Origin of the sequence: Cyanobium sp. NIES-981 (assembly GCF_900088535.1) — a bacterium.
Lineage (GTDB): Bacteria > Cyanobacteriota > Cyanobacteriia > PCC-6307 > Cyanobiaceae > NIES-981.
This window is the reverse complement of the sequence record NZ_LT578417.1, coordinates 2,140,721-2,196,017: the sequence shown is the minus strand read 5'-3', so window position 1 is coordinate 2,196,017 and position 55,297 is coordinate 2,140,721. Positions and strand designations below refer to the sequence as shown.

The following is a 55,297-nucleotide window of genomic DNA, read 5'->3' as shown; positions in this document are numbered from 1 at the left end:
GACACCTTCACCTGGTCGGCCGAGGTGCTCGCCGCCCAGGGGAGACGGGTGGAGGAGGTGTCGCTGGAGGAGATCGACTGGCTGGGCCGCCTGCGCCAGGGCCTCGAGAAGACCCGCCAGGGCTTCGTCACCCAGCTGCTCGAGACACTCGGCGACGATCCGCTCAGCCCGGAACAGCTCGACGACCTCGAAACCACCCTGCTGCGGGCCGATGTGGGCGTCACCGCCACCGACCAGGTGCTCGAGGCCCTGCGCGATCGCCTCAACCGCGAGGTGGTGGACCCCGCCGAGGGGATCCGCTTCCTCAAGGAACAGCTGCGGGCCATCCTGGACCAGCCGATCCAGGCCAGTGCCACGCCCCTGCTGGCCCCCGAGCGCGATCGCCTCAACGTGTGGCTGCTGGTGGGGGTGAATGGGGTGGGCAAGACCACCACCCTCGGCAAGCTGGCCAACCTGGCGGTGCGCAGCGGCTACAGCTGCCTGATCGCCGCCGCCGACACCTTCCGGGCGGCGGCGGTGCAGCAGGTGCAGGTGTGGGGTGAGCGCAGCGGCGTGCCCGTGATCGCCAATCCCTCGGCCAACGCCGATCCGGCCGCGGTGGTGTACGACGCGCTGGGGGCGGCCAAGGCCCAGGGCACCGAGCTGGTGCTGGTGGACACGGCCGGCCGCCTCCAGACCAAGCACAACCTGATGGAGGAGCTGGCCAAGGTGCGCCGCATCGTCGACAAGCTGGCTCCCGACGCCGCCGTGGAGTCGCTGCTGGTGCTCGATTCCAGCCAGGGTCAGAACGGCCTGCGCCAGGCCATGGCCTTCGCCGCCGCCGCCGGCCTCACGGGTGTGGTGCTCACCAAGCTCGATGGCAGTGCCCGCGGTGGCGTGGCCCTGGCGGTGGCCTCCGAGGCCGGCCTGCCGATCCGCTTCATCGGTGCCGGGGAGGGCATCCGCGACCTGCGCCCCTTCAACAGCTTCGAATTCGTGGAGGCCCTGCTGGCCGGCTGATCGCGGCTACCCTGCGTGTCCCCTGCGGCTGCGCGTTGAGCCAGACGCCGCCTGCCCCTTCTCCTTCCGCTTCGGCATCGCCCGCTTCGGCATCGCCCGCTTCGGCATCGCCGGTCCAGGCCGCCTCGGCCTCGGTGCGGCAGCTGCTGGACAGCCTCAACCGGGAGCAGCGCCGCAACCAGGAGCTGCTGGCTTCCCTGGGCTTCGCCCTGCGCAGCGTCACCAACCTCGGCCGCCTGCTGGAGCTGGTGCCGCTGGTGGCTTCACGCCTGGTGGAGGCCGATGGCGCGGTGCTGCTGGTGTTCCGCGAGGACGGCCGCCTCTGGCGGGAGCAGCTCCAGGCCACCCCCTACGACCGCTGCCGCGAGCTGCTGCATCAGCTGGCGGCCCAGCCCGACCCTGAGGCCGCGGCCATCGGCAACGACCCCGCGGCGCCCGCCCTGCTGGATCAGCGGGTGGGGCGTCTCCTCGACGGTGCCCAGGTGTTCGCCACCTCGGTGGTGTGCCGCAGCCATCAGCGCGGACGCCTCTACGTGTTCAGCCAGCGGCCCGGCTTCTGCTGGAGTGAGGTGCACCGCCGCCATGTGCAGCTGGTGGCGGATCTGGTGGGCATGGCCCTGGAGAACGACACCCTGCTCCAGGACATGCGGCGGCATGAGCGGGTGGATCGCCAGCTGAGCATCGGTGCCGAGGTGCAGGGGCAGCTGCTGCCGGATCGCTGCCCGGTGATCGAGGGGATCGAGCTGGCGGCCCGCTGCCGGCCGGCCTTCCAGGTGGGGGGCGACTACTACGACTTCATTCCCACCCGCCCCGTGGGCGCGGGCCGGCCCCGGGAGAAGGAGCGCTGGGCGCTGGTGATGGGCGACGTGATGGGCAAGGGCGTGCCTGCCGGTCTGCTGATGTCGCTGCTGCGCGGCATGCTGCGGGCCGAGGTGCTGAGCGGCCATCCTCCGGACCGGATCCTGCACGACCTCAACCAGCTGGCCCAGGAGGACCTGGCCCATTCCCACCGTTTCGTCACCCTCTTCTATTCCGACTACGACCCCCGCACGCGCCTGCTGCGCTATGGCAACGCGGCCCACAACCCTCCGCTGCTGTGGCGCCGCCACGGCGATCGCATCCAGCGGCTCGATGCTCCCGGCCTGCTGATCGGTCTGCAGAGCGAAGCGGAGTATGGGGTGGATGCCACCGTGCTCGATCCCGGCGATGTGGTGCTCTATTACACCGACGGCCTCACCGAGGCCACGGGCCTCAACGGGGAGCGCTACGAGGAAACCCGTCTCGTGGAGAGTTTCCGCGGCGCCTGCAGGGAGGGTCTGGGGGCCCAGCAGATCCTCGAGCGGTTGTTCGAGCGCCTCGATCGCTTCGTGGGGGCCCAGCGCCACCTCGACGATGACGCCTCGATCGTGGTGCTGAAGGTGCGCGACGAGCTGGTGCTGCCCACCCTGCCGCCGTTTGGGAGCTGAGTGGCAAGCTGACAGCCTGCCCGTTCCCGCCGCGATGGCCGCCGCTTCCTCCCCATCCCAGCCCAGCGGCGCCACCAGTGGTGTCACCGGGGGAGAGGCCGCCGGCTGGAGCAACCGCTTCGAGCAGGGCCTGCATCCGGCCATCGAGCGGTTCAACGCCTCGATCGGGTTCGACATCGCGCTCCTGCAGGAAGATCTGGATGGCTCGATCGCCCACGCCCGCATGCTGGGCCGCTGCGGGGTGATCCCCGGCGTGGAGGCCGACCGGTTGATCGAAGGTCTGGAGGCCATCCGGGCCGAGGCGGCCGCCGGCCGTTTCCAGCCCGGCATCGAGGCGGAGGATGTCCACTTCGCGGTGGAACGGCGCCTGATCGAGCTGCTCGGGCCCCTGGGCAAGAAGCTCCACACCGGCCGCTCCCGCAACGACCAGGTGGGCACCGACCTGCGGCTGTGGCTGCGGCGGCGCATCGATGCCATCGATGCGGCCCTGGTGCGCTACGAGCGGGCCCTGCTGGCCCAGGCCGAGCGCCATGCCGACACCCTGATCCCCGGTTACACCCACCTGCAGCGGGCCCAGCCGGTGTGCCTGGCCCACCATCTGCTTGCCTACATCGCCATGGCGGAGCGCGACCGGGAGCGCCTGCGCGACGTGCGCCGCCGGGTGAACATCTGCCCCCTCGGCGCGGCGGCCCTGGCCGGGACCCCGGTGCCGATCGACCGCCGTCAGACCGCGGCGGAACTCGGCTTCGAGGCGGTCTACGGCAACAGTCTCGATGCGGTGAGCGACCGGGACTTCACGGTGGAGTTCATGGCGGCGGCCTCGCTGGTGCTGGCGCACCTCAGTCGCCTCAGTGAGGAGGTGATTCTCTGGGCCAGTGAGGAGTTCGGCTTCATCGGCCTCACCGACCGCTGCGCCACCGGCAGCAGCCTGATGCCGCAGAAGAAGAATCCCGATGTGCCCGAACTGGTGCGGGGCAAGAGCGGCCGGGTGTTCGGCCATCTCGTGGGCCTGCTCACCATGATCAAGGGCCTGCCCCTGGCCTACAACAAGGACTTCCAGGAAGACAAGGAGGCCCTGTTCGACGGCGTGGCCACCGTGCTCGCCTGCCTGGAGGCGATGGCGGTCCTGCTGGAGGAGGGTCTGGAGTTCCGCCCGCAGCGCCTGGAGGCCGCCGTGGCGGCGGATTTCTCCAACGCCACCGATGTGGCCGACTATCTCGTGGCCCGCGGGGTGCCCTTCCGTGAGGCCTACCAGCTGGTGGGGGGGCTGGTGAAGCGCTGCCTGCAGGAGGGTGTGCTGCTGCGCGATCTGCCCCTGGAGCGCTGGCAGGCCCTGCACCCCGCCTTTGCCGAGGACATCTACGCGGCGATCGATCCACGCCAGGTGGTGGCGGCCCGCCGCAGTGAGGGGGGCACGGCCTTCGAGCAGGTGGCGGTTCAGCTCGAGGCGGCCCGCCGCCTGCTGCAGCCCTGAGGCGGGCCGGGACGCCCTCAGGGGCGGTTGAGCCAGTCGGCCCTAGGCTGGGTTCGTTCGAGGCCCGAGCGCCTACCCCTGGTTCGTGAGCATCTTTGTCGGCAATCTGCCCTTCCGCGCGGAGCAGGAGGATGTGGCGGAGCTGTTTGCACCCTTCGGTGAGGTGGTGAACTGTGCGCTGCCCCTGGAGCGCGACACGGGCCGCAAGCGGGGCTTCGCCTTCGTGGAGATGGCTGATCCCGAGGCGGAATCCCGGGCCATCGAGGCGCTGCAGGGCAGCGAGCTGATGGGTCGCCCCCTGCGGATCAACAAGGCCGAGCCCCGCGGTGCTGCACCACGGCGTGGCGGCTACGGCGGTGGCGGCGGTGGTGCCGGTGGCTATGGCGGCGGCACCACCCCCGGTGGAGCCGGGGGTGGGGGGTACAGCCGGGCCGGGGCTGGTTCCGCCGGGCAGGACCGCGGCTCCGGCGCCCGCGGCTGGGAAGACCGCAGCTACGGCGGTGGCCATGGCGGTGGGTCCGAAGGCTTCGAGGCTGGCCGCACCCGCAGGCGGCGCAGCAGTGGTTACGCCGCCGACGACACCGGGGGCGGCGCCGAGGGCTGATCCGTTTGCCCAGCCGATCCGCCCGCCCAGCTCAGTGGCCCGCGGCCTCCAGAGGTTGGGACGCCCGCTCCAGGACCTCAGGACCCGCTCCCGGCTGGCTGGCCGCCTCCGTGAGCGCCTGGCGCCAGCGCCGGGCGCCGGGCACCCCCTCCACCACGTGCACCAGATGGCGGGCGATCGCCCAGAGCCGGCCCCCGCGGCTGCACCAGCGCTCGGCGTGGGGCACCAGGCCCCGCACCACCTCCGAGGCCCTGGCCTCCCCCCGGGTGGCATCGCCGTGGATGCTGCGATCCACGCCCGCCCAGCGCAGCGGGTGGGCGTAGGCGGCGCGGCCCACCATGGTGCCGTCCACATGGTCGAGCTGCTGCCGGCAGGCTTCCGGGGTCTCCAGACCGCCGTTGAGCTCCACGATCAGCTGGGGCCTGTCCCGCTTGAGCCGGTGCACCCAGTCGTAGCGCAGGGGCGGAATCGTGCGGTTCTGCTTGGGGTCGAGGCCCTCGAGCCAGGCCTTGCGGGCATGCACGCTGAAGCGGCAGGCGCCTGCGGCAGCCACGGTGTCCATGAACGTCAGCAGCTGGGGGTAGGAGTCGTGATGGTCGATCCCGATCCGGTGTTTCACGGTCACCGGCAGGGGGGAGGCGTCGGCCATCGCGGCAACGCAGGCGGCCACCCGCTCAGGGTCTGCCATCAGACAGGCTCCGAAACGCCCCCGTTGCACCTTGTCGCTGGGGCAGCCCACGTTGAGGTTGATCTCGTCGTAGCCCCAGGCCGCCGCCAGGCTGCTGGCCTCCGCCAGCAGGGCGGGGTCGTCACCACCCACCTGCAGGGCGATGGGGTTCTCGATCCTGTCGAAGCCCAGCAGCCGCTCCAGCCGCCCCCCCGGTGCCTCGGCGCCGGGGGCCTGGCGGGCGTGGTGCAGCGCTCGGGCCACCACCATCTCCGTGTACAGGAGGCTGTGCCGGGTGATCTGCCGCATCAGCACCCGGAAATGCCGATCGGTGTAGTCCATCATCGGCGCCACGCTGAAGCGGTAACTGGGCCTCTCGAGCTGCTGCATTGCCCCATCCATGGCCTCCAGCTTGGCAAGTCCCGGGTCCGGGCCGGTAGGGCGTCAGACTTCCCTGCAGCCGCGCCGGTCCCCATCCCCGCACCCGTTGCTTTCCATGCTTCCTGATCGGGCGGCAGTGGCGGTGGTCGGCGGGGGCCCGGCCGGCTTCATGGCCGCGATCACCGCGGCCGAGGCCGGCGTGCGCGACATCCATGTGCTGGAGGCCACGCAGGAGCCCCTCCAGAAGGTGCGGATCAGCGGGGGTGGTCGCTGCAACGTGACCCATGCCTGCTGGGATCCCCACGAGCTGGTGGGTCACTATCCCCGGGGGCAGAGGGCCCTGCGGGGCCCCTTCTCGCGGTTCGCCTGCGGGGACGCGGTGGCCTGGTTCGACGCCCGTGGCCTCGAGCTGGTGGAGGAGCCGGATGGACGCCTCTTTCCCCGCTCTAACCGCTCCAGTTCCGTGGTGGCCACCCTGCGCTCGGCCGCGGCCGCGGCGGGGGTGACGGTGCACACCGGCATGAGCGTTCAGGCGCTGCTGGCCGAGCGGGGGGGATTCGGGCTGCAGGTGCGCTGCAGCGGGGAGCAGATCACGGCGAGGCACCTGTGGGCCCGCCAGGTGGTGCTGGCCACGGGAGGGCACCCCAGTGGTCGGCGCTTCGCCACCAGCCTGGGCCACACGCCGGTGCCACCGGTGCCTTCCCTGTTCACCCTGGCTCTGGCGGACGACCCCCTGGTGGCTCTGGCCGGCGTGACGATGGACCCGGTCCAGCTCACCCTGGAACTTCCTGATGGCCACCGTGAGCACCAGCGCGGTCCCCTGCTGATCACCCACTGGGGGGTGAGCGGTCCGGCCACGCTGCGGCTCACGGCCTTCGCAGCGCGCTCACTCCATGCGGCGCGTTACCGGGCCGAGCTGGTGGTGGACTGGACCGGCGGCCGCTCCGAGCCGGACCTGGCGGCGCTCTTCCAGGAGGCCCGCCGCGATCAGGCGCGTCGACAGCTGGCCAACGCCCGCCCCTGGCCGGCCCTCGGTCGTCGCCTCTGGCTGCATCTGCTGGAGAGCCGGGGCGTGGATCCGGCCCTGCGCTGGGCCGACCTTCCCAAGCGCCACCAGCAGGGGTTGATCGAGGCGCTGCGCCGTTCCCGTTACCGGGTGCGGGGGCGTGGTCCCTTCGGGGAGGAATTCGTCACCGCCGGGGGTGTTGCTCTGGGGGAGGTGAACACAGCAACGATGCAGAGCCGCCTGCGGCCGGGGCTCTACATCGTCGGCGAGCTGCTGGATGTGGACGGTGTGACCGGGGGGTTCAACTTCCAGCACTGCTGGAGTTCCGGCTGGCTGGCGGGCCAGGCGGTGGCGCAGGCCATCCAGGGGACTGGATAGGGGGCTGGAGGATTGTCAGGGGGCCTGATTCGCAGGGAGCTTGAGGATTACTTGATCTGGTCAAAGATCGAGAACATCGGCAGGTACATGGCGATCAGGATGGCGCCAACGATGCCGCCCACCAGGATGATCATCATGGGCTCCAGCAGCGACGTGAGCGCCTTGACAGCTGTCTCGACTTCATCCTCATAGAAATCGGCCACCTTGGAAAGCATGGCATCCATTTCTCCGGTTTCCTCTCCGATGGAGAGCATGCTGACGGCCATCTCGGGCAGCACCCGTTTCCGTCCCAGGGCAATGCTCAGTGGAATCCCCTGAATCAGATCGTCCCTGCTGCTTTGGATCGCATCGGAGATGATCGCATTGGAGGTGATATCCCTCACGACATCAAGCGCTTGAAGGATGGGTACCCCAGCCCTGGTCAGGGAGCTGAAGGTGCGACTGAACTGTGCCGTGGCGGTCTTCTGGATCAGCTCCCCGAACAGAGGCAGTTTCAGGGCCAGGGCATCGATGCGGCGTCTGCCGACGGGGGTCTGGTAGAACTTGATGGCCACGATGGCCAGGACCACCAGAGCGGCCGCCAGAACCAGGGAGAAGGGTGATCGCAGCAAGGCGCTGAGATCCACCATCATCTGGGTGAACCAGGGAAGATCTGCCCCCAGGTCTTCGAAGATCTTGGCGAAGGTGGGGATGATGAAAATCGTCATGCCCAGAAACACCAGGATGGCAATCGTGAATACGGCCAGGGGGTAGGCCATGGCCCCCCTGATCTGGTTCTGCAGCCTGGCATTGGCTTCCAGCAGCTTCGCCAGCCGTCGCAGCGTTTCGTCCAGCACACCCCCCGCTTCACCGGCTTCCACCATGGCGATCGTGAGCCGGTCGAAGACCTTGGGCCAGCGCCGCATCGCATCCCCGAAGCTCACGCCCTGGTTCAGCTCCAGGCTCACCGATTCAAGGGCCCGTTTGAACAGCGGCTTCTTCTGCTGGCTGGCCATCAGATCGATGCTGCGCACGATCGGCACCCCCGCATTCACCAGGGCGGCCAGCTTGCTTGCAAACACGGCCTTGGCCTTGACCCCCGGCCTGGCCTCAAATCGGCTGAACAAGCTGGAGGCCCTCAGCTTCTCCCGCAGCTGGGTCTGGGCTTTGCGGCTGCTGGCCGAACCGATGCTCTGGACCTTGATCTCCGTGACCCGGATGCCCCGCAGGCGCAAGGTGCGCTTGGCCTGCAAGAGATCGGGAGCATCCACGTTGACGGAGCTTTCCTTGCCGTTGTTGAGGTAGCTGGCGGTGAAGGTGGGCATGGCGGTTGGTGGAGTCCTCAGTTGAGCTGGTTCAGCAGGCGCTTGAGCTCTTCGGGTTTGCCTGTCTTGGTGAGAGCTTCATCCATGAGAATCTGGTTGCTCATGACCAGGTCAGCAAGGGATTTCTCCAGGGTCTGCATCGACATCTGGCCGCCCATCTGCATCTGGGAGTAAAGCTGGGCCGTCTTACCTTCCCGGATCAGGTTGGCGATGGCAGGGGTGTTGATCATGATCTCCTGCGCCATCACGCGACCGTACTCTCCGGGAACGGGATTGTGACGTTTGCAGAGCGTCTGGGCGAACACAGCCACGAGGCTCGTGCTCAGTTGTACCCGGATCTGGGTCTGCTGACCAGCCGGAAATACATCCACCATCCGGTCCACCGTCTGGGCGGCGGAGCTGGTGTGCAGGGTGGCGAACACGAGGTGGCCTGTTTCCGCTGCTGTGATGGCCAGCTGGATGGTTTCAAGATCCCGGAGCTCACCCACCAGAATCACATCAGGATCTTCCCGCAGGGCGGCGCGCAAGGCATTGGCAAAGCTGCGTGTGTCGTCATTGAGTTGACGCTGATGGATCACGCTCTTATCGGAGCGGTAGGTGAATTCAATCGGGTCTTCAATGGTGAGAATATGCTCGGAACGGGTGTGATTGATATGATCGAGCACAGCCGCAAGTGTGGTGGTTTTCCCTGACCCAGTAGGGCCGGTTACCAAAACCAAACCCTTGGGAGAGCGGCTGATTTCCTCCACAATCGGTGGAAGGTGAAGGGCGTCCAGGGTTGGAATATCATTGCCAAGGGCCCGTAGACAGGCTGCATAGGTGCCACGCTGGCGGTAGACATTGACCCTGAACCGCGCAACTCCCTTGAGCCCGTAGGAACAGTCCAGCTCCCAGTTCTGCTCCAGCTGCTTGCGTTGAGCATTGTTCAGCAGCGAGAAGATCAGCCTGTTGCAGGCTTCCTCTTCCAGTCTGTCGTCGAGGATGGGCCGCAGCTGGTCATTGAAGCGGCCATAGGGGGGAAGACCAGCGCTGAGATGAAGATCACTGCCGCCGTCGGCAACCAGCTGGTTCATCAGATCTTCAATAATGACGGCCATGGTGTGGGAGGGGGCTGGTGCTGGGGTGAACTGAATTCTCGGCCTCAGCGCTCGGTGAGGCAATAGGGGCACTGCAGCCAGTCGTCATGCAGCCCTGCTCCGCAGCCGGTGCAGGTGAGCGAGTTCAGCGCCTTGGAACGGCGCTCACTTTCCAGGCCTGAGTCCGTGAGAAGCATGCGCTCCACTTCCGTCAGGGTCGTGAGCCCCTCCCTGACCAGTTGAAGGCCGTAGCCGAGCAGGGTTTTCATGCCGCTCTCCAGGGCCAGGCGGCGGATCACATCGGTGGTCTGGCGCTTCGCGATCGCCGCTGCCATGGTGTCATTCATCCGCAGCACTTCGTACACGCCAACCCGTCCCTTGTAGCCGCTGCCATTGCAGGCTGAACAGTAGTCTCCATGGCCGGGCTTGCTGCTTCTGGCGCGGAAGAAGGTCACATCGGTTTCCATGCTGCTGAGCAATCCGAAGCGGCTCAACTCTTCCGGGCTGGGGCGATAACTGATCCGGCAATGAAGGCAGACCCGCCGCAGCAGCCGCTGGGACACGATTCCGAGCAGGGAGGCACTCACCATGAACGGCTCCACACCCATCTCATCGAGACGGGCGATCGCACTGGCCGCGTCGTTGCAGTGCAGGGTGGTCATCACCAGGTGGCCGGTGAGGGCTGCTTCGATGGCCGTCTTGGCGGTCTCGAGGTCGCGGGTCTCACCCACCAGGAGCACATCAGGATCCTGCCGCATGAAAGCGCGCAGGGCCGTGGAGAAGTCCAGACCCTTCTCCCGGTTCACCTGGGTCTGGGTGATTCCCGCGATGGTGTATTCAATCGGGTCCTCCACCGTGGAGATGTTGATGTGCTGGTCGTTGCGTTCCGACAGCAGGGCGTACAAGGTGGTGGACTTACCCGAGCCGGTCGGTCCGGTCACCAGGATCATGCCGTAGGGACGCGCCCCCAGTTCCCGCAGGCTCTGCCGGGCCCCTGGGTCTGTGATCAAAGAGTCGAGGCCAAGCTGGGTGTCGCCGCTGTCGAGCAGGCGCAGCACGACTTTCTCGCCATTGCGGGTCGGGAGCGTGCTGACGCGGAAATCCATCTTCCGCCCCCGGAACATCCGTCGGATGCGCCCGTCCTGGGGCATCCTGCGTTCAGCGATGTCAAGATCGGCCATGATCTTGACCCGCGATGTGACCGCCGGTACCAGGCTTTTCGGCAGGACTTCGAAGTGTTGCTGCAGCACACCGTCGATCCTGAAGCGGATCGTCATGCTGCTGTCCTGCGGTTCGATGTGGATGTCGCTCGCACCGGTGGTGAGGGCCTCGATCAGAATCCTGTCCACCAGGCTCACGATCGGTGAGGCGTTGGCGCTTGAACTCGCCTCGGCTTCGCTGACCTCCAGATCCTCAAGGTCGCTGATCTCCTGCAGTTCCCCGTCGGCCGTCGGGATGTCGAGGTCCCTGGTGAGGGAGCGGGCCTGGCCCTGCCGCGTGGGGCCCGCACCGATCCGCTCCTGGGCTGCCGCGATGTCAGCCGCCAGGGCCAGCACCAGCTTCGGGCTCGTCCCCCTCGATTCGAGTGTGCGGGCCACGGCCTGGCGGGATTCGGCCCCGAAGTGGATCGGCACCGCCACCACCAGCTCGTCCCCATGGTTGGCCACCGGACAGGCGCCGAGCTCGCGCCACTCGTCGGCTTTGAGCACCGGGTCGTCGACCCGCTGCCGGAGCAGCTGGTCCTCGCTCAGCACGGGCTTCCCCAGCAGCAACTCCGCCTCGAGACGCTGCTGCTCGCGGCTGAGCGCTTCAGGGACGGGTCTGGAGGGGGTCTGGGGCATGGTCCCGAGGTGCGGGCTTCCGCCGTTGTGAGGGGCCGCGGTAGACCCCCAACATGTTTAGATCCAAAGTTGCTGGTTGTCACTCATGAGCGGTGAACCTGTGGTAGGTCCAGAGGCCAACCCCGGACAGGACCCCGGACAGGATCTTCAGCCTGAGGTGCAACCCGCCGCCGCCGAGGCTGCGGGTATGGGCCAGGAGACGCCGGCGGGCAGACCAGAAGCCGGCAGCTCCCCGTCACTTGATCCCCAGCAGCAGGGAAGCGAAGCCAGGGTCGCCGAGCTGGAGGAGGAACTCGCCGCCCTGCGGGCCCAGCACGAGGCGCTCAACGGCCAGTACATGCGCCTGGCCGCGGATTTCGACAACTTCCGCAAGCGCCAGAGCCGCGACAGCGAAGACCAGCGGTTGCAGATCACCTGTTCCACCCTGGGCGAGATCCTGCCGGTGCTGGACAACTTCGACCGCGCCCGCCAGCAGCTGAACCCCCAGCACGAGGAGGCCCAGACCCTGCACCGCAGCTACCAGGGCCTGTATCGGCAGCTGGTGGAGGTGTTCAAGCAGCTCGGCGTCTCGCCGATGCGGGTGGAGGGAGAGCCCTTCGACCCCATGCTCCACGAGGCCGTGCTGCGCGAGCCGAGCGAGCAGCACCCCGAGGACATCGTGATCGAGGAGCTGCAGCGGGGCTACCACCTCAACGGGCGGGTGCTTCGCCACGCCCTGGTGAAGGTGTCGATGGGGCCCGGCCCGGCCGAGGCGTCGTCGCAGGCTGCCGTTCCCTCGGCTCCCGGTGCCGAGGACCAGCCCGCCCCACCCCCCGGGGCCTGAACCATGGCGGATTACTACGACCTCCTCGGCGTCAGCCGTGATGCCGATGCCGACAGCCTCAAGCGGGCCTACCGCCGGCTCGCCCGCCAGTACCACCCCGACATCAACAAGGAAGCCGGTGCCGAGGACCGCTTCAAGGAGATCGGTCGGGCCTACGAGGTGCTGAGCGATCCCCAGACCCGTGCCCGCTATGACCAGTTCGGCGAGGCCGGCCTCGGGGGTGGGGGCATGCCGGACATGGCCGACATGGGCGGCTTCGCCGACCTGTTCGAGACCTTCTTCAGCGGCTTCGGTGGAGCGGCTGGCGCCGGCGGTCCGCGGCGGCGTGGCCCCCGCCAGGGCGACGACCTGCGGCTCGATCTCACCATCAGCTTCCAGGAGGCCGTGTTCGGCATCGAGAAGGAGGTGCAGATCCGCCATCTCGAAACCTGCAGCACCTGCAAGGGCTCGGGGGCCCGGGAGGGGGCCGGCCCCACCACCTGCGGCACCTGCTCCGGCGTGGGCCAGGTGCGCCGCGCCACCCGCACGCCCTTCGGCAGTTTCACCCAGGTGGCCCCCTGCCCCACCTGCGAGGGCACGGGCCAGGTGATCGCCGACCCCTGCAGCGCCTGCGGCGGCCAGGGGCTGCAGCAGGTGCGCAAGAAGCTGCGCATCAACATCCCTGCCGGAGTCGATTCCGGCACACGCCTGCGGGTGGCCCAGGAGGGCAATGCCGGCCAGCGGGGCGGGCCCTCGGGGGACCTCTACGTGTTTCTCAGCGTGCAGCCCCATCCCCAGCTGCGCCGGGACGGCATCCATGTGCAGTCGGAGGTGGTGCTGAACTACCTCCAGGCGATTCTGGGCGACACCATCGAGGTGGAGACGGTGGATGGCCCCGAGCAGCTCGAGATCCCGCCCGGTACCCAGCCTGGCGCGGTGCTCACCCTCCAGGGCAAGGGTGTGCCCAGGCTGGGCAACCCCGTGGCCCGGGGCAACCATCAGTTCAGCGTGAAGGTCCAGCTGCCCACCCGGCTCAACGGCGAGGAGAGGGAACTGCTGGAGCAGCTGGCCGGCCATCACACCAGCAAGGGCCACAAGCACCCCCACAAGAGCGGTCTGTTCGGCGGCCTGTTCGGACACCGCGACTAGTCCCGTGCCCTCTCCCGCCGAGCCCAGCGTCTGCCTCGATCTGCGCGGCACCCCCTGCCCGCTCAACTACATCCGGGTCAAGCTGGCCCTCGAAACCCTCGGGCCCGACGCCTGGTTGCAGGTGGATCTCGATCGGGGCGAACCCGAGGACATGGTGGTCTCGGGCCTCGGCCAGGCGGGCTACTCGGTGGTCAGCGCACCCCATCCCGAAGCCGCTGCCGCTGCAGTGCGCCTGCTGGTGCGCCGCGATGACGGCTGAGCAGGGGGCGGACTCCACCAGCGCCAAGGGCCTGGTGGTGGCCATGCAGGCCAACTACGCGATGGTGGGACTCGATCAGCCCGGGCCTGGGGACCGGACCCGCCTGCTGTGCACGCGCCGCACCCGGCTCGCCAAGAGCGGGCTGGCCATCTGCGTGGGGGACCGGGTCAGGGTCGACGGCATCGACTGGCCGGCCGGCCGGGGAGCCGTGGCCGCGGTCGAGCCCAGCCGTTACCGACTGGAGCGCCCTGCCGTGGCCAACGTCTCCCGCATCGTGGTGGTGGCGTCCCTGGCGGAGCCGGCCCTCGATGCGCTGCAGCTCACCCGCTTTCTGATCACGGCGGAGTCCTGCGGCCCTCCCGTGCTGCTGGTGCTCTCCAAGGCCGACCTGGTGGCGCCGGACGAGCTGGAAGCCTGGCGTCGCCGCGTCTTCGGCTGGGGCTATGCAGCTGTGGCCCTGGCCGCCTCCCGCGGGGAGGGGCTGGAGCCGCTGCGGCGCCGGCTGCAGCAACCGGGAATCGCCGTGCTCTGCGGGCCTTCCGGGGTGGGCAAGAGCAGCCTGCTCAACGCCCTGGTGCCCGACCTGGCCTTGCGGGTGGCCGCCGTGTCCGGCCGCCTGCAACGGGGGCGCCACACCACCCGCCACGTGGAGCTGTTCAGCATCGCTCCGCAGGCCCTGGTGGCGGATACACCGGGCTTCAACCGGCCCCAGCTGCCCCGGAAACCGGAGCTGCTCGGCCCCCTGTTCCCCGAGGTGCGGCAGCAGTTGGCCCGTCAGGGGCCCTGCCGGTTCAGCGATTGCCTGCACCTGGGCGAGCCCGGCTGTGCCGTCGGTACCGGCTGGGAGCGCTGGTCCCTCTACCGCCAGTGCCTGCAGGCCATCGAGCAGGAGGAGCAGCGGACCCACCGTGGCTCTGCCGGGGAGCCGGACGCGGGCCTGCGGCGTCGCGGCGGTGGCCTGGAACCCCGGCTGTCCCCCCGTCTGCGTCAGCCCTCCAGACGTTCCGAGCGGCAGCAGGCGGATCGGGAGACGGACATCGGCGGATCCGAGGGCGGCGAGGGGGAGACCACCGCAGCCACCTGAGGTGCTTCAGCCACCCAGGCCGGGCAGGTTGAGGTTCAGGCCGCCGGTGAGCTCCTCCATCCGGCCCTTCATGGTGCCGGTGGAGTTGGCGTAGGCCGCCTGGAGGGCCTCCAGCACCGCCGCCTCGCAGGCTTCGGCACCCTCGCCCACCAGCTCCGGTGCCAGCCGCACCCGCAGGGGCTGCTGGTTGCCCGACAGCCACACACTGGCGCGACCATCGGCACTGCTCCCCTCCAGCTCCATCGCGTCGAGCTCCTCCTGGAGCTTCTGGGCGTTCTGCTGCAGTTCCTGAGCCTTCTTGAAGGCCTCGGTGAGCTGACCGAAATTGGGGAGTCCGAAGCCGGCCATGCCGTCACAAAAGCAGGCTCCAGGCTAAGGCGCCCCTCGCGCCGCTCTCCACCCTGGTGCCGGCCTAGAACCCCAGCCGCTTCACCTCCGGATGCAGGGCGATGCCGTGATGGCTCAGCACCCGGTGCTGCACCTCCCGGATCAGGGCATCGATGTCGGCGGCGCAGGCCTCCCCCGTGTTCACGATGAAGTTGGCGTGGATGGTCGAGACCTCCGCCGCTCCGATGCGCAGGCCCTTGAGGCCCAGCTCCTCGATCAGCCGGCCGGCCTTCTGTGGTTCAGGGTTGCGGAACACGCTGCCGCAGCTGGGTTGCTGGTAGGGCTGGGTGCTGGTGCGGCTGTGGAGATTGGTGCTGGTGCGCTGGCTCACGCTGGCGGGGTCGTGGCCGGGCTCGAGCCGGAAGCGGGCCGCCAGCACGATCAACGGTTCCTGCTGCAGCCGGCTGTGGCGGTAGGCGAAGTCGAGCTCCGCCGCCGCCAGATCGAACGGCTGCTCCGGCCGTGCCGGGTCGAGCACCCGCACCGAATGCAGCCAATCCGCCGTGCACCCCCCCTGGGCGCCAGCGTTCATCACGGCGGCACCACCGACGGTGCCGGGAATGCCCACGGCCCACTCCAGGCCGCTCAGCCCCGCGCGGGCCGCCTTGCGGGCGAGGGTGGGAATCGGTTCCCCCGCCGCCGCTTCCACCCAGCCACTCCCCGCATCCAGGCTGCTGCCCTGCAGGCGGCGGTTGCAGAGGGTGAGGCCATCGAGGCCGGTGTCGGCGATCAGGAGGTTCGAGCCCGCGCCGATGCAGCGCAGGGCCAGACCCTCCTGCCAGGCCCAGGCCGCCATGGCCACCAGCTCCTCATCGGCGGCCGGCTCGCCGAACCACTCGGCCGGGCCGCCCACCTTCCAGGTGGTGAAGGGCTGCAGACGGATGGCCTGGCGCAGACCCGGGGGATGGCTGCAGCGGACGCTCATCGACCTAGGCGGCCAGTTCGAGGCTGGGATCCGGCAGCTGGCCCAGCCTCTCCCAGAGGCTGTTCACATCGCCGGCTCCCATGGCCAGCACCAGGTCGTCCACCCGGCTGCAGCGGGCCACCTGGGCGGCGAGTTCATCGAGGTCGTCCGCCACCATCACCGGCAAGGCCGGTTTGAGGGCCTGAATCGCCTCCGCCAGGGCATGGCTGCTCACCCCCTCGATCGGCGCCTCACCGGCGGCGTAGAGCGGGGCGATCAGCACCGCATCGGCGTTGCACAACGCCTCGGCGAAGCCCGGGAGGAACTGGGCCGTGCGGCTGTAGCGGTGCGGCTGGAACACGGCCACCAGACGGCGCGGGGCCTGGGGCAGGGGACTGCGTCCACTGCGCACCATCAGCTGGGCCATGCCGAGGGTGGCGGCCACCTCACTGGGATGGTGGGCGTAGTCGTCGACCACGAGACGGCCGTTCCACTGGCCGCGGAAATCGAAGCGACGGCCGGGCGGCCTGAGGCTGGCCACGGCGCGTTGCAGCTCCGCGAAGGCCACCCCCTCCAGGCGGCAGGCGGCCAGGGCAGCCACGGCATTGCTGAGGTTGTGGCGGCCCGGCAGGGGGAGGGAGAACCTCCCCACCGGCTGCCCCTGCTCGTAGAACTCGGCCGTGGTGCCGTCACCCCGCTCCTCGAGGGCGACAGCGGCGAAGTCGACACCCTCGGCGGTGGTGGTGGACCACCAGTGCTGGGCCTCGAAGTGCTCCCGCAGGATCGCGCAGTCGTGGTTGGCCAGCAGCCGGTCGGAGCGCCCGGCGAAGCGGCGCAGTGTTCCGATCAGAGCGTCGAGATCGGGGTAGTGGTCGGTGTGGTCCAGCTCCACATTGGTGAGGATCCCGAGGCCGGGCCTGAACTTCACCAGGGAGCCGTCCGACTCGTCGGCCTCCGCCACCAGCAGCCGCCCCTTGCCGTTGCGGCCGTTGCTGCCGAAGGCCGGCACGATGCCCCCGATCACGGCGGTGGGGTCGTGTCCCGTGGCCGCCAGCAGGGTGGCGATCAGGCTGCTGGTGGTGGTCTTGCCGTGGCTGCCGGCCACGGCGATCGAGGCCTGGCCCTGGATCAGTGCGGCGAGCACGTCCGAGCGGTGGCAGATCCGCAGCCCCACGCGGCGCGCCTCCCTGAGTTCGGGGTTGGTCTCCGGCACCGCGGAGCTGATCACCACCAGGGGAGCCATCGAGGTGCCGCTCCGGATGGCTGCCACCGTGCTGCCGCTCTGCTCGCGGAACACGCGCACCCCGCGCCGCCGCAGGTTGCAGAGCACCGCGTTGTCGCGGGGGTCGGAGCCGCTCACCGCATAGCCCCGCTCGGCCAGGATCCCTGCCAGGGCAGACATGCCGATGCCTCCGACCCCGATGAAGTGCAGCGGCTGGTGGCGATCGAGCTGGGGGATCAAGGTCGTCTCCGAACCGGGAAGCTGCACCTGGCGAAATTAGGCCGCCCGGGTCCGCAGCACCATTACGAGATGCTGCGTCTGCGGGCATGGTCGATGCCGCTCCCCGTTGCCGCAAGGGGGCCGTGCAGGTGATTTCTGTATGATCGGCAGCCAAATCTCCCTTAACTAGCGGGTTTTCCGCTCTTCTGCCATGACATTGAAGGTTGCGATCAATGGATTCGGCCGGATCGGTCGCAACTTCATGCGCTGCTGGCTGAGCCGTGGGGCCAACACCGGCATCGAGGTGGTGGGCCTCAACGACACCTCCGATCCCCGCACCAATTCCCACCTGCTCCAGTACGACTCGATGCTGGGCCACATCCGGGATGCGGAGGTGAGCTGCACCGACGACGCCATCATCGTCAACGGCCGGACGATCAAGTGCTTCTCGGACCGCAACCCCCTCAACCTGCCCTGGAAGGAATGGGGTGTGGACCTGGTGATCGAATCCACCGGGGTGTTCATCGATCAGGCCGGTGCCGGCAAGCACATCGAAGCCGGTGCGAAGAAGGTGCTGATCACGGCCCCCGGCAAGGGTGAGGGCGTGGGCACCTTCGTGGTGGGGGTGAACGATCACGAGTACCGCCACGAAGACTGGGACATCGTGTCCAACGCCAGCTGCACCACCAACTGCATGGCACCGATCGTGAAGACCCTCGATCAGGCCTTCGGCATCGTCAAGGGCACGATGACCACCACCCACAGCTACACGGGAGACCAGCGCATCCTCGATGCCTCCCACCGCGATCTGCGCCGTGCCCGCGCCGCCGCGATCAACATCGTGCCCACCAGCACCGGCGCTGCCAAGGCCGTGGCCCTGGTCTATCCGCCGATGAAGGGCAAGCTCAACGGCATCGCCCTGCGGGTGCCCACCCCCAACGTGTCGGTGGTGGACCTGGTGCTGGAAGTCAGCCGCCCCACCTCCCGTGAGGAAGTGAACGCCACGCTGAAGGCCGCCTCCGAGAACGGCATGAAGGGCATCATCAAGTACTGCGACCTGCCGCTGGTGTCCAGCGACCATGCGGGCACCGACGAATCCACCATCGTCGACTCCGATCTCACCCTGGTGATGGGCGACAACATGGTGAAGGTGATCTGCTGGTACGACAACGAGTGGGGCTACAGCCAGCGGGTGGTGGACCTCGCCGAAGTGGTGGCCCGCAACTGGAAGTGATCCTCTGGTAGTGATCCTCCCGCCGGTTGCCGGAGCGATCCGGTTCTGACCGCCCGGCCAGCCTCCTCCGGGGGGCTGGCCTGCGCCTGGCGAGGTTTCACCCCGCAAAGTGGCGGAAGCCTTCGGACGCCACCGGCACAGCCTGGCCGTCCTCCCAGCCGAGGACGGGCTTCCCCGGCGCCGCGGCCGCCAGGTTGCCGATCCGCCGCGACCCCGGCAGCAGCTCCATCAGGGCCTTCGCCCAGCGCGGATCCAGGGCGAGCACCAGTTCGAAATCTTCACCGCCCGCCAGGCACCAGGTCTCTGCCGTGTCGAGCCGGGCCATGGCCGGGTCGATCGGCAGGGTGCGGCGTTCCAGCACGGCCCGGCAACGGCTGGCCAGGGCCAGGGCCACGGCCGCTGCTGCGAGCCCATCGCTGCTGTCGGTGCCCGCCACGCGCCAGGCCAGCTCCGCAGGCTGGCTGGCGGCGAGGGCCCGTACGGCATCGAAGCGAGGGACGGGCATCCGGTGGGCGCGGACGGCCCGCTCCAGCAGCTTCGAGGGGAGACCCTGCAGCCGCTGGGGCTCCAGCTCGTGCTGCAGCACGGCCAGCCCGAGGCGGCTGAGGCCGTGCAGGCCCGTGCACACCAGGGTGTCGCCGGCCCTGCCGTCGCCGCGGCGGATGGGGCCTGCTCCGCCCAGGGCACCGACCGCCGTGATGGCGAGGGTGCGTTGCGCGCCGGAGCTGCAGTCTCCCCCCAGGAGGTTGCCGCCCCCGTGCTCGCCCAGGCAGCGGCAGAGCCCCTGGTACACGGCCTCGACCCAACTCCAGGGGGTGCTGGCGGGGGCGATCAGCCCCACCGTGAGTCCGCAGGCCCCGGTGCAGCCCATGGCCGCCAGATCCGAAAGGTTTGCCGCGGCTGCCCGCCAGCCCACGTGGAAGGGATCGGTGGTGGCGGGGCTGAAATGCACGCCGTCCACCAGCACATCGGTGTTCACCACCAGGTTGCCGCCGAGGCTCAGGATCGCCGCATCATCCTGAAACTGGCCGGGGGCAGCAAAGGCACCCAGCCGTTCGATCAGCCTCGCCTCGCCCAGCTCGGCAAGGGTCGGATCCCGGCACGGTTCAGGGTCAGGCGTGGGGCTGCAGGTTCTCGGCACCCTCCACCACCCTGGCGCGCAGGATTCTGTCGTCGACACCCAGCTCTTCCAGCACCTCGGCGCCGTCCACCACGTAGCCGAAGGCGGCGTAGCGTCCATCCACCAGGTTCAGCCCAGCCGGGGTGAGCTCCGCCTCGTAGAGGAAAAAGAAGAACTGGGAAGAACCGTCATCGAGCTGCTTGTCGGAGTGGGCCCAGCCCAGGGTGCCCACCGTGGCGAAGGGCAGCACCGCGGCAGCCTTGTACCGGCCCAGGTCTTCGAAGGTCTGGTTGTAGAAGGGGGCCGCCTCGCCTGGAACCATGATCTCGAGCGGTACCCGGCGCAGCTCCTTGGTGGCTGGGTCGACGTAGCCGTCTGCCGGGCCTTCCGGGTCGCCGGTCTGCAGCACGTAGAAGTCTTCGGCCCGGGTGAAGGGAAGCCCGTCGTAGAACCGCTTCTGCACCAGATCCACGAAGGCTCCGGCGGTGAGCGGAGCGTTGTAGCCGTCCACCACCGCCGTCACCGGTCCCTTGGAGGTTTCGATCTCCACGGTGGCGCGCCCCAGCAGCCGCGGCAGGGCATCGAACTCGCTGGGGATGGCGAACGGGAAGGGACCCACCAGCATGGCCTCGGCGGTGCCGATGGTGGCGAGGGCCTCGCGGCGCGAGGCCAGGAAGGCATCCCGATCCTGCGCCTGGGCGCTGGCTGCCAGGGTCTGCAGCTCGGTTTCCAACCGGTCGAGCAGGGCGGTGGCCCGCTGCGTGTCCTCCGGAGCGAAGCGCGCCAGGATCTCGCTGCGGCGGCTGCTCAGCAGCGACTGGCTGCGCTGCACGGTGGAGTTCAGTGCCGACCAGCGCTTGGCCCTCAGATCGGTGCTGGTGTCCTCCAGGCGGTGCTGCAGCTCCTGCAGCCTGGGGGCATCCACCGGCAGGGCATTGCGCAGGATCGCGGCAGGATCCTTCACCGCATTGCCCTGGGGCAGGGCGGCGCTGGCGGGCCGTGGGCTCAGGGGAAGGCTCAGGCAGAGGGCCAGGGCCCACGCCACCACCGCCAGAACCCGAGCCGAAGCCATCCGCGCCACCATCGCAGCCCCATCTCTCTTGCCGGACTTTGGCACAGCTCACCGGTGCTCCCGCCGGCTGGACAGGAAGGCTTCAGGGTCGGGGCCGGTAGCCAGCCGTACAATCCGCCAGATCCGAACCGCCGGAATGATCTCCAGCAACGACTTTCGTACCGGTACCTCGATTGAGCTGGATGGCCAGGTCTGGCGGGTCGTTGAGTTCCTGCACGTGAAGCCCGGCAAGGGCTCGGCCTTCGTGCGCACCAAGCTCAAGGCCGTGCAGAGCGGCAACGTGGTGGAGAAGACCTTCCGGGCCGGCGAGATGGTGCCCCAGGCCGTGCTTGAGAAAAGCACCCTGCAGCACACCTACATGGAGGGGGACGACTACGTGTTCATGGACATGGCCAGCTTCGAGGAAACCCGCCTCACCGCCAAGCAGATCGGTGACAGCCGCAAATACCTCAAGGAAGGCATGGAGGTGAACGTGGTGTCCTGGAACGGCAAGCCCCTCGAGGTGGAGCTGCCCAACTCCGTGGTGCTGGAGATCACCCAGACCGATCCCGGCGTGAAGGGCGACACCGCCACCGGCGGCACCAAGCCCGCCATCGTCGAGACCGGCGCCCAGGTGATGGTGCCCCTGTTCCTCTCGATCGGCGAGAAGATCAAGATTGACACTCGCACCGACAGCTATCTGGGGCGGGAGAACTGATCGCCATGCAGCTTGACCACGATCAGCTCCACAAGCTCCTCGCCCTGCTCGGCGACAGCGACATCCAGGAACTCAGGCTGGAAGGCGACGACTTCCGCCTCGAAGTGCGCCGCAACCTGCCCGCAGCGGCACCCGTGGCGGGGATGCCCTCCGTGGTGGCGGCCGTGCAGCCGCAACCCCAGGCTCAGCCACCCGCCGCAGCGCCACCATCGCCGTCGGCCCCACCTCCGGCCGCCGCCGCCAGCCGCAGCGATCTGGTGGAGATCACCGCCCCGATGGTGGCCACCTTCTATCGCGCTCCGGCCCCCGGCGAGCCCAACTTCGTGGAGCTGGGTGCCCGCATCAAGGTGGGTCAGACCATCTGCATCCTCGAAGCCATGAAACTGATGAATGAGCTCGAGGCCGAGGTGGGCGGCGAAGTGGTGGAGATCCTGGTGGAGAACGGCACGCCGGTGGAGTTCGGCCAGGTGCTCATGCGCGTCAAGCCAGGCTGAGCCCGTTCAGCCCAGGTCGCGAGCAGTGGTCAGGGCGGCCAGCATGCTCGCCGGCCTTGCCACGCCCCGGCCGGCGATGGCAAAGCCGGTGCCATGGTCCGGGGAGGTGCGCAGGAACGGCAGGCCCAGGGTGGTGTTCACGGCAGCGTCGAACGCCAGCAGCTTCACCGGGATCAGGCCCTGGTCGTGGTACAGGGCCAGGTAGCCATCCGGGCCATCCCCGTCTCCCTGCCAGGCGCTCGCCGCGCTGAGCCAGCAGGTGTCCGGCGGCAGCGGCCCGATCAGCGTGACGTCCGGATGGCGCGCCTGCCAGTCGCCCATTGCCGGGATGATCCACTGCATCTCTTCCTCCCCCAGTTGCCCCTCCTCTCCCGCGTGGGGATTGAGCCCCGCCACCACCACTGTGGGGTTGGCGCTGAAGCGCTGGCAGAAGGCCAGCAGCCGGTCCAGCTGATGCTGCAGACGCTGCGGCGTGAGGGCGCCTGGCACTGAGGCCAGCGGGATGTGGGTGGTGGCCAGCAGGGTGTTGAAGCGCCACCGTCCTCCGGGCGCCCGGGCGGTGAACAGCATCGAGGCCTCGGCAACCCCTGTGAGCTCCGCCAGCCGCTCGGTCTGGCCCGGATAGGGGTGCCCCGCCGCATGCCAGCTGGCCTTGGAGATCGGTGCGGTCACCAGAGCGCGGCAGGAGCCCTGCTGCACCAGCTCAGCGGCGGCCGTGAGCCAGTGGAAGCCGGCGTGGCCACAGGCCGGCGTGCTGTGGCCCGCCTGGACCGGCTCGGGCAGCGGCAGGTCCAGGATCGCCAGGTCGGCCGGGTCGCGCAGGGGGGCGGTGCTGCACTGGCGCAGGGCCGTGTACTCGCGTTCGAGCCAGCGCCGGCATCCCACCAGCACGGGCTCGAGGCCAGCGGCCTCCGGATGGGCCAGGGCCTTGAGGATCACTTCGGCGCCGATGCCCGCAGGATCTCCCAGGGCGATGGCCAGATCGCCGCCATGGGAGTTGGATGGTGGAAGTACGCCGGTCAGGACGCCCATGCTGCGGTGGTTGATGCTCGGATTGCTGTTGTTCGGCCTCGGCACGGGCTTCAACCGCGGTTGGTTGCAGCTGCACTGGGGCCTGGTGATGCGGGATCTGGGGTTTCCCTTCGTGTGCGACCCCGAGGAGCCCACCCAGTGCTACCCCAAGGGCTCACCGTATGCGGAGGAGATACAGGCGCGGTAGCCCTCGCGGTAGGTGGGGTAGCGCAGCCGGTAGCCCAGCTCCTCGCACAGCCGCCGGTTGCTGACGCGGCGATTCTCCTGCCAGAAGCTGCGGGCCATCGGGCTCAGGCTGGCCTCGATGCTGTCGTAGCGCTCCAGCGGCGGTAACCGGCAGCCCAGCAGATGGGCGGCGTAGCCCAGGGTTTCGCTGGAGGCGCTGGGTTCGTCGTCCGCCACGTTCAGCAGGGTCGGTCGCTGCCCCGCCGGCAGGGCCAGGCAGTGGAGCACGGCCCCCACGATGTCGTCGACATGGATGCGGGAAAACACCTGGCCGGGCTTGTGGATCAGCCGGCTGGTGCCGGAGCGCAGCGCCTGGAACGGGGTGCGGCCCGGGCCGTAGATCGCGGGCAGGCGGAAGATCTGCAGCGGCAGGCCGCTGGCCAGCCAGGCCTGCTCGGCTTCCAGCCGGGCCTGGCTGCGGCCGGGGCGGGCCGGGGTGGGGGCGGTCTCATCCACCCAGGCCCCGGCGGTATCGCCGTAGACGCCGGTGGTGGAGAGGTAGCCGGCCCAGACCAGAGGCAGATCCCGCAGGCGGGCCCCCAGCAGCCGCACCACCGGATCTCCCCCCTGTCCATCCGGCGGGACCGACACGAACAGGTGGGTGATCCCCTTCAGGTCCGCAGATCCGGGCACCAGCCCCCGCTGGCTGTCGAACGGCAGCCAGCGGCTGGCCGCGCCGCCAGGGGACGGCTGGCGGCTGGTCTGCACGACCTCGAACCCCTGCCGCGCGGCGGCCGTGGCCAGCCGCTGGCCGGTGTAGCCGGCCCCGACCACCAGCAGCCGACCCACCGGCTTGACAGCCCCGTCCGGCACCAGTACACCTGTATCACTGCTGATCGTCTCCATGGCTCTCGTCTCTCCCCTGGCGGCTCCCCCCCATGCTGTCGTTCCGCTGGGACGGCCATGCCGTGCCCGCCGCGCCTCTGCCGCCGCTCCGCTGAGAGCGGCGGCCGGGTGGGAGCGGTCCGTTCCCCTGCTGCTCGCCGGGTCCATGCTCGCGGCAGCCCTGGTGGCCGCTCCGGACTCGCCCCAGGATCAGGCCGCCATCTGCCAGCGCCACAACGGCCCGGTGGCCTGCAGGGTCTGGTGATCGCCGTCGAGGTCTGCGGGGGGCGCCGGACCGGAGGTCTCCCGCGCCCCCACCGGGCCCGTGGCCGTCCAGTCGAGCAGCCGAGCGGCCAGCTTCATGTCCCCTTCCGTCCAGGCCCGGATCGCCATGGCCCGCCGGGGGTCATAGAAGGGCTGCTGGCGGTACCAGCAGAAGGCCTCGCTGTCGCCCTTGCGGCCGTTGCAGGCGAGGCAGGCCGGCACGCAGTTTTCGTTCACGCTCGGACCACCGCGGCTCTTGGGCAGCACATGGTCGATGGATTCGGAGCGGCAGCCGCAGTAGATGCAGCGCTGCTGGGTGAGCTGGTGCAGGGATTGGCGCCAGCGGCGCGCACGCAATTTGGGACAGAGTTCGTCCAGAAACACGGCGTCTCTGGCGGGTGCGTGGCGGGACGCCCAATCCCTGGCCTGCATGCGCGTGGCTCGGTTGACGGGAGTTTGCCGGCAGCGTCCAGGGTGGCAATGTGTCGTGGACTGCCATTCCGCGCATGCGTTGCCTGTTGCGGTTGGGGGCCTCCGGCCGGATCGAGGTGATCAGCCCCTTCGATGCGGTCACCAGCGCCCAGCTGCGGGCCATCCGCCCCCGGGGGGCGTGGTTGCCGCAGCGGCGCTGCTGGGAGTTTCCCCTCGAGGCAGCGGCGGCCCTGCAGGGCCAACTGGCCGACCGTTTTCCCATGGAGCCGGAGCTGGAGCGCTGGCTCGCCTGGATGGCCCAGCCCCTGCCGCCCCTTCCCCCCCATCGGGAGCTGGTGCAGGCGGCAGCCCTGGCCCAGCCCCTGGCCGACGGCCGCCGTCTCTTCGCCCACCAGCGGGCCGCCGTGCGCTGGCTGCTGGCCCGGCGCGGCGCCGTGCTGGCCGATGCCATGGGCCTGGGCAAGACGCTCTCCTCCCTGGTGGCTGCCCGCGCGATGGTGCGTTGTGCCCAGTGCCGCATCCTGGTGGTGGCCCCCGTGGGCCTTCACGACCACTGGCGCAGTGAGGGCCTGGCGCTGGGGCTCCAGCTGGAGCTGCACAGTTGGGCGCGGCTGCCTCCGGAGTTGCCCCCTGCCGGCACCGTGCTGATCGTGGATGAGGCGCACTACGCCCAGAACGCCCGCACGGTCCGCAGTCAGGGCCTGTTGCGGCTGGCGCGCCATCCCCGGCTGCGCGCCATCTGGCTGCTCACCGGCACCCCGATGAAGAATGGCCGGCCGGCCCAGCTGTTTCCCCTGCTGGCGGCGATCGACCACCCGCTGGCGCGCCATCAGCGCGCCTACGAGGAGCTGTTCTGCCAGGGGCACTGGCGGGACCAGGGGGGCCGCCGGGTGTGGCAGGCCACCGGCGCCAGCAACCTGGCCGAGCTGCATCGCCTCACGCGGCCGCTGCTGCTGCATCGCCGCAAGCAGGACTGCCTCGATCTGCCCCCCAAGCAGCGCCGCTGCATCGCCGTGGAGCTGGACGCCGCCGCCGCCAGGGGCTTCCAGCACCGCCTCCAGGGCAAGGTGGAGGACTACCGCCGGCGGGCGGCCCGGGGCGAGGTACGACGCGATGCCGAGGTGCTGGCCGTGCTGACGGCCCTGCGCCAGATCGCCTCGGAGTACAAGCTGCCCGCGGCCCGCGCGTTGATCACCGCCCTGCTGGCCCGCGCCGAGCCGGTGGTGGTGTTCACCGCCTTCAGCACCACGGCCGGCCTGCTGCACGGCCAGTTGGGTGGGGCCCTGCTCACCGGGGGCCTGGCACCGTCGCGGCGGCAGCAGCTGGTGGATGGCTTTCAGGCCGGGCGGCAACGGTTGCTGGTGGCCACCTACGGCACCGGTGGCCTCGGTTTCACCCTGCACCGTGCTCGCCACGTGGTGCTGATCGAAAGGCCATGGACCCCCGGCGATGCGGAGCAGGCCGAGGACCGCTGCCACAGGATCGGGATGGGGGCGCCTTTGTGCTGCCACTGGTTGCAGCTCGGAGTCGCGGATCAGCTGGTGGACGGCCTGATCGCCAGCAAGGCCGAACGGATCGCCCTGCTGCTGCAGCGCGGCGAGCGGCAGCTGCGGCGCCGGGGGCTGGCGGCGATGGTGCGGCAGCTGATCCGGGACTGGTGACCAGCGTGCCCGCTTTGGCGCCGGGATCAGGGGGCCCCAGCTCCGCCGGCCCCGCCCGGGTCACAGAGCTGCTGCCGCACCTTCAGATCACTGCGCAGCTGGGGATCGAGCCGGTCCGGCGGCAGCTTCGCCGCCAGCTTCACGGCCCGGTGCAGGTCTTCGCAGGCCGCCTTGTCGTTGCCGGCCAGGCTGTGGAGCAGGTAGCGGTCGTTGCGTGGTGAGGGGTCATCAGGGAAGGCCTTCACCACGGCATCGCAGCGCTGGATCTGTTCCTGGAGCCGTTCGAGCCGCACATTGCGCAGACAGGCATCGCGGCGGATGGCCTCCTCCGGCAGGGGCTGTTCGGCGCAGCCGGCGGCGAGGAGGGCGCAACACCAGGCCAGCAGCAGCCCCGGCCAGGGGATGCGGTCAGTAGGTGCCCAGCCGCTCGCTGCGCGTGCCGCCGGGAACGGGGGCCGGAGCCGCCTCAACGGGGTCGGGTTTGCTGAACAGGTCACCGAGGTAGCGGCCGCAGTCGGGGAAGGAGCCGGGGTTCTGCACCACGGCCTCCGTGATCATCACTGCAGCATGTTCCGGGGAGGTCTTGAACAGCTGATCGCTCTGGCGCTTGATCACCGCGTAGGCGGCATCCCAGCTCACCTGATGGTTGTTGCCGTTGCCGCGCATGAAGCAGTAGATCTGCGCTCCCTTGGGGCCGGCTCCATCCACGGGAGCGCCGCCAGCATCCCCCATCTGGGCCAGGGCCGGCCCCAGCGGGGCCAACGCCATGGCCAGACCGAGCGGCAGCCACCAGGGCCTCAGGCGAACGGGAAGGGTGAACCGCAGGCGCAGGGCCATGGCTTCAGGGCTGGTCGGCAGGGCCCAACGTATCGATCGCGGCGGGAGGCGTCGAGGCCACACCCCCCGAAGGCCCCCTGCCCCGGCGGGCTGGAGCTCAGGGGGCACCCGCACCGTCCGACACCAGCAGCCTCACCAACAGGGGCAGGACCAGCAGCACCGTGATCAACCGGATCGCGTGCAGGGCGGCCACGGCGGCCCCCACGCCGAACTCGGCCCCCACCAGGCTCATGCCGCTGATCCCTCCCGGAGCGGCCCCGAGCAGAGCGATGGTGGGATCCACGCCGAGCAGACGGGTGCAGAGGAGCGCGATCGCCAGGCCGGCGAGCACCAGGCTGAGGGTGATGACCAGGGCGGGTCGCCAGAGCTGCTGGAGCTGCTCGAGAACAGCGCTGCTGAGCCCGGCACCGATCACGGTGCCGATCCCGATCTCGAGGGCGGTACGGGTGCCGACCGGCCACGCGGCCGTCTCCAGCCGGCCACTCATGCTCACCAGGCCCACGGCCAGCAATGCGCCGGCCAGGGGGGCGGCGGGTATGCCGGTGCGCAGGGCCAGCAGCCCCCCGGCCGTCCCGATACAGGCGTAGAGAATCAGATTCCAGGGATGGCTCATCGGTCCAGTCTGACCTTGGCTGAGCCCGGAATGTGTGCTCTCATCGGGACCCGTGTGTCCCCTCATGGCCCCCGACTCGGTCTCCTTCCGGATCACCCGCAACACCGAAGATCTGGCCCAGACCATTCACGCCCTTTCACAGCGCTTGGTGGTGATGGAACAGCGGCTTCAGGCCCTGGAGGTTCAGCTCAACAGCCGCATCAAGCAGGACAGCGAGCCCGACATTCGCGAGGTGAGCAGCCTCGACAACGTGGAGCGTCTGCTCTACGACTGCCGCGCGCTGCTGGGGCTGGATGAGGCGGTGCAGGAGAGCGGCGACGATGCATCGGGTGCCGAGGTGGAGACGGATCTCCGTTCCCCTTCCGTGCCGTTCCAGCAGGCCGCATAGGTCCACTCTCACGCACTGGATCGTGGTGTCAGAATGGAAAGAAAGTGAAACATGGCTTTCCCTACCCCTTCGCACCCAGCCTCCTCCCATCCAGAGTCCGCCCATGCCCTGCCGTCGGCCGCCCGCCGCAATGGCGGCCGCCCGACGGCCGCCAGCGTCGAGGGGGATCATCAGCGTGAAAAACTCGAATTCGCCCTGGCCGTTGCCCTGAGTCGGGGCGAGCAGGAACGTTGCCTTGCCCTCCGGCAGCAGATCGCCCTGCTGGGTGAGGGTGGCGTTGAACCGGGCACCTGAGCCGTCCCCATTGCCCTGAGCCTGGGCTTGTGCACCTGCCGACTGACCCCCCCCTCTGCGAGCGGTCGGCAGCCCGTTCACCGCGGCGCCAGACGTCCCTGCGCGCGTGGATGCCGCCGAAAGCCTCGGCACGCAGGCGGCCGCGGCGCAGCCCCCAGCGCCATCCTGTGACGGGTTGAATCTGTATCGGTTCGACTTGATCGAGAACGGTCGGCGGAGAATGGTTGATGATTAACGGTATAGTTGCCTCCGTAGAGCATCAGCCCCTGAGCTGGTTCTCACTCTGGTCTGGTTTACCCACCTTGATCACCCTGTGGAAAGCCACACGGTCTGTTGAAAGCCACACTCTCGCAGGCCTTGTGGTTCTCCACCGATCTTGCCTTTCCGGTCTTGCCTTGCCTTCCCGGTCCTGCGTGATGCACCCCGTGCTGCAGTTCGTCGGTACGCGATCTGCCATGGTCCTGCCGTGGTGACCGAAGCAATGCCCCAGCCCCGGGCCTCAACGCCCGCGGCTCTCTCCGATGATCCTGATCCCGCTCAGCCTTCCATTCAGACGTCTTCCGCTGTTCCAGCGCCTTCGATGACACCGAGCCTCCTCACCACGTTGCGAACTGTTCCCGGCACCGCGGCCGGCCCCTCCCCTGTATCGCGCTCTCTGCGGGTACCCACCAACCCCGAACCGAGCCTTTCGCTGCGGCAGCAGATCTCCCACCATGAGGAGCAAGCCCGCCGCGCTGCCGCAGATGGACAGGTCGATGAAGCTGCCCGGAGCATTCTTCAGGCCCTCCAGTGTGAACGCCGCCTTGCCAACAGCGGCCCTCAGGTGTTGCAGCTGATCAAGCCTCGGGCTTGAGCCCCAACAAATCAAGCCAGGCGCCTGAACAGAACCAGGGCCAGCAAACAGGCCATTGAAGTTGAAGCGGGTGACCGGACTCGAACCGGCGACGTTCAGCTTGGGAAGCTGACATTCTACCACTGAATTACACCCGCAAGGTGTAAGAACGGCCCGTGCATCAGGCAGTTGCTGGTTGAGGCTAGCAAGGGGCTGGGCCCGCCCTGCCAGCCCCTTGCTTTGGCCAATCTGTGTCCGGCCGATCCGTCTTCGGCCGATCCGGGCCTGGATCAGCCGGCCAGCGCCGCCGCGCAGGCGGCCACGCCGGCTCCCGCGGTGCCCTTGTGCAGGCCCAGCGCCTGGAGGGTGGCCTCGATGGCGGCCACGGCGGTCAGCACGTCGCGGTCGCACACAAAGCCCAGGTGGCCGATGCGGAACACCTTGCCCTTGAGGTGGTCCTGGCCGCCGGCCAGCAGGATGTCGAACCGCTCCTTCACCGCCTTGCGCAGCACCTCGGCATCGATGCCCTCAGGCGCCACGGCGGTGATGGCCGGGCTGCCATGGCCCTCGGCCGCATAGAGCGGCAGGCCCATCGCCGTCATGCCGGCCTGGGCGGCGGCGCGGTGGCGGGCATGGCGGGCGAAGATGGCCTCCAGCCCCTCCTGCTGCATCATCTCCAGCGCCGCCTCCAGGGCGAAGTAGAGGTTCACCGGCGGGGTGAAGGGATTGCTGTCGCCTGCTGCCGATTTTCTGTATTTGCCCAGGTCCAGATAGAACTTCGGCAGGTCGGAGCGCTCGTAGGCGGTCCAGGCCCGCTCGCCCATGGCCACGAAGCCGAGGCCCGGCGGCATCATGTAGCCCTTCTGGGAGCCGGAGCCCACCACATCGAGGCCCCAGCGGTCCATCGGCACGTCGCAGGCGCCCAGGCTGGTGACGCAGTCGGCGATGGTGAGGGCGGTGCCGTGGGCGCGCACATGGCCCGCGATGGTCTCCAGGTCGTTGATCACGCCGGTGGAGGTTTCCGAGTGGGTGAGGATCACGGCCCGGATCCGCTTCTCGGTGTCGGCCTCGAGGGCATGGCGGAACGCCTCCGGATCGAGGGGCTGGCCCCATTCGGCCTTGATCACCTGCACGTGCAGCCCGTAGGCCTTCGCCACCTTCACCCAGCGCTCACCGAACTTGCCGTTGTCGCCGCAGAGCACCGTGTCGCCCCGGCTGAGCACGTTCACGATGCCGGCCTCCATGGCGGCCGTGCCGCTGCCCGTCAGCGCCAGCACGTTGCCGCTGGTCTGGTGCAGCCACTGCAGCTGCGCGGTGGTGCGCTTGACGATCTTCTGGAAGTCGGCGCTGCGGTGGCCGATCGGATGGCGGCTCATGGCCAGCAGCACGCTCTCCGGCACCGGGGTGGGGCCGGGAATCATCAGGGTGAGCTTGTCCTGCATGGGTGCTGCGGTGTCGAGGGAGGGCGCGGCGGGAAAGCGGCGCGATCGACCAATGTAAAAAACGGTCTCCTGACCCACCGCCTCCCCGGCTCGGCGCTGCCGGGACCCGGGCGCTCCCGCGAGCTCTTCGTTGATGGTTGCCGCTGATGGTTGACGGTCGTTCGGCTCCCACCGGTTTCATCCTGCCGGTGTGGCTGGCGGCGGCAGCGCGGGCCGCGGTTCAGGGCCTGCGCGGTGAACCCTTCGACGCCGCCCAGCCGCTGCAGCTGGAGCCTGGGGCCCTGCCCACGCCGGTGCCGGTGGAGGCGGTGGCTCCCCTGGCCGGCGGCTGGGTGCTGGCGGCGGCCCGGGCGGACCCCGGCCCTGATGTGCTGGACCTCACCCGCGGCCAGCCCGTGTGGGTGCAGGCCCGCTGGCGGCATGACCCCGGCGAGCGGCTGGAGCTCGTGGCCGGGGAGGGCGTGGGCGTGGTGGCCGCCGCCGGCGTGCCCTGCCTCTCCACCTATGCCCGCGAGCTGCTGAGGCGCACGCTCGAACCGCTGGTGCCGGCGGATCGGCGCCTGGAGCTCCAGCTGGTGATTCCGGCGGGCCGCCGCCTGGCGGAGCGCACCAGCAATGCGGCCTTCGGGGTGGTGGACGGCCTGGCCCTGATCGGCACCCAGGCGGTGGTGCAGCGCAGCGCCGCCCCCGACCAGCTGGACGCGGCCCTGAAGGCCCTGCGCGGCCGGGTGCGGGCCCCGGGCTTCGACGGCGCCCTGGTGCTGGTGATCGGGGAGAACGGTCTGGATCTGGCCCCGCGGCTGGGGGTGGGCCCGCACCTGCTGGTGAAGGCCGGCAACTGGCTGGGCCCGCTGCTGGTGGCGGCCGCCGAGGCCGGCGTGAACGAGCTGCTCCTGTTCGGCTATCAGGGCAAGCTGCTGAAGCTGGCTGGGGGCATCTTCCACACCCATCACCATCTGGCCGATGGGCGGGCCGAGGTGCTCACCGCTCTGGCCGCGCTCGAAGGGCTTGCCGGACCCGCCCTGGCCCAGCTCCACGCGATGCCCACCGTGGAGGCGGCCCTCGCCGGGCTGGAAGATCAGGATGCCGGCCTGGCAGAACGGCTCCGCTGCCGGATCGCTGCGGCGATCGAGCAGCGCAGCGGTGCCTACCTGGCGCGCTACGGCCAGGACGGCATGGCCGTGGGAGCCGTGCTGTTCGACCGCAGCCGGCGGATCTGCGCCGAGGGCCCGCGGGGGGGAGCCCTGCTGCGCCGCCTGGCGGAGCCCTCCCTCTGAGGCCCCCGGCCTGATGGCACCCCGGGGCGGCCCCTAGGCTGGCTCGAATGACCCGGGCCCCGTGCTGCCGATGACCGCCGCTCCCCCGACGCCGCCTGCGGATGCGGGGCTGGAAGCCACCCGCACCTTCGATGCGGCGTCCCAGTCCAGCCGGCCGCCGGCGATCGTGATCCTCGATTTCGGCTCCCAGTACTCCGAACTGATCGCCCGGCGCGTCCGCGAGACCGAGGTGTTCTCCCTGGTGATGGGCTACACCACCACCGCTGAGGAGCTGCGGGCGATCAGCCCCAAGGGGATCATTCTCAGTGGCGGCCCGGGTTCGGTGTACGAACCGGACGCTCCCGTGTGCGATCCGGGGCTGTGGGAGCTCGGTATTCCGGTGCTCGGTGTCTGCTACGGCATGCAGCTGATGGTGCAGCAGCTCGGCGGCTCCGTGGTGGCGGCCGGCCGGGCCGAATACGGCAAGGCTCCGCTGCATGTCGACGATCCTGTGGATCTGCTCACCAATGTGGAACCCGGTTCCACGATGTGGATGAGTCACGGCGATTCGGTGGAGCGGCTGCCGGAGGGGTTCGTGCGGCTGGCCCACACCGACAACACCCCCGAGGCGGCGGTGGCCCACCACGGCCGCCATCTCTATGGCGTGCAGTTCCATCCCGAGGTGGTGCACTCCACCTGCGGCATGGCCCTGATCCGCAACTTCGTCTACCACATCTGTGGTTGTGAAGCCGACTGGACCACCGCCGCCTTCATCGAGGAGGCGGTGTCCGACGTGCGACGTCAGGTGGGCGAGAAGCGGGTGCTGCTGGCCCTCTCCGGCGGCGTGGATTCCTCCACCCTCGCCTTTCTGCTGCACAGGGCGATCGGCGATCAGCTCACCTGCATGTTCATCGACCAGGGGTTCATGCGCAAAGGGGAGCCCGAGTTCCTGGTGGAGTTCTTCGACAAGCGGTTCCACATCAATGTGGAATACATCAATGCCCGCGAGCGCTTCCTCGCCCGGCTGGAGGGCGTGACCGATCCGGAGGAGAAGCGCAAGCGGATCGGCACCGAGTTCATCCGCGTGTTCGAGGAGGAGAGCAAGCGCCTGGGGCCGTTCGATTACCTCGCCCAGGGAACGCTCTATCCCGATGTGATCGAGAGCGCCGGCACCAACGTGGATCCCAAGACCGGTGAGCGGGTGGCGGTGAAGATCAAGAGCCACCACAACGTGGGCGGGCTGCCCAAGGATCTCCAGTTCAAGCTGGTGGAACCGCTGCGCCGGCTGTTCAAGGATGAGGTGCGCAAGGTGGGGCGTTCCCTCGGTCTGCCCGAGGAGATCGTGGGGCGCCATCCCTTCCCGGGCCCGGGCCTGGCCATCCGCATCCTCGGCGAGGTGACCAGCGAGAAGCTCAACATCCTGCGCGACGCCGATCTGATCGTGCGCGAGGAGATCCGCGATGCCGGGCTCTACAACAGCATCTGGCAGGCCTTCGCGGTGCTGCTGCCGGTGCGCAGCGTGGGGGTGATGGGGGACAAGCGCACCTATGCCTTCCCGGTGGTGCTGCGCTGCGTGTCCTCGGAGGACGGCATGACCGCCGACTGGTCGCGTCTGCCCTACGACCTGCTGGAGACGATCTCCAACCGCATCGTCAACGAGGTGAAGGGGGTGAACCGGGTGGTGCTCGACATCACCAGCAAGCCCCCGGGCACGATCGAGTGGGAGTGAGGCCCCAGTAGCCGGCTCCATCGGCCTCCGTTACCCTCGGGGCCCCTTCCAGCTCCGCCGTGACTGCCGCTCCCGCGACATCCAGCGATCCCGACCTGCAGCGCCGTCTGCAGCAGGACAGCATCCAGCTGGGCGGCAAGACCGTCTACCTCAACCCCTTCCTCTACTGGCGGCGGTTCGATGCCAACACGGACCGCTGGCTGCGGGAGCCCGGGCAGCTGCCGGAGGAGCAGATCGCCGCGAACCGCCGCCGCTTCTACCCCGAACTCGACTGGGACCAGCTCGATCCCCAGGAGCGCCTCGCCAAGGACGGGGCGGTGGAGATGTTCCTCAAGAGCCTGGAACTGATCAGCACCTTCAATCCCGACCTCAGCGCCGGCCACCTGCTGGAGGTGGAGCGCAAGATGGCGGTGACGAAGAAGAGGGCCTTCGAGCGCTGGGTGATGAAGGCCCTGCGCCGCCGCCAGCAGGCGGAGGCCCGGGAGCGCCGCCGATTCGACCGCGACCGCAGCCTGCGGGCCTGGCGCGAGTGGCTGGGCCTGGCGGTGACCCGTCAGGCCCTGGTGCCAGCGGCGACCCTGCTGGTGCTTGCCGTGGGCGCCGGCTGGTGGTGGGGCAGCCAGCAGAGCTGCCGGCAGGTGATCGTGGATCCGGGTGTGCCGGCGTTGCCTGGCAGCCCCAGCCCCTGATCCCGCCGCCAGCCGTGGGCGCGGCAGACTGGAGGGGCCCAAGCCTCGAACCATGGCCGCCGATCCGCTCGACAGCCTGCGGCTGACCCTGATGCAGGACGTGCTGCCGGTGGGCCTCGCCGCCGTGGAGCGGGTGCGCAAGGGGGGTCCGCAGGAACTGATCGCCGCCTTCGATGGTTCCACCCCCGATCCCCTGGCCCAGCTGCGCGAGGAGGGAGAAACCGCCGCCACCCAGGTGCGGGACCAGCTGGATCGGGTCAGCCCCGGCCTTGGCAACCCGGTGATGAAGGTGGAGGTGCGGGATGTGAACCCCGAGCCGGCGGCCGACCCAGCCCACGAGGCCGATCCGGCCGAGCTGCAGCTGCGCCTGGCGGCCGTGGCCGAGCGCCTCACCCTGCTGGAGCAGCGGCTCGCCGCCGGCGGGGAGGCGGACTAGGGATGGCCTACGGCCAGGCCGGACGCCACAGCGGCATGGGCCAGCAGCCCGTGCTGCTGCTCGCGGTGGTGCTGCTGTTCAGCGGTGCGATGGTGGCGCGGCTGGCCTGGCTGCAGCTGGTGCATGGCGCCGAGAACCGCGAGCGCGCCGATGACAACCGCATCCGGCTGATGCCGCGCAACCCGATCCGCGGGCGGCTGCTGGACCGCAACGGCCAGGTGCTGGCCACCAGCCTGCTCACCTACAACCTCTACATCCAGCCGCGGGAGGTGTCCGACGCCGCCTGGCCGGCCCTGCGGGACCGCCTGGCGGGCCTGCTGGGGCTGCCCGCCGCCGATCTCGACGAGCGGCGCACCAGCGGCAACAATGCCGAGGGTTTCCGGATCCAGCTGGCGGAGGGCCTGAGGCCCGAGCAGGTGCTGCGCTTTCGTGAGCAGGCCAGCGGTCTGCGGGGCGCCGAAGTGGATGTGGACGTGCTGCGCAGCTATCCCCATGGGCGCCTCGGGGCCCATGTGCTCGGCTACACCAGCGGCATCACCGAGGAGGAGTACGAACGCCTGCGCGACAAGGGCTACCGGATCCGCGACCGGGTGGGCCGCAGCGGTCTGGAGAAGGCCTACGAGGCGCATCTGCGCGGTGAGTGGGGTGGCCAGCAGGTGGAGGTCAATGCCGCCGGCCAGGTGCAGCGTGTGCTGGGGGACAAGCCGGCCAAGGCGGGGAAAGACCTGCGCCTCACCCTCGATCTGCCCCTCCAGCAGGCGGCGGAGCGGGCCCTCGATGGCGTCCGCAAGGGCGCCATCGTGGCCATGGACCCCCAGACGGGGGCCATCCGGGCCCTGGCCAGCCGGCCCACCTTCGATCCCAATGTGTTCTCCCCAGCGCCTTCGAGCCGGGAGTGGGCCGCCCTCAACGGGCCGAACTCCCCGCTGCTGAACCGGGCGTTCCAGGGCTTCCCGCCGGCCAGCACCTTCAAGATCGTCACCACGGCGGCAGCCCTGGAGTCGGGGGTCTACAGCCCCGACTCCAGGGTGCTCACCACCAATTCCTTCTGCTACGCGGGGCTCTGCTACGGAGACCACGGGGCCCACGGCATGGTGGGGTTCCCGTTTGCGCTGGCCGTCAGCAGCAACACTTTCTACTACCGGGTGGGGTTGAAGATCGGCCCGGATGCCCTGTTCAAGACGGCCCGGCGGCTGGGCTACGGCAGTGTCACCGGCATCGAGCTCACCGAGGAGGAAACCCCCGGTCTGCTGGGCGATCAGGCCTGGAAGAAGGAGGTGCTGGGTGAGCCCTGGACACCGGTGGACACCATCACCTCCTCCATTGGCCAGGGGGCCCTGCAGGTGACACCGTTGCAGATGGCGCGGCTCTACGCGGCGGTGGCGAACGGGGGCTGGCTGGTCACGCCGCACCTGGTGGAGCGACCCATGCCCCGCAGCCGCATCAACCTCAAGCCCTCGACCGTTGCGGTGCTGCAGAAGGGCCTGCGCATGGTGGTGACCGAGGGCACGGCCCGGCTGCTCAACGACCCAAAACTGCCGCCGGTCGCCGGCAAGACCGGCACCGGTGAGGATCCCCCCCGGCCGGACCATGCCTGGTTCGGCGGCTACGCCCCTGCCGACAAGCCCACCCTGGTGATCGTGGCGTTCGGCGAGAATTCCGGCGGCTATGGCGGCACGGTGGCGGCTCCCATGGTGAAGGCGCTGATGACCACCTGGTTTCGGAGCACGGCAGCCGCAAGCGGCGGCTGAATCTCAGTGCGCGTCGATCACCTCAGGCCACCAGCTGCAGCTGGGGCTGGCCCAGCAGCCGGCTGTAGAACCCGCGCAGCTGCCGGGTGGCCGAGGCCCATCCCCAGCGCTCCGCCTCCTGGCGGGCGGCCTGCCGCAGCTGCTGCCGTTCGGCGGGGTCCCCCAGCAGCCGCTGCACCGCCGCCGTCAGGCTGGCGGCTCCACCGTCACGGCCGTCCGGATCGTAGAGACAGCCATTGACCCCGTCGGTGACGATGTCGGGAATGCCGCCGCGGTTCGCTCCGACCACGGGACAGCCGGCCGCCATGGCCTCCAGCAGCACCAGCCCCAGGGTTTCGGTGCTGCTGGGGAATACGAAGGCATCGCCGCTGGCGTAGGCGCTGGCCAGCTCCTCGCCCGCCAGGTAGCCCACGAAGGTGGTGGGTGTGCCGGCGAAGAGCTTTTCCAGGGCCTGCCGGTGGGGACCGTCACCCACCAGCGCCAGGCGGGCGTCGGGCATGGCATCGAGCACCGGGCGGATGCGCTCGATCTGCTTTTCGGCCGAGAGGCGGCCGATGTAGAGCAGCAGCTTGCCGGTGTCGCTCTGGCCCCCCAGCAGCCGCTCACGGGTGGCGGGGCTGCGCAGGGCTGGCCGGAACAGGTCGGTGTCCACGCCCCGCTGCCAGAGGTCGGTGTGCTGGATGCCCTTCTCGCTCAGCTCCTGCACCATCGCCGTGGAGGTGCAGAGGTTGAGCCGGGCCTGGTTGTGGGCCGCCTTGAGCAGTTCCCACAGCAGCGGTTCGAGCATCCCCATCCCGTAGTGCTCCAGGTATTTCGGCAGGTGGGTGTGGTAGCTGGCCACCAGGGGGTAACTGCGCGTCCTGGCCAGCCAGATCCCCCCCAGGCCCAGCACGGCCGGATTCACCACATGCACCAGATCGGGCTGGAACTGTTCCAGGGCCTCGGCCACGGCCGGACGGGGCAGCGCCAGCTTCAGCTCGGGGTAGAGGGGCAGGGGCATCGCCGGCACCCCCACCACCCGGGCGCCCATGTAGGCCTCCGGCGCTCCTTCCGGACAGAAGATCAGCACCTCATCGCCAAGGGCCACCAGGTGCTGCACCGTCTTGGTGAGGCGGGTGACGATGCCGTCGACCTTGGGCAGGAAGGTCTCGGTGAAGAAGGCGATCTTCAAAGGGGAGGAAGGGGAGGGGCCGGCTCAGGCGGTCTGGATGGCTTCGGCCTGGCGGCTGGTCCAGGCCGAGACGCAGGGGATGCGGCTGCGGTCGCAGCGGTCGGCCCAGCGGCGCGCCACGTCCACCACTTCCGCCATCAGCCCGTCATCGAGGGTGGTGGGCTTGAGGCCCAGTTCGATGAAGCAGCGGTTGTCCACGATCAGGTCGTTCTCGATCGCCTCCTTGCGGGGGTTGGGGAGGTGGTTGATCGCGGCCCCGGTCAGGGCAGCCACCTTCTCGGCCAACTGGCCCACCTGGTGGCTCTCGGTCATCTGGTTGAAGATCTTCACCTTTTCGCCCGACTGGGGCGGGTGCTCGAGGGCCAGCTGGACGCAGCGCACCGAATCGCGGATGTGGATGAAGGCGCGGGTCTGACCTCCCGTGCCGTGCACGGTGAGGGGGTAGCCGATGGCGGCCTGCATCAGGAAGCGGTTCAGCACGGTGCCGTAGTCACCGTCGTAGTCGAAGCGGTTGGTGAGCCGGGGATCCTTCTCGGTGAGCGCGGTGTTGGTGCCCCACACGATGCCCTGGTGCAGGTCGGTGACGCGGATGCCGTCGTTCTTGTTGTAGTAGTAAAAGAGCAGCTGATCGAGCGTCTTGGTCATGTGGTAGACGCTGCCGGGATCCGCCGGATGGAGGATCTTCTCGGTGAAGCGGCTGCCGTCCGGCTGGGGCACCTCCACGGTGAGGTAGCCCTCGGGAATGGTGGCGCCGCGGTGGGAGCCGTAGCCGTACACCCCCATGGTGCCGAGGTGCACGATGTGGCTGTCGATGCCGCTCTCCACCAGGGCGGCCAGCAGGTTGTGGGTGCCGTTGACGTTGTTGTCCACGGTGTAGCGCTTGGTGGCGCTGCTCTTCATCGAGTAGGGCGCCGCCCGCTGCTCGGCGAAGTGCACCACGGCCGCCGGGCGCTCGTCGCGCAGCAGGTCGAGCAGCCGGGTGTACTCCTTGGCGATGTCCAGATGGACGAAGCGCATGGCCTTGCCACCCACCTGATCCCAGGCCCGCAGCCGCTCGCTGATGGTGGCGATCGGCGTGAGCGACTCGACGCCCAGGTCGACGTCGATCTTGCGCCGGCTGAGGTTGTCGACGATCACCACGTCATGGCCGGCATCGGCCAGGTTGACCGCACAGGGCCAGCCGCAGAAGCCATCGCCGCCGAGAACGAACACTTTCATGCCGAAACCTTCATGCCGAGAACCCCAGTCATGCCGAAAACCCCAGACCCCCGCAGGATGAGCGGCTGCTCATCCAGGCAAGCTACTACAGGCGTTCAGGCGGTCTCAGCCGCTGATTCCGGCGGCCAGGCCCACCAGGGCCAGCACCAGAACGGCTCCGCCGATGAGGAGCAGTTTCGTCTGGCTGGTGCTGCGCTCGCCTTTTTCCATCACCACCATGCGGGGTTCCCGGGCGAAGGCATTGAGCTTGCCGCCGTCTTCTTCGGTGACCTGCATGAAAGGGGAGAGCACAGGGCCACACCCTATGGAGAGAACCCGGAGGCGTCCTGCGCGGGCGGCGGCAACGTCAACGGAAGTTCACGTGCCGGCGGCCGCTCCACTGCCGACACGCCCCTCGGCCGGTGAACTGGGGCTGGCCTGGGGGCGGCGCGGCAGGCGTCCTGCGCGGAAGGCGGTGCGGCCGGCCTCACAGGCCTGGGCCATGGCCCGGGCCATGGCCGCCGGGTTCCCCGCCAGGGCGATGGCGCTGTTGATCAGCAGCGCGTCAGCCCCCATCTCCATGGCCTGGGCCGCCTCGCTGGGCACGCCGATGCCCGCATCCACCACCACGGGCACCGTGGCGTTCTCGATGATTAGGGCGATGTTGGCGGCATTGCGGATGCCCTGGCCCGATCCGATCGGCGAGCCCAGGGGCATCACCGTGGCACAGCCGGCCTGCTCGAGCCGGCGGGCCAGCAGGGGGTCGGCATTGATGTAGGGCAGCACGGTGAAGCCCTCCTTCACCAGCTGCTCCGCAGCCTCGAGGGTGCCGATCGGATCCGGCAGCAGATGCCGGGAGTCGGGGATCACCTCCAGCTTCACGAAGGTGTTGTCCTCCTGTCCGGCCAGCTTGGCCAGTTCCCGGCCGAGGCGGGCCACCCGCACCGCTTCCTCCGCCGTGGCGCAGCCGGCGGTGTTGGGCAGCATCCAGATCCGCTGCCAGTCGATCGCCTCCATCAGGCCCTCATGTCCCGCCGCCAGGCTCTGAACCCGCCGCACCGCCACGGTGACGATCTCGCAGGCGCTGGCGTGCAGGCTGGCCTGCATGCTGGCCACGCTCGGATATTTCCCCGTGCCGGTCATCAGGCGGCTGTGGAAGCGGCGGCCGCCGATGATCAGTGGCTCGTCCGGGGGGTTGGGGTGTGGCTCCGGCAGGAGCGGCTCTGGCTGCGGCACCACGGTGGATTCCGGCGCATGGATGACAATCCATCTAGCCTCCCACCAGCCATCGCCGCCGCCGTGCCCATTGCCGCGCTTCGCCCCCTCCTGCTCGCGGCCATCCCCGTGGTGACGGTTCCCCTGGTGCCTCCCCAGGCCAGGGCCGCCACTCCCCTGGCCAGCGACGGCTTCATGCCGTTCAGCCCACCCGCCTCCACAACCATCCAGGCGGACGACTACGGCAGCGGCGCCGTTGAAACCTTCGACCCCGTCGGTCGGGCCCAGCTTCTGGAGCGGGAGATCCCCAGGGAATGGGTGGGCACCTACCAACCCTTCGACACCAACCGGCCTGTGCCGGCCGAGATGCGTCTCACGGCCGTCAAGGCTTTCGGACAGATTGTGGATCTGCGGGGGGCGATCACCATCGATGGCACCTCCACACCCATTCAGGGCAACCTGAATGCGGAGTCCGACCAGCTCGATCTGCTGCTGCTCTGCCGCTGTGATGTGGGCGGTCTGGAGATGGGCGGCGCCTTTTCCGGCCAGCAGGGGCTGCTGCTCTCCGGGTGGAACGCACCGCGGCTCACCAACCCCGGCGGCCGCCTGGACCTGCGCCCACGGGCCACCTCCATGCCAGCCCAGGGCCCTGCCGGCCTGCCGGTGCGGGGCATGTGGTGAGGGGGATTCAGGCGGCGGTCGAACCCAGGGTGCGCTCCAGGCGGGTCAGCCGCCGCTGGGCTGTCCGGTTGCCCGCATCCAGTTCGAGCACCCTGCGGTAAGTGGCGACGGCCTCCTCAGCGTTCTGCAGCTTCTCGAGGGCGTACGCCAGGTTGTTCAGGGCCACCGGGTAGTCAGGCTTGGCCTTGAGGGCGGCGCGGTAGTGCTTCAGGGCCGGCTTGTACTTGGTCTGGGCGGCGAGGGCAAAACCGAGGGCGTTCTCGATCAGGGCCACGGCCTCAGGCGGGTCCTGTTCGGCACTGGCCAGCTGCAGGGCCCTGGTGAGGCTGTCGGCCGCCTGGCTGTAGAGACGCTTGCGCAACTGCACCGAACCCAGCTCATAGAGGCTGGCGGCATCGGCGCACCCCGGGGTGTCACCAGGCGTCAGGGTCCGCTCCAGGCGGGTCAGGGTCACCTCGTCACTCCGAGCTCTCCAGACCTGGCGGGCCACCACCACGGCAGCCCCGCCCAGGAGAACAACCAGGCCGATCAGATAGGCCTGGGGAAGGAGGGTGTCCAAGGTGGCGCGGGGTGGGAAGACGGAGCTGAGGGCGGAGCGGTTTCAGGCGGCGGTTTCAGCTCCTGGCGGCGCCGACCACGCTGCTGAAGCTGCCGGGATCCATCACGGCCAGCTGGGCCAGCATCTTGCGGTTCAGACGCACGTCGGCCTTCTTCAGCCCGCCGACCAGACGGCTGTAGCTCATGCCGTTGAGGCGGGCGGCGGCGTTGATCCGGGCGATCCAGAGGCGGCGGAAATCGCGCTTGCGGCGGCGACGGTCGCGGTAGGCGTTGCAGAGGGCCTTCATCACCCGCTGGTTGGCGGTGCGGAACAGCGAGCCGTTACCACCCCGGAAGCCGCGGGCCAGGCGCAGGATCTTGTTACGACGCTTACGGGCAACGTTGCCCCTCTTGACGCGGGCCATGGCAGGAAATCAGGTGTGGTGATGGATGGGGACGGGGAACGGCTGCCGCGCAGCCTTCAGGCGTAAGGGAGCATGGCGCTCACGTTGTCGGCGTCGCGCTCGTCGACGACGGCCATGGTGCCCAGGTAGCGCTTCCGCTTCGGGCTCTTGTGATCCAGCAGGTGGTTACGGAAGGCCCGGCGACGCAGAAACTTCCCACTGCCGGTGGCCTTGAACCGCTTGGCGGCAGCTCTGCGGGTCTTGAGCTTCGGCATGTCTCCCCAACGCGGGCACAAACAATCAGAGTACGACGCGGCCCCGCCCTCCACCAAGTTCCCCTTGCCTGCGCCCCCGCCGATGCCCTGCACCCCTCCCCGCAGCACCGTGTGCCTGCCGATCCGCCAGGGCCGCCGCCGCAGGCCGCTGCTGCTGGGCGGACTCGGTGCAGGCGTTCTGCTGGCGGCCACGGGCTGCCAGGCGGCGCCTGTGGCGGCCCCGCCCGCCCCGCCTGCCCAGGCATCGATGCGCTGGCCGGTGCCGGAGCCTCCGGAGCTCGACGCCCGCAACCCGGTGCTCTGGGTGGGGCTCGCCTCCCATCTCCGCCCGGACACGCCGGTGGAGCTGCGCAGCGGCGGCGGGCTGATCACCCTCGTCACCCCCGATGGGGCCCGCTACAGCTCGCCCCGTCTGGTGCTGCACTGGCGCACCGTGCCGGTGGACCCGCCCCTGCAGATCCGCCGCCAGGTGCTCGGCCCCTTCGCCAGCTACGAGAGCGCCGACGAGGCCGCCAGCCGCTGGCGGGCGGCCGGGGTGGAGCCGCTCATCGCCAACCCGCGGGAGTGGGAGGTCTGGGCGCCGCTCTCGGCCCCCCTGCCCCCGGGGCTCGGTCCGTCCAGGAGCGTCGAGCAGCGACTGGACCAGCGGGCTGTTCTGGAGCTGCGTCGCGACGCGGGCCCGGTGCTTCTGGAAGGGCCGCTGCAGCTGGAAACGCCGGGCGGACTGTATTGGCAGGGCGGGCTGTTCCAGGGGCCTTTCCGGCTGCAGCCCGACGCCTACGGCAGCTGGGCCCTGGTGGAGGAGGTACCGCTGGAGCGCTACCTCCAGGGGGTGGTGCCCCATGAGATCGGTGCCGGATCGCCCCAGGCCGCCCTCGCCGCCCAGGCCGTGCTGGCCCGCACCTGGGCCGTGCGCAACCGGGTGCGTTTTGCGGTGGACGGCTACCACCTGTGTGCCGATACCCAGTGCCAGGTCTACGCCGATCCACGCCAGGCCGGTGCTGGGGTGCGCCAGGCCATCGCCGCCACCCGTTCCCAGGTGCTGACCTGGCAGGGACAGCCCATCCATGCGGTGTACCACGCCACCAACGGCGGGGTGTCGGCCGGTTTCGAGGAGGTGTGGAGCGGCGCCCCGCTGCCCTACCTGCTCCCGGGTGTGGATGCGTCCCAGGCCCTGAAGGCGCGCTTTCCCCTGCCGCTGGCGAACGCCCGGGTGCCGGACCTGCTGGCGGCCGGTTCCGGCTTCCACGGTGCCGACCATCCCCGCTTCCGCTGGACGCGCACCCTCACGGCAGGCCAGATCGCCCAGGCCCTGCAGCGGGTGGCCCCGCAGCTGGGCACCCCCCAGGAGGTGAAGGTGCTGGAGCGGGGGGCGAGCGGCCGCGTGCTGGCCCTGCAGATCCAGGGCAGCGGCGGCTCCACGGTGCTGCGCCTGGATGCGATCCGCCGCACCCTGCGCCAGCTGCCCAGCACCTTGTTCGTGGTGAGCCCGAGCGGCCCGGGCAGTTGGCGCTTCGGGGGCGGAGGATTCGGCCATGGTGCCGGCCTGTCCCAGGCTGGCGCCATCGATCTGGCCCGGCGCGGCTGGCCCCTGCAGCGGATTCTTCAGCACTACTACCCGGGCACCACCCTGCAACCCCTGTCTGCGCTGGACACCAACCCCCACGGGAGTGCCCCTTAGAGTCCGTGCACTTCCGGGAACGCCATGGCCGCGGACGGCAGTACCACCGATGGCCAGAGGGAGCCTGGCTCCGGCGGGCGCCGCGGCAAGTCAGCGCTGTTCGTGATCGTCTGCGGCTGGGCCGGCCTGCTCCCCCACTGGCTCGAACCCGGCGTGCGGCTGTGGCCGGCCACCGGCATGGCCCTGCTGTTGGGGGGGTACAGCCTCTACACCGTGCTGCTGCCGGCCCTGGGTCGGGGCCGCGTGGGGAATGCCGATGGCAGCCGGCCCGCCGCAGGCCAGCCTGCCGGAGCTCCGGCCTCCGACCCCTCCCCTGCTGCCGATGGCCCGCCCGGGGAGGCCCCGCTGCCGGCCGGTGTGGACGTTGTGGTGGCCGCCCGCGACGAGCAGGCGGTGATCGCCAGGCTGGTGGAGCGGATCAGCGTCCTGCGGCCCACCACGGGGGATCTGCGGCTCTGGGTGGTGGATGACGGCAGTGCCGATCGCACCCCTGAGGTGCTCCAGGAGCTGCGCGCTCGCTTTCCCTTCCTTCAGGTGCTCCGCAGGGAAGCGGATGCCGGTGGCGGCAAGTCCGGTGCCCTGAACACGGCCCTGCCCCACCTGCAGGCCCGCTGGATGCTGGTGCTCGATGCCGATGCCGACCTCCAGCCCGACACGCTGGAGCGGCTCCTCCCCCGGGCGGAGGCCTGCGGCTGGTCCGCGGTGCAGTTGCGCAAGGCCGTGGCCAACCCCCTCGCCAACTGGCTCACCCGCGCCCAGGCCATGGAGATGGCGCTCGACGCGGTGATCCAGGAGGGCCGCCTCAAGCGCGGTGGTGTGGTGGAGCTGCGGGGTAACGGTGAGCTGCTGCGCCGTGATGCCCTGCTGGCCGCCGGTGGCTTCAACGAGGCCACCGTCACCGACGACCTCGATCTGAGCTTCCGGCTGCTGCTGCATGGCCAGCCGATCGGAATCGTCTGGGATCCGCCGGTGCGAGAGGAAGCGGTGCTGGGCCTTTCCGCCCTCTGGCGCCAGCGGCAGCGCTGGGCCGAGGGCGGCCTGCAACGCTTCTTCGACTATGCCCCAGGCCTCCTCTCCGATCGGGTGAACGGCCGCCGCAAGCTCGATCTGCTCTGCTTCTTCCTGCTGCAGTACGCCATGCCGATGGTGGCCATGGCCGATCTGGTGGGGGCGCTGCTCACGCTCACCGCCCCCACGATCTGGCCCCTGTCGTTCGTGGCCTTCGGGCTCTCCGGCTGTTCGATCCTGCTGGGGTGCCGACGCAGCAGCGAGGGACCCGTGTTCCCGCGGATGGGCCCCGGCAACCTCGCCTTGGGAATCGTCTATCTGGGCCACTGGTTCGTGGTGATCCCCTGGACCAGCCTGCGGATGGCTCTGTTTCCGAAGCGTCTGGTGTGGGCCAAGACCCCTCACCTCGGTGAAGGCGAATGTGAGGATGCCGCCGTGGAGGAGTCGGCCATCGCCTGAGGCCGGCACCGGTCCCGGCTGGCGGGGTTCACGCCACTCCGACGTCCAGCTCCTCGAGGGGGCCATCGAGGTCGATCACCTCGCCATTGAAGAATTCCGCCAGCCGGCGTGCCCTGGCGTCGAGCAGGGAGGGATCCTGGGAAGCCGCCGCACCGGTGCCGGTGATGGCGGTGGCAGCGGCAGCGGCAGCGGGGGCGGCGGCGGTGGCTGCGGCACCGGAGTGGAGCGCCGCCTGGCTGGCCTGGCTGGCCTGGCTGGCCTGGCTGGCCGGTGGCGCGGCAGGCGCGGCAGCCGGAGCAGCTGCAGGCGTCTCAGGGGCAGCCGGTGCGGGCGCGGGCGCCACCCGGGTGACCGGAGCTGCCGGGGCTGCGGGCGCTGGCTGGGGAGGGTCGCCTCCGGCCTCGAGCACCATCTGCCGCGGGCTGCCCAGCGCCCTGGCGATGGCCTGCTCCACCAGCGCCTGGCGGCTCTGCACCATGGCGATCCAGTTGGCGGTCACCTGCACGACGGCCCGGCGTCCATCCAGGCGCACCAGATGGGCCTGCTGGGACAGCAACATGCGCGTGGACGGCAGCTCCAGGCAGGCCAGGATCTGCTGCCACAGCGCGTGCAGATCGGGAGCGTCCGCCGGCGGGGGTTCAGGCTCTGGCCCGGTGCCTGCTGAGCTGGCCGGCTGCGGCGTAGGAGCGGTTGCGGTGGCAGGGGCGGGCGCCGCGGAGGCGGCGACAGGGACAGGGTCGGCTGGCGTCGGTGCTGCCCCGGCCGGCGGGGCGCCCGCCGCGACGGGCCGTGCCGCCGCAGCCGGCGCCGTCGGCGCATTGGCGGCAGGCACCGGCCCCGCCAGCAGGCCCAGCAGCAGCACCTCCAGCCACAGCCGCGGGTTGACGCTGTGGCGCAGCTGCTGCTCGCTGCCCTTGAGCTGCGCCTGCCACTGCAGCAGCCTGGCCTTGCCGAGGCTGCGGGCCAGCTCCGGCAGCTGGGGGCGGAACTGGGGGGACACGGCGGTGAGGTCCAGCCGGTCCGGGGCGGTGCCCGCCAGCACCAGATCGCGCAGCAGGCTGGTGATGCCCTGGAGCACCGCCGCCGGCTCGCGGCCCCGCTCCAGCAGGTGCCGCGTCGCCTCGATCAGGGCAACCGGCTCGGCGCCAGCCAGGGCGCCGGCCAGCTGGAGCAGTTCCTGTTCGGGCACCGCCCCCAGCAGGTCCCACACGGCATCCACCGCGATCGGGGGCGGCAGCAGGCTGAGCTGGTCGAGCAGGCTCTCGGCATCCCGCAATCCCCCCTGGGCCCGCTGGGCCACAACGTGCAGGGCCTCGGGGGTGATGGCGATGCCTTCCTCCCCGGCGATCCAGGTCAGGTGCCGTTCCAGGGCCTGCAGCGGGATGCGGCGGAAATCGAACCGCTGGCAGCGGCTGAGGATGGTGGGCAGCACCCGCTGCGGGTCGGTGGTGGCCAGCACGAACACCACCTGGGGCGGCGGCTCCTCCAGGGTCTTGAGCAGGGCGTTGAAGGCCGCCGTGGACAGCATGTGGCATTCATCCACCACGTACACCTTCCAGCGCGCCTGCACCGGGGCGAAGCGGGAGCGCTCGATCAGCTCGCGGATGTTGTCCACCCCGGTGTTGGAGGCGGCATCGATCTCGATCACGTCGAGGGCGTTGCCTGCGGCGATCGTGGTGCACAGCTCGCAGCGCCCGCAGGGCTCCGGCGTCGGGCCGTCTGCGCCGATGCAGTTGAGGGAGCGCGCCAGGATGCGGGCGCTGGAGGTCTTGCCGGTGCCGCGGGGCCCGCTGAACAGGTAGGCCGGCGCGATCCGGCCGGAACGCAGCGCGTTGGCCATCGTGGCGGCGATCGCCTCCTGGCCCACCAGCTGGTCGAACCGCTGGGGCCGGTACTTGTGGTGGAGGGGCTGGTAGGCCTGGCCCATGGGGCGGCCTCAGGCAGGCGGGATGTCGAGGTTACTGGTCGTCCCCGGGTTCCAGCAGTCCATGCAGGCGCGACTCCAGGGCCACCTCGAGATCCTCCACTTCGGCCAGCTGGTCGGCCAGGGCCTGGGCCGAACGCCGCAGGCTCTCGAACTGACCCTGCCCCCAGCGGGCTTCGGCCCTGGCCAGGGCGTCGTCGAGGCTGGCCTGCAGTTTCTGGCGCAGGCCCTCGAGCTGGGCGATGGTCTGGCGCGCCAGATCGAGACCCTTCTCCAGCTGGGCCGGATCCAGGTTCAGGCCCTCCAGGCTCAGGCCGTCCAGCCGGCCGCCCTGGCGCAGCAGCAGTCTGGCGGCGGTCAACACCGCGGCCGGCATCCACTGGCCCAGGGCCAGGGCGCCGAGACTGCCCGAGTGCAGCCACCCCTCCACCTGGGCGCTGCGGTGCCGGCCGGTCTTGCACCAGTGGGCGAAGTGCTCGCAGTTGTTGAACAGCAGGTTGTAGTTCTGCTCCCCGAGCCGTCCCATGGCGCGGCGCAGGCAGAGCCCGGCGGGGGAACAGCTCCCCTCGGGGTAATCCACCACACTCACCGGTTGGCCGCGGCTGAAGTCCTGGGTGCTGCTGCGCAGGATCTCGCGCCCCTCCAGATAGTGGGCCACGGTGCCGTCGCCAAGATCGATGCCGTGGTGGCTGAACAGGCCGTGCTGGCGGGGAACCTGCAGATGGTCGGCGGCGCTCAAGTGGCTGTCGTCAGGCGCTGGCCTGGGCGTCTTCGTGACCGGATCCCAGCGGCACCACCTTGGCCTGGCTGCGCTGCTGCACCAGGTCATGGGTCACGGTGAAGGTCTTCACGTTGCGGCGTGAGGGCAGGTCATACATCAGGTCGAGCATCAGCTCCTCGAGGATGCCGCGCAGGGCCCGGGCGCCGGTCTTGCGGCGATGGGCCTCGGCAGCGATCGCTTCGATCGCACCCTGCTCGAAGTGGAGCTGGACGTCGTCCATGCTCAGCAGGGTCTGGAACTGCTTCACAAGGGCGTCGCGCGGTTCGGTGAGGATGGCCTCCAGGGCGTGGATGTCCAGGGGCTCCAGCACCGCGCTGACCGGCAGACGGCCGATGAATTCGGGAATGAGCCCATACTTCACCAGGTCGTCGGGTTCCAGGTGGCGGAGCACATCGGCGGCCTGCCGTTCCTTGGCATTGCGGGGTCGGTTGCCGCCATCCGGGTGGATGAAACCGATGGCGTTGCGCCCCATCCGCTTCTGCACCACATCGTCGAGGCCCACGAAGGCTCCGCCGCAGATGAACAGGATCTGGCTGGTGTCGATCTGGATGCAGTCCTGGTAAGGATGCTTGCGACCCCCCTGGGGCGGCACGTTGGCCGTGGTGCCTTCCAGCAGTTTCAGCAACGCCTGCTGCACCCCCTCGCCGGAGACATCACGGGTGATGGAAGGGTTTTCACTCTTGCGGGCGATCTTGTCGATCTCATCGATGTAGATGATTCCCCGCTGGGCCAGTTCCACATCCATGTCGGCCTTCTGCAGAAGACGCAGGAGAATGTTTTCCACGTCTTCCCCCACGTAGCCGGCCTCGGTGAGGGTGGTGGCGTCGGCAACGGCGAACGGCACCTCGAGAATCTCCGCCAGGGTCTGGGCGAGGAGCGTCTTGCCGCAGCCGGTGGGGCCGATCAGCAGGATGTTGCTCTTGTGCAGCCGGGTGGCCGTCTCGTCGGTTTCCCCCTTGCCATCGCCCTGCCAGGCCAGCCGCTTGTAGTGGTTGTACACAGCCACGGAGAGGGATTTCTTGGCCTCCTCCTGGCCCACCACCTGGCGATCGAGGAAGGCCTTGATCTCCTGCGGCTTGGGTACCTCCGCCAGGGTGGGAACCGGCCTGGCGGGTTTCTTGGCCCCAGCCTTGCTCCTGGCCGGTTCGGCCCCATGGCGGGAACCGCCACCGCCGCTGTGGGTGTCCACCAGCTCTTCATCGAGGATCTCATTGCAGAGATCGATGCACTCGTCGCAGATGTAGACCCCCGGGCCGGCGATCAGCTTGCGAACCTGCTCCTGGGACTTGCCGCAGAACGAGCACTTCAGGTGGGCGTCGAACTTGGCCATCGGCAGGATCGGCGGGACGAGACGTCCGGGGAAGGGAGGGTCAGAGGCACTGAGCCCAGGATCAGCATTGACCCAGAGGCTGGATCCGGCAGGTTTCCTTAAGGATCAAACAGGATCGACAGTGGCCCCAGGCTGCGGCCGGGGGCCTCACCTTCCCACAGATCTGGGTGAGGCACCATCGTCGAGCGGGCCGTCGGTCCAGAAAGAAGAACAGGCATGCGCTGGGGTCAGGCTGTGGGGGTGTGGTGGCGTCAGGGCGCGGCGTCAGGGGCCGGGGTTTCGTTCACCACCCGGTCGATCAGGCCGTAGTCCACAGCCTCGGCGGGGGAGAGGAAGTAGTCCCGGTCGGTGTCCTCAGCGATCTTCTCGAGGGGCTGGCCGGTGTGTTCGGCCAGCAGGCCGTTGAGCGTGTCCTTGAGGAACAGGATCTCCTTGGCCTGGATCTCGATGTCCACCGCCTGGCCCTGGGCGCCGCCCAGCGGCTGGTGGATCATGATCCGGGCGCTGGGCAGGGCCAGCCGCTTGCCCTTGGTGCCCCCCGAGAGCAGGAAGGCTCCCATCGAGGCCGCCAGTCCGTAACAGATGGTCACCACATCGGGAGCCACCTGCTGCATGGTGTCGTAGATGGCCAGACCCGCCGTGACCGACCCCCCGGGGGAGTTGATGTAGATCTGGATGTCCTTGTCCGGATCCTCCGCTTCCAGGAAGAGGAGCTGGGCCACCAGGGCGTCGGCCACCGCGTCGTCGATGCCGGTGCCCAGGAAGATGATCCGCTCGCGCAGCAGGCGCGAGTAGATGTCGAAGGCCCGCTCCCCCTTGCCCGACTGCTCCACCACCGTGGGTAGCACCCCGGGGGCCGCCGAGGGGGTGAGGATCGTGGCGTCGGGGCGGGGCCCCGTCCAGAGGTTCTGGATGGGGTGGGACCGCTGGGCGACGGGCTGATGGGCGTGGATCACGCGCACGGGTAGGGGCTGTTGTGAATGCAATCTATGGCGATCCCAGCGGCGGGCGCCGGGAACGCCTTGGGGCGCCAGGGCTCGCTCTGCTCAGGCCTGGGAATCAGGCCTGGGAATCGGCCGAGCTGGCCTTGGCTGCGGCGGGGGCTGCGGCCGGTGTCTCCGTCTCAGTGGTGTCCTCCGGTTCGGAGGCCGCCACCTTCTCGGTCACGGTGCTGTGGACCTCGAGCCAGTCGAGCAGCTTCTCCTGCAGCAGGTCGTCGGCCACTACCTGACGCAGGCGGGCGGGATCGATGTTGCCCTGCTGGCTGAGGCCACGGCTGATCTCCTTGACCTTGGCCTCGAGCTCGGTGTCCTCCACCGTGATCGCCTCGGCCTTGGCGAGTGCCTGCAGGGCCAGGCTGCGGCGCAGGCGCTGCTCGGCCTCGGGACGGGAGGTGTCCATGAGGCTGCGCACCAGATCGGGGGTGAACAGCTTCTTCACGTCCATGCCCTGCTGGGCGATCTGGCCGGCCGTCTGTTCGATCAGGTTGCGGATTTCCTGCTGCACCAGGGTTTCGGGCAGCTCCACCTCCAGTTCCTCCACCAGGGCGCCCAGCAGCGCCTCGTGGCGGGCCGCCTTGGCCCGGCGCTCGGCCTCCTCCTTGAGGCGGGTCTCCAGATCGGAGCGCAGGTCGGCCAGGGTCTGCTTGTCGCTGGCCTGCTGGGCGAAGGCGTCATCCAGGGCCGGCAGCTCGCGGGCCTTGAGGTCCTTGAGGCTGATCTCGAAGCGGGCGGCGCGGCCGGCGGCGTCCTCCTGCGGGTAGCTCTGGGGGAACTGGCACTCCACGCTGCGGCTCTCGCCGACGGCCATGCCGATCACACCCTCCACGAAGCCCGGAATCATGCGGCCTTCTTCGAGCTCCACTTCGGTGGCCTCACTGCTGCCGCCGCTGATTGCCTCTCCGGTGTCGGTGAAGACGCCGCTGAACGCAAGCACGGCCACATCGCCGCTCTCGGCGCTCCGGTGTTCCACCGGAACCAGCGTGGCGAGCTGTCGGCGCGACTGCTCGATCAGTTCGTCGACGCGGGCCGGGTCGTAGCTGATCGCCTCGGCCTCGGCCTGCAGGCCGCGGGTCTTCTTGAGGCTGGGTGAGGGCTCCACATCCAGCTCCAGGGTGAAGCTCAGGTCGGTGCCGGGCTGAAAGCGCTCCAGCACCGCCTCGAAGGCCTCGCTGAGTTCCGGGCGGCCGATCGGGGCCACCTCCTCCAGGGCCAGGGCATCGCGGAAGGCGGCATCCACCAGCTCCTCCAGCGCCGTGGCCCGCAGGCGCAGGGGGCCGATCTGCTGCAGCAGCACAGGGCGGGGCACCTTGCCCTTGCGGAATCCGGGCAGCTTCACGCTGCGGCTCAGCTTCTCCAGCGCGGCGTCGTAGCTGGCCTGGCTGCGGGCGCCGCTGATGGCCACCTCGAGGGCCACCCGGCTGCCGGGCCGGGGACTGGCTTTCACCGTGAGCGCATCGCCGGCGCTCGAAGGGCTTGTGGGGGCAGGAGAGGCGGCAGCAGGACTCATGGCAGCTCGATGCAGCCCCCCATCCTAAGAAAGTGGCTGTTCTGGTCCGGTTCGCAGTAGTCTTCGCTGCATTGACACCGCCGCCCTGCCCACGGTGCCGGGCGGCGCCACCACGCTCGGTGTACGGCTCCGGTTCTGGTCAGGTTCACTCCCCCTGCTGCTGCGCTCACCGTCCGGGTCAGCCTCAGCCTTCCCGTCTTCGCCAAGGTTGATGACGGCCGCAGCGCGAGGTCTGCCGGATCCGCCGCTGCCCCCGCCCCCGCAGAGCGTGCCACCAGACCGCCCCAACAGTTTTTCATCCATTCCCTCTCCTCCAAGGCCGAACCAGACCAACCCCCCAGTCCTCCCCGCGGCTCAGCCGGTCCTGCTTCCGAGGCCCGCAGCCACCCATCCCGAGCCCTCCCCAGAGCCACTGACCCGGGGGCGGCAGTGCGGCACAGGCCCCGTCATCTCGCCCCTACCCTTCTTCCCCTGCCCCTTCCTTGACCACCGCCCCATCCACCGCTCCCGCCTCCAGCACCGCTGAGGCCCAGTCCTGGACGAGCACCGCACCCGCCACCCTGCCGCGGCGGCCCCTGCGGGTGGCCATCCTCGGCGCCACCGGTGCCGTGGGCCAGGAGCTGCTGCAACTCCTGGAGGAGAGGGCCTTCCCCGTGGCCGAGCTGCTGCCGCTGGCCTCACCCCGCTCCGCCGGTCAGTCACTCCGCTGGCAGGAGCGCTCCCTCACGATCCAGCCGGTGGAAGAGGGAGTCTTCGAGGGGGTGGACCTGGTGCTGGCCTCCGCCGGTGGATCGGTGTCGCGCCGCTGGGCGCCGCTGGCGGCGGCGGCGGGTGCGGTGGTGATCGACAACTCCAGCGCCTTCCGTCTCCATCCCGCCGTGCCGCTGGTGGTGCCCGAGGTGAATCCCGAGAGCGCCCGTGGGCACCGCGGCATCATCGCCAACCCCAACTGCACCACGATCCTGCTCACGCTGGCTCTGGCCCCACTCCAGGCCAGGCGCCGGATCGAGCGGGTGGTGGTCAGCACCTACCAGTCGGCCAGTGGGGCGGGCGCCCGGGCCATGGAGGAGTTGCGGGACCTGAGCCGCACGGTGCTGGACGGAGGGGAGCCGGTCAGCACCGTGCTGCCCCATTCGCTGGCGTTCAACCTCTTCCTCCACAACTCGCCGCTTCAGCCCAACGGCTACTGCGAGGAGGAGCTCAAGATGCTCCATGAAACCCGCAAGATCATGGGCCTGCCGGAGCTGCGGCTGTCCGCCACCTGTGTGCGGGTGCCGGTGCTGCGGGCCCATTCCGAGGCGGTGAACATCCGCTTCGAGGAGCCGTTCCCGGTGGACGAGGCCCGGGCGCTGCTGGCCCGGGCCCCCGGCGTGGAGCTGATCGAGAACTTCGAGACCAACCGCTTCCCCATGCCCACCGACGTGACCGGCCGCGATCCGGTGGCCGTGGGCCGCATCCGCCAGGATCTGAGCGATCCCAACGCGCTCGAGCTGTGGCTCTGCGGCGATCAGATCCGCAAGGGCGCCGCCCTCAATGCCGTGCAGATCGCCGAACTGCTCCTCCAGGACAGACCGGGAGGTGAGGCTTGAGCGGAGCCGCCCTGTCACCGCCCTGGAACCGGGCTCCCTTCGGCAGGGTCGTCACGGCCATGGTCACCCCGTTCCGTCCCGATGGGCAGGTGGACCTCGACCTGGCGGCCCGCCTGGCCGACCACCTGGTGTGCCACGGATCCGACGGACTGGTGATCTGCGGCACCACCGGTGAGTCGCCCACCCTCAGCTGGGAGGAGCAGCACGCGCTGTTCGCCGCGGTGAAGCAGGCGGTGGGCGGACGGGCCCACCTGGTGGCCGGCAGCGGCAGCAACTGCACCGCCGAGGCGATCGAGGCCACCCGGGAAGCCGCGGCCCTCGGCGCCGACGGGGCCCTGGTGGTGGTGCCCTACTACAACAAGCCTCCCCAGGACGGGCTGGAGGCCCACTTCCGCGCCATCGCCCAGGCGGCGCCGGACCTGCCACTGATGCTTTACAACATTCCGGGCCGCACGGGCACCAGCCTGGCGCCGGACACCGTGGCGCGGCTGCTGGACCTGCCCAACGTGGTGGCCTTCAAGGCGGCCAGCGGCAGCACCGATGAGGTGAGCGCCCTCCGGCTCTGCTGCGGCGACCGGCTGGCGATCTACTCCGGCGACGACGCCCTCACCCTGCCGATGCTGGCCGTGGGCGCCGTGGGTGTGGTGAGTGTGGCCAGTCATGTGGCGGGTCCGCAGATCGCCCGCCTGGTGCAGGCCTTCCTGGCGGGCGATCCGGCCCAGGCCCTGGCCCTGCACGAGCAGCTGCTGCCCCTGACCCGCGCCCTCTTCTGCACCACCAACCCCGTGCCCGTGAAAGCGGCTCTCGAGCTGCAGGGCTGGCCGGTGGGTGCCCCAAGACTTCCCCTTCTCGCTGCGAGTGAAGCCGTGAAACAACGCCTGTCCGAAACCCTGGCCGCCCTGCGTCCCACCTGACGCCAAGGCTGATTGCTGACGCGGTGTCAGCACCATCCAGTTGATCTTCTGATTCTTCGATTTTTCTTACATGTCCAGTTCCAACGGCCGTAGCAGTACCCATACCAAGCAGCCTGCCCTGCGGGTGATCCCCCTCGGGGGCCTCCACGAGATCGGCAAGAACACCTGCGTCTTCGAGTACGGCGACGACATCATGCTGGTGGATGCCGGTCTGGCTTTTCCCAGTGATGGCATGCACGGCGTGAACGTGGTGATGCCGGACACCAGTTATCTGAAGGAAAATCAGAAACGCATCCGCGGCATGATCGTGACCCATGGTCACGAGGATCACATTGGCGGTATTGCCCACCACCTCAAGAACTTCACTATTCCAGTGATTCATGGGCCGCGCCTGGCGCTGTCCATGCTCACCGGCAAGATGGAGGAAGCCGGGGTGATGGACCGCACCATCCTCCAGACCGTGGCCCCACGCGATGTGGTGAAGGTGGGGCAGTACTTCTCCGTGGAGTTCATCCGCAACACCCACTCGATGGCGGACAGCTTTTCGCTGGCCATCACCACGCCGGTGGGCACCGTGATCTTCACCGGGGACTTCAAGTTCGACCACACCCCTGTGGACGGTGAGCACTTCGACATGGCCCGCCTCGCCCACTACGGCGACCAGGGTGTGCTGTGCCTGTTCAGTGATTCCACCAATGCGGAAGTGCCGGGCTTCTGCCCCCCCGAGCGCTCGGTGTTTCCGAAGCTCGACCAGCACATCGCCCAGGCCGAGGGGCGGGTGATCATCACCACCTTCGCCAGCTCGATCCATCGCGTGGCGATGGTTCTGGAACTGGCGATGAAGAATGGCCGCAAGGTGGGCCTGCTGGGCCGCTCCATGCTCAACGTGATCGCCAAGGCCCGCGAGCTGGGCTACATGCGCGCCCCCGATGATCTGTTCGTGCCGATCAAGCAGATCCGTGATCTGCCGGATCGCGAAACCCTGCTGCTGATGACCGGCAGCCAGGGCGAGCCGCTGGCCGCGCTGAGCCGCATCTCCCGCGGCGAGCATCCCCAGGTGCAGGTGAAGTCGTCAGAC

The 55,297-nt window shown here is 69.5% G+C and carries 54 protein-coding genes and 1 tRNA gene (2 of these 55 cut by a window edge); 26 read left to right on the top strand and 29 right to left on the bottom strand.

Annotation, left to right across the window (positions count from 1 at the left end):
* From ftsY to CBM981_RS11115, 4 genes are all read left to right on the top strand, one after another.
* Window positions 1-999 carry the 3' portion of a signal recognition particle-docking protein FtsY gene (gene ftsY, locus CBM981_RS11130; protein WP_087068460.1) on the top strand. Its footprint begins 555 nt before the window's first position, so only the last 999 of its 1,554 coding nucleotides appear in the window; its start codon lies off the left edge, out of view; it ends in the stop codon at window positions 997-999.
* A gap of 134 nt (window positions 1,000-1,133) precedes the next feature.
* Window positions 1,134-2,465 (top strand): PP2C family protein-serine/threonine phosphatase, encoded by a 1,332-nt coding sequence (locus CBM981_RS11125; RefSeq protein ID WP_087068459.1) that lies wholly within the window; start codon window positions 1,134-1,136, stop codon window positions 2,463-2,465.
* 34 nt (window positions 2,466-2,499) lie between these two features.
* Window positions 2,500-3,939 (top strand): argininosuccinate lyase, encoded by a 1,440-nt coding sequence (argH, locus tag CBM981_RS11120; RefSeq protein WP_087068458.1) that lies wholly within the window; start codon window positions 2,500-2,502, stop codon window positions 3,937-3,939.
* 85 nt (window positions 3,940-4,024) lie between these two features.
* Complete coding sequence (locus CBM981_RS11115) at window positions 4,025-4,543, top strand: RNA-binding protein (RefSeq protein ID WP_087068457.1); 519 nt, start codon at window positions 4,025-4,027, stop codon at window positions 4,541-4,543.
* Window positions 4,544-4,574: 31 nt separating this feature from the next.
* Here the strand turns inward: CBM981_RS11115 and dusA are convergent, their stop codons facing one another.
* A complete protein-coding gene (dusA, locus tag CBM981_RS11110) occupies window positions 4,575-5,612 on the bottom strand; it encodes a tRNA dihydrouridine(20/20a) synthase DusA (protein ID WP_087068456.1) in 1,038 nt (345 codons plus the stop codon).
* 94 nt (window positions 5,613-5,706) lie between these two features.
* Here dusA and CBM981_RS11105 point away from each other — a divergent pair, with 94 nt between their 5' ends.
* Window positions 5,707-6,975, top strand: a complete 1,269-nt coding sequence (locus CBM981_RS11105; protein ID WP_087068455.1) for an NAD(P)/FAD-dependent oxidoreductase — start codon at window positions 5,707-5,709, stop codon at window positions 6,973-6,975.
* A gap of 47 nt (window positions 6,976-7,022) precedes the next feature.
* Here the strand turns inward: CBM981_RS11105 and CBM981_RS11100 are convergent, their stop codons facing one another.
* From CBM981_RS11100 to CBM981_RS11090, 3 genes are read right to left on the bottom strand one after another with little or no spacing between them, the layout of a single operon-like run.
* Window positions 7,023-8,279 (bottom strand): type II secretion system F family protein, encoded by a 1,257-nt coding sequence (locus CBM981_RS11100; RefSeq protein WP_087068454.1) that lies wholly within the window; start codon window positions 8,277-8,279, stop codon window positions 7,023-7,025.
* Window positions 8,280-8,296: 17 nt separating this feature from the next.
* Window positions 8,297-9,376: a type IV pilus twitching motility protein PilT gene (locus tag CBM981_RS11095; protein WP_087068453.1), complete on the bottom strand. Its 1,080-nt coding sequence runs from the start codon at window positions 9,374-9,376 to the stop codon at window positions 8,297-8,299.
* Between the two features lie 44 nt (window positions 9,377-9,420).
* Window positions 9,421-11,196: a GspE/PulE family protein gene (locus CBM981_RS11090; RefSeq protein WP_172820879.1), complete on the bottom strand. Its 1,776-nt coding sequence runs from the start codon at window positions 11,194-11,196 to the stop codon at window positions 9,421-9,423.
* 85 nt (window positions 11,197-11,281) lie between these two features.
* Here CBM981_RS11090 and grpE point away from each other — a divergent pair, with 85 nt between their 5' ends.
* Genes grpE through rsgA form a run of 4 tightly spaced genes read left to right on the top strand, consistent with a single transcriptional unit; the run spans window position 11,282 to window position 14,490 of the window.
* A complete protein-coding gene (grpE, locus tag CBM981_RS11085; protein WP_157665421.1) occupies window positions 11,282-12,019 on the top strand; it encodes a nucleotide exchange factor GrpE in 738 nt (245 codons plus the stop codon).
* 3 nt (window positions 12,020-12,022) lie between these two features.
* A complete protein-coding gene (gene dnaJ, locus CBM981_RS11080) occupies window positions 12,023-13,147 on the top strand; it encodes a molecular chaperone DnaJ (protein WP_087068451.1) in 1,125 nt (374 codons plus the stop codon).
* A 4-nt stretch (window positions 13,148-13,151) separates the two neighbouring features.
* Entirely contained in the window at window positions 13,152-13,406 is a 255-nt protein-coding gene (locus CBM981_RS11075) for a sulfurtransferase TusA family protein (RefSeq protein ID WP_087068450.1), read from the top strand.
* Entirely contained in the window at window positions 13,396-14,490 is a 1,095-nt protein-coding gene (rsgA, locus tag CBM981_RS11070; protein ID WP_087068449.1) for a ribosome small subunit-dependent GTPase A, read from the top strand. Before CBM981_RS11075 ends, rsgA begins: the two co-directional genes overlap by 11 nt.
* Window positions 14,491-14,496: 6 nt before the next feature.
* On the opposite strand, the gene CBM981_RS11065 is transcribed toward rsgA, so the two are convergent.
* The 3 genes from CBM981_RS11065 to murC all read right to left on the bottom strand — a co-directional run bounded on the left by CBM981_RS11065 (window position 14,497) and on the right by murC (window position 17,243).
* Window positions 14,497-14,838, bottom strand: a complete 342-nt coding sequence (locus CBM981_RS11065; RefSeq protein WP_087068448.1) for a YbaB/EbfC family nucleoid-associated protein — start codon at window positions 14,836-14,838, stop codon at window positions 14,497-14,499.
* A 64-nt stretch (window positions 14,839-14,902) separates the two neighbouring features.
* Entirely contained in the window at window positions 14,903-15,802 is a 900-nt protein-coding gene (gene murB, locus CBM981_RS11060) for a UDP-N-acetylmuramate dehydrogenase (protein WP_087068447.1), read from the bottom strand.
* 4 nt (window positions 15,803-15,806) lie between these two features.
* Window positions 15,807-17,243, bottom strand: coding sequence for a UDP-N-acetylmuramate--L-alanine ligase (gene murC, locus CBM981_RS11055; RefSeq protein WP_369801609.1), 1,437 nt, complete (start codon window positions 17,241-17,243; stop codon window positions 15,807-15,809).
* A 190-nt stretch (window positions 17,244-17,433) separates the two neighbouring features.
* On the opposite strand from murC, the gene CBM981_RS11050 reads away from it, so the two are divergent.
* Window positions 17,434-18,456 carry a type I glyceraldehyde-3-phosphate dehydrogenase gene (locus CBM981_RS11050; protein WP_087068446.1) on the top strand — a complete coding sequence of 341 codons (1,023 nt, stop codon included), beginning with the start codon at window positions 17,434-17,436 and terminating at the stop codon, window positions 18,454-18,456.
* Between the two features lie 97 nt (window positions 18,457-18,553).
* Here CBM981_RS11050 and thiL read toward each other — a convergent pair whose 3' ends face one another.
* Both thiL and CBM981_RS15925 read right to left on the bottom strand, forming a co-directional pair.
* Window positions 18,554-19,597: a thiamine-phosphate kinase gene (gene thiL / locus CBM981_RS11045; RefSeq protein ID WP_225867362.1), complete on the bottom strand. Its 1,044-nt coding sequence runs from the start codon at window positions 19,595-19,597 to the stop codon at window positions 18,554-18,556.
* Entirely contained in the window at window positions 19,569-20,648 is a 1,080-nt protein-coding gene (locus CBM981_RS15925; RefSeq protein ID WP_225867361.1) for a peptidylprolyl isomerase, read from the bottom strand. Before CBM981_RS15925 ends, thiL begins: the two co-directional genes overlap by 29 nt.
* Window positions 20,649-20,784: 136 nt before the next feature.
* Here CBM981_RS15925 and efp point away from each other — a divergent pair, with 136 nt between their 5' ends.
* Entirely contained in the window at window positions 20,785-21,345 is a 561-nt protein-coding gene (gene efp, locus CBM981_RS11035; RefSeq protein WP_006909327.1) for an elongation factor P, read from the top strand.
* A 5-nt stretch (window positions 21,346-21,350) separates the two neighbouring features.
* Window positions 21,351-21,839 carry an acetyl-CoA carboxylase biotin carboxyl carrier protein gene (gene accB, locus CBM981_RS11030; protein WP_087068443.1) on the top strand — a complete coding sequence of 163 codons (489 nt, stop codon included), beginning with the start codon at window positions 21,351-21,353 and terminating at the stop codon, window positions 21,837-21,839.
* 6 nt (window positions 21,840-21,845) lie between these two features.
* On the opposite strand, the gene pdxA is transcribed toward accB, so the two are convergent.
* The 3 genes from pdxA to CBM981_RS11010 all read right to left on the bottom strand — a co-directional run bounded on the left by pdxA (window position 21,846) and on the right by CBM981_RS11010 (window position 24,617).
* Window positions 21,846-22,871: a 4-hydroxythreonine-4-phosphate dehydrogenase PdxA gene (gene pdxA / locus CBM981_RS11025; protein WP_087068442.1), complete on the bottom strand. Its 1,026-nt coding sequence runs from the start codon at window positions 22,869-22,871 to the stop codon at window positions 21,846-21,848.
* Window positions 22,872-23,012: 141 nt separating this feature from the next.
* Window positions 23,013-23,942, bottom strand: coding sequence for an SDR family oxidoreductase (locus CBM981_RS11015; protein ID WP_225867360.1), 930 nt, complete (start codon window positions 23,940-23,942; stop codon window positions 23,013-23,015).
* Between the two features lie 189 nt (window positions 23,943-24,131).
* Window positions 24,132-24,617 carry an HNH endonuclease gene (locus CBM981_RS11010; RefSeq protein WP_087068440.1) on the bottom strand — a complete coding sequence of 162 codons (486 nt, stop codon included), beginning with the start codon at window positions 24,615-24,617 and terminating at the stop codon, window positions 24,132-24,134.
* 74 nt (window positions 24,618-24,691) lie between these two features.
* Between CBM981_RS11010 and CBM981_RS11005 the strand changes: the two genes are divergently transcribed.
* Window positions 24,692-26,278, top strand: a complete 1,587-nt coding sequence (locus CBM981_RS11005) for a DEAD/DEAH box helicase (protein ID WP_087068439.1) — start codon at window positions 24,692-24,694, stop codon at window positions 26,276-26,278.
* 26 nt (window positions 26,279-26,304) lie between these two features.
* On the opposite strand, the gene CBM981_RS11000 is transcribed toward CBM981_RS11005, so the two are convergent.
* The 3 genes from CBM981_RS11000 to CBM981_RS10990 form a co-directional block, all read right to left on the bottom strand.
* Window positions 26,305-26,748, bottom strand: a complete 444-nt coding sequence (locus CBM981_RS11000) for a hypothetical protein (RefSeq protein ID WP_087068438.1) — start codon at window positions 26,746-26,748, stop codon at window positions 26,305-26,307.
* Window positions 26,687-27,010 (bottom strand): DUF6554 family protein, encoded by a 324-nt coding sequence (locus tag CBM981_RS10995; protein WP_087069367.1) that lies wholly within the window; start codon window positions 27,008-27,010, stop codon window positions 26,687-26,689. The genes CBM981_RS11000 and CBM981_RS10995 overlap by 62 nt, the downstream gene beginning before the upstream one ends.
* A gap of 202 nt (window positions 27,011-27,212) precedes the next feature.
* Window positions 27,213-27,794, bottom strand: a complete 582-nt coding sequence (locus tag CBM981_RS10990; RefSeq protein ID WP_225867359.1) for an AbrB family transcriptional regulator — start codon at window positions 27,792-27,794, stop codon at window positions 27,213-27,215.
* Between CBM981_RS10990 and CBM981_RS10985 the strand changes: the two genes are divergently transcribed.
* Together CBM981_RS10985 and CBM981_RS10980 are read left to right on the top strand one after the other, a co-directional pair.
* A complete protein-coding gene (locus CBM981_RS10985; protein ID WP_087068436.1) occupies window positions 27,793-28,116 on the top strand; it encodes a hypothetical protein in 324 nt (107 codons plus the stop codon). The two genes, CBM981_RS10990 and CBM981_RS10985, sit on opposite strands and share 2 nt — an antisense overlap.
* Before the next feature lie 51 nt (window positions 28,117-28,167).
* Window positions 28,168-28,410, top strand: a complete 243-nt coding sequence (locus CBM981_RS10980; protein WP_225867358.1) for a hypothetical protein — start codon at window positions 28,168-28,170, stop codon at window positions 28,408-28,410.
* Between the two features lie 918 nt (window positions 28,411-29,328).
* Here CBM981_RS10980 and CBM981_RS10970 read toward each other — a convergent pair.
* Window positions 29,329-29,400 (bottom strand) — tRNA-Gly (locus tag CBM981_RS10970).
* Window positions 29,401-29,532: 132 nt separating this feature from the next.
* A complete protein-coding gene (locus tag CBM981_RS10965) occupies window positions 29,533-30,684 on the bottom strand; it encodes an alanine--glyoxylate aminotransferase family protein (protein WP_087068434.1) in 1,152 nt (383 codons plus the stop codon).
* Window positions 30,685-30,830: 146 nt separating this feature from the next.
* Between CBM981_RS10965 and cbiD the strand changes: the two genes are divergently transcribed.
* From cbiD to mrdA, 5 genes are all read left to right on the top strand, one after another.
* Complete coding sequence (gene cbiD / locus CBM981_RS10960) at window positions 30,831-31,961, top strand: cobalt-precorrin-5B (C(1))-methyltransferase CbiD (RefSeq protein ID WP_087069365.1); 1,131 nt, start codon at window positions 30,831-30,833, stop codon at window positions 31,959-31,961.
* Between the two features lie 70 nt (window positions 31,962-32,031).
* Window positions 32,032-33,669 carry a glutamine-hydrolyzing GMP synthase gene (guaA, locus tag CBM981_RS10955; protein ID WP_225867357.1) on the top strand — a complete coding sequence of 546 codons (1,638 nt, stop codon included), beginning with the start codon at window positions 32,032-32,034 and terminating at the stop codon, window positions 33,667-33,669.
* 59 nt (window positions 33,670-33,728) lie between these two features.
* Entirely contained in the window at window positions 33,729-34,358 is a 630-nt protein-coding gene (locus CBM981_RS10950) for a hypothetical protein (protein ID WP_087068433.1), read from the top strand.
* A gap of 52 nt (window positions 34,359-34,410) precedes the next feature.
* Window positions 34,411-34,794 (top strand): hypothetical protein, encoded by a 384-nt coding sequence (locus tag CBM981_RS10945; RefSeq protein WP_087068432.1) that lies wholly within the window; start codon window positions 34,411-34,413, stop codon window positions 34,792-34,794.
* Window positions 34,795-34,796: 2 nt separating this feature from the next.
* Window positions 34,797-36,545, top strand: coding sequence for a penicillin-binding protein 2 (gene mrdA / locus CBM981_RS10940; RefSeq protein ID WP_087068431.1), 1,749 nt, complete (start codon window positions 34,797-34,799; stop codon window positions 36,543-36,545).
* 22 nt (window positions 36,546-36,567) lie between these two features.
* Here mrdA and CBM981_RS10935 read toward each other — a convergent pair whose 3' ends face one another.
* From CBM981_RS10935 to CBM981_RS10920, 4 genes are all read right to left on the bottom strand, one after another.
* The gene (locus CBM981_RS10935) at window positions 36,568-37,716 is read right to left on the bottom strand and encodes a glycosyltransferase family 1 protein (RefSeq protein ID WP_087068430.1); all 1,149 of its coding nucleotides are present in this window, start codon (window positions 37,714-37,716) and stop codon (window positions 36,568-36,570) included.
* Between the two features lie 24 nt (window positions 37,717-37,740).
* Entirely contained in the window at window positions 37,741-38,934 is a 1,194-nt protein-coding gene (locus tag CBM981_RS10930) for an NAD-dependent epimerase/dehydratase family protein (protein ID WP_087068429.1), read from the bottom strand.
* Between the two features lie 105 nt (window positions 38,935-39,039).
* The gene (psb34, locus tag CBM981_RS10925) at window positions 39,040-39,210 is read right to left on the bottom strand and encodes a photosystem II assembly protein Psb34 (protein ID WP_087069363.1); all 171 of its coding nucleotides are present in this window, start codon (window positions 39,208-39,210) and stop codon (window positions 39,040-39,042) included.
* An 81-nt stretch (window positions 39,211-39,291) separates the two neighbouring features.
* The gene (locus tag CBM981_RS10920; protein WP_087068428.1) at window positions 39,292-40,152 is read right to left on the bottom strand and encodes a thiazole synthase; all 861 of its coding nucleotides are present in this window, start codon (window positions 40,150-40,152) and stop codon (window positions 39,292-39,294) included.
* Between the two features lie 60 nt (window positions 40,153-40,212).
* Here CBM981_RS10920 and CBM981_RS10915 point away from each other — a divergent pair, with 60 nt between their 5' ends.
* A complete protein-coding gene (locus CBM981_RS10915) occupies window positions 40,213-40,809 on the top strand; it encodes a hypothetical protein (protein WP_225867356.1) in 597 nt (198 codons plus the stop codon).
* Between the two features lie 7 nt (window positions 40,810-40,816).
* On the opposite strand, the gene CBM981_RS10910 is transcribed toward CBM981_RS10915, so the two are convergent.
* The 3 genes from CBM981_RS10910 to rpmI are packed head-to-tail and all read right to left on the bottom strand — an operon-like array spanning window position 40,817 to window position 42,025.
* Window positions 40,817-41,368, bottom strand: a complete 552-nt coding sequence (locus CBM981_RS10910; RefSeq protein ID WP_087068426.1) for a tetratricopeptide repeat protein — start codon at window positions 41,366-41,368, stop codon at window positions 40,817-40,819.
* A gap of 55 nt (window positions 41,369-41,423) precedes the next feature.
* Window positions 41,424-41,771, bottom strand: coding sequence for a 50S ribosomal protein L20 (gene rplT, locus CBM981_RS10905; RefSeq protein ID WP_087068425.1), 348 nt, complete (start codon window positions 41,769-41,771; stop codon window positions 41,424-41,426).
* 56 nt (window positions 41,772-41,827) lie between these two features.
* A complete protein-coding gene (gene rpmI, locus CBM981_RS10900) occupies window positions 41,828-42,025 on the bottom strand; it encodes a 50S ribosomal protein L35 (protein ID WP_087068424.1) in 198 nt (65 codons plus the stop codon).
* Window positions 42,026-42,107: 82 nt separating this feature from the next.
* On the opposite strand from rpmI, the gene CBM981_RS10895 reads away from it, so the two are divergent.
* Window positions 42,108-43,706, top strand: a complete 1,599-nt coding sequence (locus tag CBM981_RS10895; RefSeq protein ID WP_087068423.1) for a SpoIID/LytB domain-containing protein — start codon at window positions 42,108-42,110, stop codon at window positions 43,704-43,706.
* A gap of 24 nt (window positions 43,707-43,730) precedes the next feature.
* Window positions 43,731-45,173: a glycosyltransferase family 2 protein gene (locus CBM981_RS10890; RefSeq protein WP_172820877.1), complete on the top strand. Its 1,443-nt coding sequence runs from the start codon at window positions 43,731-43,733 to the stop codon at window positions 45,171-45,173.
* A gap of 28 nt (window positions 45,174-45,201) precedes the next feature.
* Here CBM981_RS10890 and CBM981_RS10885 read toward each other — a convergent pair whose 3' ends face one another.
* From CBM981_RS10885 to tig, 5 genes are all read right to left on the bottom strand, one after another.
* Window positions 45,202-47,100, bottom strand: coding sequence for a DNA polymerase III subunit gamma/tau (locus CBM981_RS10885; protein ID WP_087068422.1), 1,899 nt, complete (start codon window positions 47,098-47,100; stop codon window positions 45,202-45,204).
* A 31-nt stretch (window positions 47,101-47,131) separates the two neighbouring features.
* On the bottom strand, window positions 47,132-47,836 hold the full coding sequence (locus CBM981_RS10880) for a lecithin retinol acyltransferase family protein (protein ID WP_087068421.1): 705 nt from the start codon (window positions 47,834-47,836) through the stop codon (window positions 47,132-47,134).
* A gap of 10 nt (window positions 47,837-47,846) precedes the next feature.
* Window positions 47,847-49,208, bottom strand: coding sequence for an ATP-dependent protease ATP-binding subunit ClpX (gene clpX / locus CBM981_RS10875; RefSeq protein WP_087068420.1), 1,362 nt, complete (start codon window positions 49,206-49,208; stop codon window positions 47,847-47,849).
* Between the two features lie 251 nt (window positions 49,209-49,459).
* Entirely contained in the window at window positions 49,460-50,164 is a 705-nt protein-coding gene (clpP, locus tag CBM981_RS10870; RefSeq protein WP_369801696.1) for an ATP-dependent Clp endopeptidase proteolytic subunit ClpP, read from the bottom strand.
* Window positions 50,165-50,267: 103 nt separating this feature from the next.
* Window positions 50,268-51,716, bottom strand: coding sequence for a trigger factor (gene tig, locus CBM981_RS10865; protein ID WP_087068419.1), 1,449 nt, complete (start codon window positions 51,714-51,716; stop codon window positions 50,268-50,270).
* Between the two features lie 560 nt (window positions 51,717-52,276).
* Between tig and CBM981_RS10860 the strand changes: the two genes are divergently transcribed.
* From CBM981_RS10860 to CBM981_RS10850, 3 genes are all read left to right on the top strand, one after another.
* Window positions 52,277-53,305 carry an aspartate-semialdehyde dehydrogenase gene (locus CBM981_RS10860; protein ID WP_087069360.1) on the top strand — a complete coding sequence of 343 codons (1,029 nt, stop codon included), beginning with the start codon at window positions 52,277-52,279 and terminating at the stop codon, window positions 53,303-53,305.
* The gene (gene dapA / locus CBM981_RS10855; RefSeq protein ID WP_087068418.1) at window positions 53,302-54,219 is read left to right on the top strand and encodes a 4-hydroxy-tetrahydrodipicolinate synthase; all 918 of its coding nucleotides are present in this window, start codon (window positions 53,302-53,304) and stop codon (window positions 54,217-54,219) included. Before CBM981_RS10860 ends, dapA begins: the two co-directional genes overlap by 4 nt.
* Before the next feature lie 70 nt (window positions 54,220-54,289).
* Window positions 54,290-55,297 carry the 5' portion of a ribonuclease J gene (locus CBM981_RS10850; protein ID WP_087068417.1) on the top strand. Its footprint extends 1,002 nt past the window's final position, so only the first 1,008 of its 2,010 coding nucleotides appear in the window; the start codon lies at window positions 54,290-54,292; its stop codon lies off the right edge, out of view.

Excerpts from the sequence above, each read along its gene's own strand:
- argH (WP_087068458.1), top strand. The coding sequence starts at position 2,500 with ATGGCCGCCGCTTCCTCCCCATCCCAGCCCAGCGGCGCCACCAGTGGT.
- dusA (WP_087068456.1), bottom strand. The coding sequence starts at position 5,612 with ATGGATGGGGCAATGCAGCAGCTCGAGAGGCCCAGTTACCGCTTCAGC.
- CBM981_RS11105 (WP_087068455.1), top strand. The coding sequence starts at position 5,707 with ATGCTTCCTGATCGGGCGGCAGTGGCGGTGGTCGGCGGGGGCCCGGCC.
- CBM981_RS11100 (WP_087068454.1), bottom strand. The coding sequence starts at position 8,279 with ATGCCCACCTTCACCGCCAGCTACCTCAACAACGGCAAGGAAAGCTCC.
- CBM981_RS11095 (WP_087068453.1), bottom strand. The coding sequence starts at position 9,376 with ATGGCCGTCATTATTGAAGATCTGATGAACCAGCTGGTTGCCGACGGC.
- CBM981_RS11090 (WP_172820879.1), bottom strand. The coding sequence starts at position 11,196 with ATGCCCCAGACCCCCTCCAGACCCGTCCCTGAAGCGCTCAGCCGCGAG.
- grpE (WP_157665421.1), top strand. The coding sequence starts at position 11,282 with ATGAGCGGTGAACCTGTGGTAGGTCCAGAGGCCAACCCCGGACAGGAC.
- dnaJ (WP_087068451.1), top strand. The coding sequence starts at position 12,023 with ATGGCGGATTACTACGACCTCCTCGGCGTCAGCCGTGATGCCGATGCC.
- rsgA (WP_087068449.1), top strand. The coding sequence starts at position 13,396 with ATGACGGCTGAGCAGGGGGCGGACTCCACCAGCGCCAAGGGCCTGGTG.
- CBM981_RS11065 (WP_087068448.1), bottom strand. The coding sequence starts at position 14,838 with ATGGCCGGCTTCGGACTCCCCAATTTCGGTCAGCTCACCGAGGCCTTC.
- murB (WP_087068447.1), bottom strand. The coding sequence starts at position 15,802 with ATGAGCGTCCGCTGCAGCCATCCCCCGGGTCTGCGCCAGGCCATCCGT.
- CBM981_RS11050 (WP_087068446.1), top strand. The coding sequence starts at position 17,434 with ATGACATTGAAGGTTGCGATCAATGGATTCGGCCGGATCGGTCGCAAC.
- CBM981_RS15925 (WP_225867361.1), bottom strand. The coding sequence starts at position 20,648 with ATGGCTTCGGCTCGGGTTCTGGCGGTGGTGGCGTGGGCCCTGGCCCTC.
- efp (WP_006909327.1), top strand. The coding sequence starts at position 20,785 with ATGATCTCCAGCAACGACTTTCGTACCGGTACCTCGATTGAGCTGGAT.
- accB (WP_087068443.1), top strand. The coding sequence starts at position 21,351 with ATGCAGCTTGACCACGATCAGCTCCACAAGCTCCTCGCCCTGCTCGGC.
- pdxA (WP_087068442.1), bottom strand. The coding sequence starts at position 22,871 with ATGGGCGTCCTGACCGGCGTACTTCCACCATCCAACTCCCATGGCGGC.
- CBM981_RS11015 (WP_225867360.1), bottom strand. The coding sequence starts at position 23,942 with ATGGAGACGATCAGCAGTGATACAGGTGTACTGGTGCCGGACGGGGCT.
- CBM981_RS11010 (WP_087068440.1), bottom strand. The coding sequence starts at position 24,617 with ATGCAGGCCAGGGATTGGGCGTCCCGCCACGCACCCGCCAGAGACGCC.
- CBM981_RS11005 (WP_087068439.1), top strand. The coding sequence starts at position 24,692 with ATGCGTTGCCTGTTGCGGTTGGGGGCCTCCGGCCGGATCGAGGTGATC.
- CBM981_RS10995 (WP_087069367.1), bottom strand. The coding sequence starts at position 27,010 with ATGGGGGATGCTGGCGGCGCTCCCGTGGATGGAGCCGGCCCCAAGGGA.
- CBM981_RS10985 (WP_087068436.1), top strand. The coding sequence starts at position 27,793 with ATGGCCCCCGACTCGGTCTCCTTCCGGATCACCCGCAACACCGAAGAT.
- CBM981_RS10990 (WP_225867359.1), bottom strand. The coding sequence starts at position 27,794 with ATGAGGGGACACACGGGTCCCGATGAGAGCACACATTCCGGGCTCAGC.
- CBM981_RS10980 (WP_225867358.1), top strand. The coding sequence starts at position 28,168 with ATGGCTTTCCCTACCCCTTCGCACCCAGCCTCCTCCCATCCAGAGTCC.
- CBM981_RS10965 (WP_087068434.1), bottom strand. The coding sequence starts at position 30,684 with ATGCAGGACAAGCTCACCCTGATGATTCCCGGCCCCACCCCGGTGCCG.
- cbiD (WP_087069365.1), top strand. The coding sequence starts at position 30,831 with ATGGTTGACGGTCGTTCGGCTCCCACCGGTTTCATCCTGCCGGTGTGG.
- guaA (WP_225867357.1), top strand. The coding sequence starts at position 32,032 with ATGACCGCCGCTCCCCCGACGCCGCCTGCGGATGCGGGGCTGGAAGCC.
- CBM981_RS10945 (WP_087068432.1), top strand. The coding sequence starts at position 34,411 with ATGGCCGCCGATCCGCTCGACAGCCTGCGGCTGACCCTGATGCAGGAC.
- mrdA (WP_087068431.1), top strand. The coding sequence starts at position 34,797 with ATGGCCTACGGCCAGGCCGGACGCCACAGCGGCATGGGCCAGCAGCCC.
- CBM981_RS10930 (WP_087068429.1), bottom strand. The coding sequence starts at position 38,934 with ATGAAAGTGTTCGTTCTCGGCGGCGATGGCTTCTGCGGCTGGCCCTGT.
- psb34 (WP_087069363.1), bottom strand. The coding sequence starts at position 39,210 with ATGCAGGTCACCGAAGAAGACGGCGGCAAGCTCAATGCCTTCGCCCGG.
- rplT (WP_087068425.1), bottom strand. The coding sequence starts at position 41,771 with ATGGCCCGCGTCAAGAGGGGCAACGTTGCCCGTAAGCGTCGTAACAAG.
- rpmI (WP_087068424.1), bottom strand. The coding sequence starts at position 42,025 with ATGCCGAAGCTCAAGACCCGCAGAGCTGCCGCCAAGCGGTTCAAGGCC.
- CBM981_RS10895 (WP_087068423.1), top strand. The coding sequence starts at position 42,108 with ATGCCCTGCACCCCTCCCCGCAGCACCGTGTGCCTGCCGATCCGCCAG.
- CBM981_RS10890 (WP_172820877.1), top strand. The coding sequence starts at position 43,731 with ATGGCCGCGGACGGCAGTACCACCGATGGCCAGAGGGAGCCTGGCTCC.
- CBM981_RS10885 (WP_087068422.1), bottom strand. The coding sequence starts at position 47,100 with ATGGGCCAGGCCTACCAGCCCCTCCACCACAAGTACCGGCCCCAGCGG.
- clpX (WP_087068420.1), bottom strand. The coding sequence starts at position 49,208 with ATGGCCAAGTTCGACGCCCACCTGAAGTGCTCGTTCTGCGGCAAGTCC.
- tig (WP_087068419.1), bottom strand. The coding sequence starts at position 51,716 with ATGAGTCCTGCTGCCGCCTCTCCTGCCCCCACAAGCCCTTCGAGCGCC.